The organism is Mesorhizobium sp. WSM4814 (assembly GCF_055811595.1).
Map to the genome: position 1 here is coordinate 114,647 of NZ_JBVVQT010000003.1, position 42,543 is coordinate 157,189.

Genomic DNA, 42,543 nt, shown 5'->3' on the forward strand with positions numbered 1-42,543 from the left:
TCGCTCTCTAAACTGGCACAATTTGCTTCTTAACTGGCGGATTTTACGCCTCGGTACAGAAATTGTCTTAGTTTCTATGCTGTTCATGTCCATCGCCCATCGGGACATACCAAAGCCCGCGCAAGATGTAACCCGTGGTTGCTTAAAGGCGGCTTAAGACATTTCGACAAAGTGGAATCGACGACTGATTCTTACCGAAAACGAGTGGTTGAAGCGGGGAAACGGAGCCGAGCCCATAGGATCGACCGCTGTTCTGCCGGCCGCGCAGTGGCTGTCGCTGCGCCTTACTTAGGGTGACCTCACGAGTCTGTTGAAATAAAAAATCACCACGTTACTGTTTGCCCACCAGCCGCCGGAAAGGGAACCGGCGGCGCGCTCAAAGGGGCCAGCTAATCGGCTTCGGGGCGTCAACACTCAAGAGGCGCAGCTGAACGGCCGCCTCGACAGGGAGAACTTCATGCTGAAAAACATGCTGAAGGCGACGGTGTTCGCCACAACCATGGCTTTGGCCGCCGGCACGTTCTACACGCCAGCCTTCGCCGAGGTCGTCTACAACCGCGGCACCGCCGCCGAATCGGAGTCGCTCGACCCGCACAAGACCTCGACAATATACGAAGCCGCTGTATTGCGTGACCTGTTCCAGGGGCTGGTCATGCAAGACCAGAAGGCGAACGTCATTCCGGGCGCCGCCGAAAGCTGGACTGTATCGGACGACGGCACCGTCTACACCTTCAAGCTGCGCAAGGACGGTGTCTGGTCGGATGGTAGCCCGGTCACGGCAGATGACTTCGTCTACGCGTTTCATCGGCTGGAAGATCCGGCCACCGGCGCCGAATATGCTTCGATGCTCTATCCCGTGAAGAACGCCGAGGAGGTGAACACCAAGAAGGCGAAGCCGGAGGAGATGGGCGTCAAGGCAATCGACGCAAATACCCTGGAAGTGACGCTGAAGGCGCCCACGCCCTATTTCCTTGAAATGCTGACCCACCAGGCGACTTATCCGGTCAGCAAGGCGTCCATTGACAAGCTCGGCGCCGATTGGATCAAGCCGGGCAATCTGGTCTCCAACGGCCCCTTTACCCTGACGGAGTGGGTTCCCAACGACCACATCAAACTGGTCAAGAATCCGAAATTCTGGGATGCTGCGAGCGTCAAGCTCGACGTCGTCAACTACATCCCGACCGAAGATCGTTCGTCGGCGATAAAGCGCTTCGAGGCCGGCGAACTCGACAGCTACGACGACCTCCCGACCGAGCAGCTCGCCGATCTCAAGGCCAAGTTTGGCGATCAGATTCGCGTTGGACCTTACCTCGGCACCTACTATTTTTCGATCAAGACCGACAAGGCTCCGTGGGACAACGTCGAACTGCGCAATGCCATCTCCATGGCAGTCGACCGCGATTTCCTTGCCGAAAAGGTCTGGCAGAACTCAATGCTGCCCGGCTATTCGATGGTGCCTCCGGGCATTGAGGGCTATACGCCGGCAATGGCCAAATACGCGGACATGTCGCAGATCGACCGCGAGGATGAGGCCAAGAAGGTACTCGAGAAGCTTGGCTATACGCCCGAGAAACCGCTGAAGATGGAAATCCGCTACAACACGTCGGAAAACCACAAGAACACTGCAGTCGCCATCCAGGAGCAGTTGAAGCCGCTCGGCGTCGAAATCACGCTGCTCAACACCGACACCAAGACCCACTACTCCTTCCTTGAGCAGAAGGGCGACTACGACGTGGCGCGTGCCGGCTGGATTGCGGATTACAAGGATCCGGAAACCTTCCTCGGCATCTCCCGCAAGGCAAGCGGCAACAACTATTCGAGCTACAACAGCCCGGAATTCGAGAAGGCCATGGACGAGGCGGCCGCCGCGGGCGGCAAGCCTGAAGAGCGGATGAAAGAACTCGCCGAGGCCGAGCGCATCCTCGTCGATGACGTCGGCAACATCCCGCTTCTCTACTATAGTTACAAGGATATCGTTTCTCCGAAGGTTCATGGCTTCGAGGACAACGTCATGGATGTGCATCCGTCCCGCTTCATCTCCAAGGACTGATCTCCTTGGCCGGACTGCCGCTCCTTTACAGCGCCGCGCGTCCTTTGGGGCGCGCACAGGGCGCTGTAACGCCTTGATTTTGCACGTGATCCTCTCCGGACCTTCGGCTCGGGTCATGCGTTAGGGGCGGCGGTCCCGGTTTGCTAGCAAAGCGGGGAACCGATGCTGCGTTACGTATTCCGGCGGCTTCTGACCGCCATTCCGACGCTGTTGGTCATCGTGACCATGGCGTTCTTCCTGATACGCGTTGCGCCTGGCGGCCCGTTCAATCAGGAGCGGGGCCTGAGCCCCGAGATCAAGGCCAATCTCGAAGCGCAGTTCGGTCTCAACGACCCGCTCTGGCTGCAATATGTCCACTATCTCGGCAATCTGCTGCGCGGCAATTTCGGTCCGAGCTACAACATGCCGGATTTCACTGTCGGCGAATTGTTTGCCAGGGGCCTGCCCGTTTCGATCCAGATCGGCGCCTCGGCCCTGATCCTGGCGCTGCTGCTCGGCGGCCTCCTCGGCACCATTGCCGCGCTCAACCAGAACAAGCTTGCCGACTATTCGGTGATCGCTCTGGCGACCGCCGGCAGCACCATTCCGACCTTCGTCATCGCTCCGGTTATCCAGCTTCTGTTCGGTCTGACCTGGAAACTGCTGCCGATCGGCGGCTGGGGCGATGGCGCCCTGCTCAACAAGATCGGCCCTGTGCTGACCCTCGCCTTGCCGCAGATCGCCATCGTCGCCCGCCTGATGCGCGGCTCGATGATCGAATCGTTGCGCTCGCACCACATTCGCACCGCACGCGCCCTCGGCCTGTCGGACTGGTCGGTGGTCGTCAAGCATGCGCTGCGTGGCGCCATATTGCCGATCGTCTCCTTCACCGGCCCGGCGGCGGCGGCACTGCTGACCGGCTCGATCATCGTCGAGACGATCTTTTCCATTCCCGGCATCGGCCGCTATTTCGTCGAGGCCGCGCTCAACCGTGACTACACGCTGGTCATGGGCACCGTGGTGGTCATCGCGCTGTTCACCATCGTCTTCAACTTGATCGTCGACGTCATGTATGCCTTCGTCGATCCGAGGGTGCGCTATGACTGACATCGCAGCCACCGCTCCGGCCATCGTCGGCCGTTCCCTGTGGGGCGATGCCTGGGCGCGCCTCAAGGCCAACCGCGCCGCCATGTTCAGCCTGTATTATCTTGCCTTCATCGCGATCCTCAGCGTGTTCGGACCCTCTTTGGTGCCGCATCGATACACCACCATCTACGCCGACTATGTGCGCATGCCGCCGAGCTTGTCGGCCTATCCGAAGCCCGACAAGATAGAAACCGCGCTCAACGAGGCGATCAAGCGCATGCGTGTCGACATCAAGCAGTGGCGGCAGGAAGACAATCGCATCTTCGTCACCGTCACATCGCGCAAGCCGATCGACGACCGCAATGTCCGCTACCTCGATCGTTCCGATGCCTTCGACGACACCAAGATAGAGAGCAAATCGGCTGACGGCCTTGAAGCGGTGATGAGCGCTTCAGTCAGGCAGCAGTATTTCCTGTTCGGCACCGACAATACCGGCCGCGATCTCCTGTCGCGGACGCTGATGGCCGGGCGCATCTCCCTGGCCATCGGCCTGCTCGCCGGGGTCGTTGCGGGCGTCATCGGCGTGCTCTACGGCGCTGCGGCCGGCCTTGCCGGCGGCAGGATAGACGAGGTGATGATGCGCATTGTCGATGTGCTCTATTCGCTGCCGTTCATTTTCTTCGTCATTATGCTGGTGGTGTTCTTCGGCCGGAACTTCGTGCTGATGTTCCTGGCGGTCGGCGCCGTGCTGTGGCTCGACATGGCGCGCATCGTGCGCGGACAGGCGCTGTCGATCCGGCGGCAGGAATATGTCCAGGCGGCGGAGGCGATGGGCATAGGCCAGCGCGGCATTCTGATCCGCCACGTCATTCCCAACCTGCTTGGCCCGGTGGTCATCTATATGACGCTGCTGGTGCCGCAAGTCATCATCCTGGAGAGTTTCCTGTCGTTCCTCGGGCTCGGCGTGCAGGAACCGATGACCAGCTGGGGCGTGCTGATCTCGACTGGCGCCAAGAACATCGGCACCGCCAACTGGCTGCTTTTGTTCCCAGCATTTTTCCTTGTCTCGACGCTGTTCGCACTGAATTTCGTCGGCGACGGCCTGCGCGACGCGCTCGACCCGAGGGATCGTTGAGATGGACACCTCCGAAACCATCCTCAGCGTCAAGGACCTTCGCGTCCGCTTCCGCACGCTTGACGGTGTGGTCGAGGCGGTCAAGGGCATCAACATCCACGTCAATGCAGGCGAAACCGTTGCCGTGGTCGGCGAATCCGGTTCCGGCAAAAGCCAGACGATGATGGCGGCGATGAGCCTGCTGGCCTCGAACGGCGAGGCGACGGGCGTCGTCGACTATCGCGGCCGCAACCTTTTGGCCCTGCACAAGTCCGAGCTCAACCAAGTCCGCGGCCGCAAGATCAGCATGATCTTCCAGGAGCCGATGACCTCGCTCGATCCGCTCTATTCGATCGGCAACCAGCTGATCGAACCGATCCGCCGGCATCGTGGGCTTGGCGCGGCGCAAGCACGCGAAGAGGCGCTCAAGCTCTTGCGGCTGGTCCATATTCCCGATCCCGAGCGGCGGATGAAATCCTATCCGCACGAATTGTCGGGTGGCCAGCGACAGCGGGTCATGATCGCCATGGCGCTGGCCAACGATCCCGACATACTGATCGCAGACGAACCGACGACCGCGCTCGACGTGACCATCCAGGCGCAGATCCTCATGCTGCTCGCCGAACTTCAGCGCAAGCTTGGCATGGCGATCGTCTTCATCACCCACGATCTCGGCATTGTCCGGCGCTTTGCCGACCGGGTCTATGTCATGCGCTACGGCGAAGTCGTCGAGGAGGGCGAGGCGGAAGCGATCTTCGTCAATCCGCAGCATGCCTATACCAAGATGCTGTTGGCCGCCGAGCCGACCGGAACCAAGGCGCCGCCACCGCCAAATGCGCCCGTCCTGCTCGAAGGCAGGAATGTCGAGGTGACCTTCAAGATCGGCGGCGGGTTTCTTGCCGGAGAGCCGCTGATCCTGCGCGCAGTCGATCACATTTCGATCCGGCTCAAACGCAACCAGACCATCGGCATCGTCGGCGAATCCGGTTCAGGAAAATCGACGCTCGGCCGAGCCCTGCTGCGGCTCCTGCCAAGCGATGGGCTCATCCGCTTTGGCGATCGCGATATTTCTGCCGCCGACCGCCAGGCCATGCGGCCGCTGCGGCGCGAATTGCAGCTGGTCTTTCAGGACCCGTTCGGTTCGCTGTCGCCGCGCATGACCGTCGGCCAGGTCATCACCGAAGGGCTTCTGGTGCATGAGCCGACCCTGTCGGGCAGGCAACGCGACCTCCGCGCCGTCGAGGCCTTGCGTGAGGTCGGGCTCGACCCGAATGCGCGCAATCGCTACCCGCACGAATTCTCCGGCGGCCAGCGCCAGCGCATCGCCATCGCGCGGGCGATGATCCTCAAGCCCAAGGTGGTCGTCCTCGACGAGCCCACGTCGGCGCTCGATCGCTCCGTCCAGAAGCAGATCGTCGAATTGCTGCGCAAGCTGCAGGCCGACCATGAACTGTCTTACCTGTTCATCAGCCACGATCTCGCCGTCGTGCGTGCCATGGCCGACTACATCATCGTCATGAAGCAGGGCAAGATCGTCGAGGAAGGGCCGACCGAGGCGATCTTCAGCAATCCGCAGGCATCCTACACGCAGACACTGATGGCCGCGGCCATCGACGTCACACGGTTTCGCTTGAGTGCATAGCGCGACCGGTCAGCAGCGGATGGTCGTTGAAAGGTCCGGAGGCGAATAGACCGTCGTCTGCAGCCACGGCTGCTATGGCTTCGATCTCGATCATCGCCTCGGGCGTTTAGAGCGCTATCATCTCGACGATCGTCTCCGCCGACAGGGCTTGAAAAACTGCTTCCGGCGGAGTTCAGCGACCTCCTTGAACTTGCTCATGTCCTGCGCTGGATTCAACATAACGCCCGAAGTTGTCCAGGATCGCCTGCCAGCCGTCACGCTGCATGTCGATGGAGTTCTGCGTCTCGGCATCGAATATGGTCGTCACCTTCGTACCGTTGCCTGCAGCTTCGAAGGTCGTACGCGCCTTGCGCCCGTCGCTCATGGCGAATGCGATCGCCTTGTACGGCTCGACCTCTTCGTACACTGCCTCGAAATCGAAGCCGAAGCTGCCGTCCTTGGCTTCCATGCGCGCCTTGTAGCCGCCGCCCACCTTTAGGTCGGCTTCCGCGCTTGGGCAGCACCAGTCGTCGGAAGCGAAGTTCCACTGTGTGATATCGCCGGGCGTCGTGTAGGCCTCCCAGACGCGTTCGATCGGCGCGGCGATCGTGGTGGCAATGGTGATCTGCTGGTTGGTCATTTTGGTTTCCTTGTTGTCGCAGCCGGATGAGATCACGCAGACGGTTTATTGCGTGATTTCGGGCTCGACGAGGTGAGCAAGCTTGCGCAGCGACTCTTGCCAACCGAGATAACATGCCTCGACCGGGATCAGATCGGGCACGTTCTCCTGAACCACCGTCATCTCCGTTCCGACTGAAACGGCCGTCAACGTGACGGTCACTTTCATCTCGCCCGGAAGGTTCGGATCATCGAACACGTCGCTGTAGACGAGCGTCTCGCCGGGGACGAGTTTCAGATAGGTGCCGCCGAAGGAATGGCTTTGCCCGGTCGTGAAGTTTCGAAACGACATTCTGTGCTTGCCGCCTTCCGTCGCCTCAAGCTCATGCACAGTACAGGTAAAACCGAAGGGCGGGAGCCAACTCGCGACCGCGTCAGGTTCCAGAAATGCGCGGTAGACCTTTTCGGGTTTGGTGGCGAGAACCCGGTGCAGTTTAACTGTGTTGGGCATGATCATCTCCATTCGTTGAGTTCACCAGGGCGTCGTTGCTTTGGATCGGGTTAGCCTGCTGCTGCGGCTTCCAGCGCCGCGATATCGATTTTCTTCATCGTCATCATCGCCTCCATCGCGCGCTTGGCCTTGGCGCGGTCGGGACTGGTCGTCAGTTCCATCAGCCGCTTCGGCGTGATCTGCCAGGAGAAGCCCCACCGGTCCTTGCACCATCCGCAGGCGCTCTCGCTGCCGCCGTTTCCAACGATCGCCTTCCAGTAGCGGTCGGTCTCTTCCTGATCTTCGGTCAGCACCATCAGGCTGACGGATTCGTTCGCCTTGAAATTCGGGCCGCCGTTCAGGCCTATAAAAGACTGGCCGAGCACTGTGAACTCGACCGTCAGTTCATTGCCTTCCTTGCCGCCGGGATAGTCCGACGCGGCCGCATTCAGCCGATCCACATGGCTGTCGGGAAAGGTGGCGGCATAGAACTCTGCCGCCTTGCGTGCTTCGCCGTGGTCGAACCACAGGCAGGTCACGAGTTTCGTCATATCTAATCTCCTCGGTTCTTGGGGGTATTTGTTCGCGCCGCGACTGCCAGATCTCAGTCGAACCGGCCCTTGGGCGCCTCGCCAGCCAGAACGGGACCGATGAACACCATTATAAGGTCGGCCTTGATCACATCGTCCGCAGATGTGTCCGATGATCTAAGCTCTCTCACGGTTTTTTCACCTGGTCTCGTTGCTTCCTGTCCAAAGGACGAACAAGTGGTGCGCCTCCCGACAGCCAACCTGTTATTTTTTTGCCACGCGGCAAGGCCCACCTAACCCGAGTCGATCCATCCAACCGCCGGCTGGTAAGAGCGGGTCGGCGTAGGGCCGGGCCGTTTGCTTCAGCACCGGTTGTCCATATCACGAGGCGTTCGTGGAGAAGGCGCTTGAGATCCTCGGCGCGTTGATGCCCGCCGTTTTCGCGGAAACAAGCAACAACCTAAAGCGCGCCGCATGAGGCCGGTCAAACGCGACGCGCTTTAGTCGCCCGCCGTCGTCGAAGGTGCTGGTGCACGCTGATCGGATGCATCGCCTTCCCGAACAGGCCGGTTCACGGCAAGCACCGACAATTCATGCCGGCGCCCATCTCGCGCGGTCCACATGATCGACTGTCCGGCCGAGAGGCCGATCAGGGCCGTGCCGATCGGCGTAAGGATTGAAACCTTGCCTTCGGAGATGTCCGCATCGCCAGGAAAAACCAGCGTCACCGTTTTCGCATCACCGGTATCGGGCTTGAACGTCACCGTCGAACCCATCTGGACGGCGCCCGCGGAGATCAAACCATCGGAAACGATGCGCGCTCGCTCGAGTTCGGCGAGCAGGTCATCGGAAGCCTGCGGATTTCGTGCGGCCACGGTGCTCGCAAGCGCCGATAAACGCGCATGGTCCGATTTCGAGATGCGGATGGTCGGCTTGCGCCGCGCCTTGATGTTATCTTGCATTTTCGAATACTCGTATTCTCAGTTGAGCGGGCTGCCTCAAGCATGGTTTAACTGGCCAATTCGAGGCAGATCTTGCTCAAAACCGATGCCCCAGAGCCGGTGCTGGCCTGCCTACGTTCGATGTCGATTTTTAGTGGTTGCCCCGCGGCCCGGGGCATATGGCAGCCGAGCCGGGGGTTACGATCCCGCGATGGGGCAAACCCGGAAAAGAAAATCGCGACGGATCTTTTTTGTGGCGTTCATATAACCGTAGTTGGTGCCGAGATCGGGGAAGTCAAGACGACCCTGTAGCAAGGCGCGGTGATGCCAAGCGGGAACAATTCGACAGCCGGTGAGTTTCCACGATGAAGGGCGATCTGTTTCGGAGGAAACTGCGATGAAACGCGTCCTTGCCCAAAACGTTGTACGGCTGATGCTGGGCGGCGTAACCGCCGGCTTGCTCACGGTCGTCGAGATTCCCAGCCCGGTGGCGCCATTGTCGCTTGTGTCCGAGGCGAGGGCTGCCACCGACGTTTCCGTTTCGATCAGCACATTTTACGATGAACTGTCTTCCCATGGTGACTGGGTTTCGTACCGGGGAGCGACCGTTTTCGTCCCGGTTGATGTACCTGACGATTGGCGTCCGTATACCATTGGACATTGGGTCTATACCGAGCAGTATGGCTGGCTCTGGGTGTCCGACGAGCCGTTCGGGTGGGCGACCTACCATTACGGCCGCTGGGGCTATGCCGACGACATCGGCTGGTACTGGGTTCCCGGCACTCGTTGGGCGCCAGCATGGGTGAGTTGGCGGCGCGAAAGGGAGCACGTCATCTGGGCTCCGCTGCCGCCGCGCCGTGATCCCGATTTGATTTCAATCGAGGTGACCATCGACACCACGCCGGATTTTTACTGGGTCGTGGTCCCCACCCGCGAATTCCTTGCTGACGACATTTCTGTCGTCGTTATCCGTGATGAGCCGGAGTTTGTGCGCATTGTCGAGGCGGCCGAGCCGGCCGGCGACGTGACCATCCAGAACAACGTGGTGATCAACAAAGTCATTGATGTTGATGTGATCGAGAAGGAGACGGACGAGCAGGTGACAGTCGTCGAGGTCAGCGAGACCGAGACGCCCGAGCAGGCCGGCAAAGTGGAAAACAATACGGTCACGGTCTTTGAAGGTGAAGTGAAAGCCGATCCCGAGGCCAAACCAGCTGAGCTCAAAGACATCGAGGAGGTGAAGCAGGTTCAGGCAGGCCGGAAATCGAAGCCGACCGAAGGCGCAGCAACGACCGAACAGGCGCCGGATGACGAGGTCAAGCCGGAAGAGACCGCCAAGCCTGAGAAACCGACCGAGGAACAACCGGCCGCCGAGCAGGAGCAGGCCGAGCCGGAAGAGACGGGCAAGCCTGAGAAGCCGACGGCTGAGGAACAACCAGCCGCCGAGCAGGAGCAGGCCGAACCAGAAAAGGCGGCCAAGCCTGAGAAGCCGAAGGCCAAGGAGCAGCCCGCCGCCGAGCAGGAGCAGGCCGAGCCCGAACAGGCGGCCAAGCCTGAGAAGCCGAAGGCTGAGGAGCAGCCCGCCGCCGAGCAGCAGCAGGCCGAGCCGGAACAGGCCGAGCCCAAACCACAGCAGCAAGAAAACAAGGCGTGCGATCCGCAGACTGGGGCGAACTGCTAAATGTGCGGGTACAGACTACGGGCACCGCGATCGTTCCATCGCGGTGCCCGCTGTGAGCCGAGCCTTCATTGGTCGCGGTGATTTCTGGGGTCGTTGTGATTTCTGGCAATCTCGCCACCCGCCGTAAGCCATTTTGCATCGAACCAGCGGTCCGCTGGCCCGTCATAGGGCAGACGCGTGATATCCCAATGGCTGACGAAGCGCGCGTAGGCGTCCCACACTGGTGGACCGCCGCCGATGAAGACGACGCGGCCGACGAAGCGCTGGAGTGTGGCCTCGGGATCCATGCTGGAGCGAACGACGACAAGGTCCCGATCCGCGCGCGCAAAATCCGGAACGCTCGCGATCGTCTTGGGACCGGCGAGCAAGACGTGTCCTCTGGTCAGGTCGAAAAATCGTGCAACGTCGGCGACGAACTCCGGCGACCGGTTGCCTTCCCAGGGAAGGCCGCCGTTGAGGCCGAGCTGCCCCGCTTGGCCAATGGCACAGACGACTCTAACGACAGTCTTCTTCATGCGTACTCCACCGGTAGCCGGTCTGATCGCATTCGCAACGCTTGCACGTCATGCTGCGCCACGCACTTTGGTAAGATGACCCAACCCGCTGCCTTACTCCGCTGCGGCTGGCTGGTCCACCGCCTCGTTGAGGAGGTGGTTTTGAGTGTCGTCGGTCGGACTATGGAACTCCTTCTCAAAAGTCCATCCCGGCACTGAAACAAACGAAACACTTCGAGTTCGGCGCGGAAAAACCCCTGAAACAGCGATGGTTTAAATCCAACGGCACCGCTGCACCCCGCGGCGCCAATCAATGGAGTATTGCGATGTCGAGAATGCGAACAGCTTACCGCTCATTTCGGAATTACCGGATTCACCGCATGGCGGAACGGACCCTTGCGGCAATGGACGATGGCCTCCTGAAGGACATCGGGATCAGTCGGTCCGAGATTGGCTTGGTGGTCCGCGGCTTGCAGCGTGGCCAAGAAGACAAGGCGGGCTGAGTCCATCGCCACCTTCTGGCGGCGTCCGCCGCCAATGCCCCATCTGGCGGCCTCCGCCGCCAATGCCCATGAGACGGGCGATCCGCGTTGCCAGGCCAAGGCGGCAGCGCTCAGGAATAGAGGTAACCCATGCCGCGGATCGTCCTGATCACCTCCGGCTTGGAGGGATCGGCCTCGATTTTCTTGCGCAGGCGCGAAACGCGAATGTCGATGCTGCGATCGAAGGGATCCCATCCGCGGTCATGGGCGAGTTCGAGCAGTTGATCGCGGTTGAGTACGCGTCCGCGATGTTCGCTGAATACTTTCAGAAGCCGGAATTCCATCGGGGTGATCGCTATTTCGACCCCGTCGGCGTTGTATAATTTGTGTGCGTCCGGGTCGAAGCGGCACTTGCCGAACTGGACCTGGTGAGGGCCCGAAGTACTCGCTTTCCCCGCAGCGCGTTCGCTCGCCGATGTTCGGCGCAGCACCGCCTTGACCCGCGCCAGCAGCTCCCGCAGGTCGACGGGCTTGGCGACATAGTCGTCGGCGCCAATCTCCAATCCGACAACGCGGTCGACGATTTCCGCCGATCCGGTCAGCATGATAATGGCGACGTCTGAGTGCTCTCGTAGATATCGCGCCAGGGAGAGGCCATCCTCACCTGGCATTCGGATATCCAATATGACCACATCGACGTGCTGGCTCTCAATAAGTTCACGCAGGGCAGGCCCCGCGTTGGCGGGCGTCACGGCATAGCCATGGTGCTCCAGATATTCCGCTACCGTGTAGCGGATATCCGGTTCGTCATCGCAGACCACTACATGTGCGTGCGTCGTCAAAATCGACCACCGAGCAACCAGCCTAATGGATAAGCTGCCTCTAAAGTGACGTGCAAATCAACGGGTCTGTCAAGCATTGTTGTTGACCAGATTTGAGACAAACGAACGGAGCTCGTTCGGTTTGATCGGTTTCTCAAGGTAGGGCCGTTTCGCGGCGCGCAGGAACATCTGCGCGTCCGGACTGATCGTGTCCCCTGTCAGGAAGGCTAACCTGTCGAGTTCGGCCGGATGGAGCTTGGCAATCTGGTTGAACAATCCCCGTCCGTCCATATCAGGCATTTTCAGATCGCTCAGGATCACCGCGAAAGTGCGGTTCTTGAGGTGCAGCAGCGCTTCTTCGCCGGATTTGGCAATGGTGACGTTGAAACCATCTCGCCTGAGCACCTCAGCAACCAGCTCACCCACTTCCTCTTCGTCGTCCACCACCAGACAGGCAATGCCGGTCGAATTCGGGAGCTCGTCTTCGGCCGTTTCGGTTCCTTCGTCGAGACGGTCCGAAGCAGGCAGCGAAAGTATGAAGGTCGAGCCACCCCCCTCGGGGGATTCGACCTCGATGGTTCCTCCATGGGATTGAACGATCCGATGACAAAAGGACAGCCCGATCCCAGTCCCTGCCCCAATCTCCTTGGTCGTGAAGAACGGCTCGAAAATGCGGGGACGTATCTCTTTGGGAATTCCCGGACCCGTGTCGGCAACGCTGACGACTATGTTGCCGGTTGTGGGATGAAGCCGCGTTGAAACCGTGATTGTCCGTCGTGCTTCCCAGCCGTGCAACGCCTGTTCTGCATTGACAAGCAAGTTGATCAGCACCTGGCCAAGCTGATCGGGATCCGCCCAGATCAGGGGAAGACCAGGTTCAAGATGAACTGAAAGCCCGATGTCCGACGATCGAATCGAATAGCTCGCCACTTCGACCGCTTCGGAAATGATGTCATCGATCGCAACGTTTGAGGTTCGCGTCGGCTGCTGTCTGGCCATAGCCAGGAATGTCTTGACGATCCTGGCGCAGCGTTCGGCTGCCTTGCTTATCTTGTCGGCGCGTTCCACGACCTTGGCGTCGGCAGCGGTCTCCTTCAACAGCGATGACAGGCCAAGCACCACCGAGAGCGGATTGTTGAGCTCATGCGCCACCCCGGCCAGCAATCCACCGAGCGCCGACATTTTTTCGTTCTGGTGCAGCGTCTCGCGCTGCCGCTCCAATTCCTGCTGCATGTCGATACGGTCGGTGAGATCGTAGGCGTGGGAAACGATCACCTTCTCACCGTGGTAATCGATCAGTCGAGACGAAATCGAGCACCAGCAGGTACCACCGTCCTTGCGTTTGAGCTGGGTTTCGAAATCGTCGACCAACCCCGTCGCGAGCAGCCGCTCGACGTATCGCCTCCGCTCTGAAGGATCGACATAATAGTCGACGGCGCTGGTGACGTCGCCGAGCAGATCAACGGTGGCGGGGCTGCGGTAAAGCAGCTTCCCGTCATGCGCGCGGGTCATCTGGATGTTGACGGGGCAGGCTTCGAGGACTTTACGGACCAGTTCATCCGCTTCCTTGGCGGCCTCCTCGGCCCGCTTGCGCTCTGTAATGTCGACACGGGTGACCACGAACCCGCCTTCGCGGGTCGGACAGTTCGAGACGAAAAACCACCGCCCGTCCGTATGACGGAATTCCTGTTGCCGGAATTCGCGGCGGTCCCTTGCCCTCTCGGCAAGCCAGTCGTCGATCTTGTCGCGTGGAACCGGAAACTGGTTGCGCTCTGCGGTCACGCGGAGGAAATCGAACCAGTTCACCCCGGGAACGAGCACATCCGCGCTTATCGCGTGCATCTGGCGGTACCTGCTGTTGGCCAGCACCAGGCAATCGTTCCTGTCGTAGAGGGCAAACCCTTCGGCCAGAGATTCGATCGCGTCGATCAGCCGCTCGTTGGCCTTGCGCGTTTCTTGCTGGGCGGTGATCATGTCGGTGATATCAGTCGTGTTCGACACTATCACCTGCCTTCCCTGGAAATCGATCAGGCGAGCGGAAATCGAAGCCCAGAAGGCCTTGTTCTCGGTGTCGTACTGCTGGACCCGAAAATCATCGATCCTGCCCTTTTCGATCAGGGTGCGCTCCAATATCGCGCTATGGTCTGGATCGACATACTGGTCGGTTATCCGAGGACGGTCGGCGTAGAGATCTCTGGTAGCAGGATTGCGGTAGAGCGTTTCTCCCTCGAACGTGGTCATGCGTATCGGCGAAGGGCAGGCATCGAGCACCTTTTGCAGCAGTGTCGTGGCGTCGCGCTCGAAAGCCTCGGCCTTCTTGCGCTCGCTGATGTCAGTGCGCGTTACGACGAAGCCGCCAAGATCGGTGGGATGTATCGATACCGAGTGCCATTTGCCGTCGGAGAGGGGGACCTCGAAATGGGAGTGGAACTCGATCCGGCTTTGGAGCCGCTCGTCGAGCCACTCATCCTCGCGCCCAACCGCATTGCGGTACACGCCGCGCCTGGCGGATTCGCGAAGGAGTTCGTTCCATTCCACGCCCGGTTCGACGAGATCCCGAACCGGGCGGTTCAGCTCGCGGTAAAGGCTGTTGCACATGACCAGGCGGTGGTCTTCGTCGTACAGCGCGAATCCCTCGGAGAGTGATTCAACGGCGTCCGCGAGCATCTCCCGCGCCGCGGCGACTTCGCCGTCACGCTTCTTCTGCTTGGTCACATCGGCGATGCCGGCGAGAACCACTCGCCGGCCCTGGAATTCGACGATCCTGAGATTGCCCGTGGCCCAGAACTCCTGGCCGTCGGGTCTTTTGAGGAGCACCTCGCAATTTTCGACGACGCCTTTTTGCATGAGCTCGCGATTGATTTCCCGGTGTTTCTCGGGGTCGACAAAGTAATCGCCGAGCCGCACCGTCTCGCGTTGCGCCTTTTTGCTCCATCCAAGCAGCCGTTCGGCAGCATTGCTCTGGTAGATGAGTTCCCCCGAACTTGCATCGTTCATCCATACCGGCAACGGATGATGCTTGATCAGGAAACCGAACAGATCCTCGCGCTGCTTGCGTTCCGTGATGTCCAATACGCCGATGATGAGCGAGGGGCGCCCGCCATAGACGCCGCGACGGCAGTTGGTCGAACACCAGACGGCCGATCCGCTTGTGTTTCTGAGCTGGATTTCGTGATCCCGGACAATCTCGCTGTTGCTGGCGAGAGAACTGATTTCATCGAATTCGCCAGAATTCACGAAATGATCCGTCAGGAACTGCGGCTCGTTCGGCGTCCATTTTCGGCCAAGCAGGTTCGACGCATCGAGGCTTTCGTAAAGGATCTGCCTGCTTCCCGCGTCCACCACCCAAACCGGCAGCGGGTGACTGTCCGTGATGCAGCGGAATATCTCGGCGTTCTCCTGGTGCGCGATCTGCGCTCGCTTCATCTCGGTAATGTCGACGCTTACCAGGGCCATGCCGCCATCCGGCCGAGGATGTGCGGTGAGCAACTTCCACCGGCCATCCAATGTCTCGGCTTCAACTGGAGCGTCGTCGATTTGTGTCCATCGCGCCGCGGCGCTTTCAACAAATGCGTTGCCCGGCTCGATAGGGCGGCCGTCGAAACTCTTTAGACGTGCGAGGGCTTCGGCGACTGCGGCAATGGCGTCCGTCGGCTGCATCTCGCCGCGGTCGAGCCGCCGGCTTCCAAATATCTGCGGATTGCTGTCGACGAGAACATGGTTGGCGTCAAAAAGGGCATAGCCTGTGTGTGTGGATGGCACCGGATTATCAGGCCGCATGGTCGTTCCCTTTGTTCGCGTGATCCCGCGAGGCGGATAATAGCCCCTCTTTGTTTCAGCACGCGTTCGGGCGACGCGTGATTTGTTTCAACTATTTCGGCGCGTGGGAGACATCGCCGGCGCTGACGTGTCGCCTGTCATCCCCGTGGGGCGCGCGCTGAAACAAACGAAACACTCCCACCACACCACAGAAAAACGCCTGAAACGAAGGCGGTGTAGGACAAGAAGAGCCGCAGATGCGGCAGATTCAACCGGCGAAGCGCAAATGTCCAGCGCCCAGGATGAACAATCTAGTCTTGGCGAGTGTCGACGCGTCTTGCTCTGAAACCTGAGGGTTCAATATGGATAAGCCAGTTACTTCGCACGATTTCCCCGACCGGCTCCTCGCGAGCCTTATTGACCAAAACCATCCGGCCTATGAAGAGGCTTGCGGGCTCTACAACGCCATGATCGACAAGCGGCCGCGCTGGATCATCCCCTGCGCCGAGGTCGCCGATGTCGTCGCGGCAGTCAATCATGCCCGGGACAAGCAGTTGCTTCTTGCCATTCGCGGCGGCGGCCACAGCGGTCCCGGCTTCGGCAGTTGCGACGGCGGAATGGTCGTCGACATGTCGCCGATGAATCGGGTCGATATTGATCTCGGGACCAGCACGGTCCGCGTCGAGGCCGGCTGCACCCAAGGCGATGTCGACCGCGCCAGCAGCGCTCATGGGCTGGCGGTGCCGGCTGGCCTCGTCTCGTCCACAGGCATCGCCGGACTGACGCTGGGCGGCGGCACTGGCCATCTAACGCGCAAACACGGCCTCACCATCGACAATCTGCTTGCGGCCGAGGTCGTGCTGGCCGACGGCAGCGTCGTTATGGCAAGTGAGAACGAACACCCGGAGCTGTTCTGGGCGCTGCGCGGCGGCGGCGGCAACTTCGGCGTCGTGACGCGCTTCACATTTCAGGCGCATCCGGCGAAGGATGTCTATGCCGGGCCGATCTTCTTCGACATCGAGCATACCGCAGAGATCATGCGCTGGTACCGCGGCTTCCTGCCCGGAGCGCCGCGAGAGCTCGGGATGTTCTTCGGCATCAAGACGGTGCCCTCCTGCGACCCTTTCCCGCGCGAGATCTGGGGAAGGCGCGTCTGCGCGCTGATCAGTTGCTACAACGGCGCGGAGGAGGACGGCATCCGGGCGATGCAGCCCGTGCGCGACGCGCTTCCCGGGCCTTTGATGGACGGTATGATGCAGATGCCCTTTGTCGATCTGCAGGCGCTGTTTGATCCGCTGCTGCCGAAGGGCTTGCAGTGGTACTGGAAGGGCGATTATGTCGACGAGCTGTCCGATGCGGCCATCTCAGTCCATGCCGAGCACGGCTCGAAGACCCCGAGTGAGCTGTCGCTGATGCATCTCTACCCCATCGACGGAGCGGTCCAGGAAGTGGCTCCGGACGCCACCGCCTGGGGAGCGCGGCGAGCGCGCTGGTCCATGGTTATCGCCGGCATCGACCCCGACCCGACGAAGGCGCTGGAGCTGAGGCGCTGGGCAAGCGAATATTGGGCTGCGGTGCACAAGCACAACCCGCACGGTGGCGCCTATATCAACTTCATGATGGATGATGAAGGCGAGGCGCGTGTACGTGCCGCCTACGGCGCCAACTATGAGCGGCTCGTCACGGTCAAGCGCAAATACGATCCGGCGAACCTCTTCCGCGTCAACCACAACATCCGGCCGTAAGCCGAGGCTGAGCCTGTCCGTCCTTGGGTCGAGCGAGGCGGACAGGCCTGTGGCATGCGCAAGCCGGTGTCGCGCCATCGAGGACGACCATCCACAAAATGCGTCCCGCCTCGTCGCGCGTGCCTCTGAAACAAACGAAACACTCCCACCGCGATACAGAAAAACGCCTGAAACGAAAGCGGTGTATGACAATAAGATCCGAAGACGCGGAAGAATAAACGGACGAAACGAAAATATTTAGAGCCTAAGACCGAACATCTAGTCTTGGCGAGGGTCGACATTTTTTGCTCCGAAACCTGAGGTTCAAAATGCATAGGCCAGTTGCTTCATACGATTTCCCCGACCGGCTCCGCGCGAGCCTTGTTGGCCAAAACCACCCGGGCCATGAAGGGGCTCGTCGGCTCTTGCAACGCCATGATCGACAAGGGGCAGACGTCAACCCCGCTACGCGACGGCTGATCGGGAACAGCCGACATTCGTACGGCCGCGCTGACACTGCCGATTGGTGATGATCTCGGCTGCCATTGGGCAGCCCACCGAACTGCGCACGAACGCAACAAGAGACCGTGCGCTGAACAACCTGCCGCCGCACATCCAGGAGGATAGCGGTTGGTCGGTTTGCCCAAAGGGCATGAAAAGACGGCCTCATCGATGCGGTGCGGGGCACGGCGCGTCGAGGCCAAACGCTAACCCTCAAAAATGGAGAATTGAAATGCTCAAGATCGTTCTTGCCACTGCCACCTTGCTGTTTGCTTCCGGCATGGCTTTTGCCGGCAGCGACCACTATGGCTCCGACTACAGCCATGGCTCCTTCTATCCGAAGACCCGTGACCATTCGATGGCGTCCGACAACGGCTACGCGCTCGACCCGAGCGGCACAGCGAGTGTCAACACGACCGACAGCGCAGCGACCTCGGCAGGAAATTCGAACTTCGATAAGCCCGGACCTGGTTACGGACAGGGGATGTGGGGCAGCCGATAACAGCGTTCGGCCACACGGTCGAGATTCGACTTCCAGGCGGCGGGCTCGCCCGCCGCCTGGAATCACCTCACGCCCAGCGCAGGGAAGATCCTTTTCGATCTCGTAGCGTGGGCTGGAGCGGGTTTGGTTGCGCAGCCCGATCGGGTGCGTTTCAGGAGAACTCTCCTCGGCCCGAGCTTTGAGAGCTGCATCTCATTTAATCTGAAGCCGCGCCCAGTCGTGAGTAAGCGCCGCCGCGCGCCACCAATTCATCATGCGGACCTTGTTCGACGATGCCTGTATCGGCGACCACCACGATGCGATCGGCATTGCGGATCGTCGCCAGCCGGTGCGCGATCACCAGCGTCGTTCGGCCCTGCGCAAGCTCTGCCAGCGACTGCTGGATCTCCCGCTCGGTCTGCGTGTCGAGTGCCGAAGTCGCCTCGTCCAGGATGAGGATGGTCGGGTTCTTCAGGAACATGCGCGCGATTGCCAGGCGCTGCTTCTGACCGCCCGAAAGCTTTACGCCGCGCTCGCCGATGATCGTATCGAGCCCTTCCGGCAGCGAGGCGATGAGTTCGTCGAGGCGCGCGCGGCGCGCGGCCTCGACGATCTCGCTCTCGACCGCGTCCAGCCGGCCATAGGCGATGTTCTCGCGGATCGTGCCGCCGAACAGGAACACGTCCTGCTGCACGATACCGATCTGCCCGCGCAACGAGGCCAGCGTCATATCGCGGATATCCAGACCGTCGATGGTGATGGCGCCGCTGTCGACCTCGTAAAAACGCGGCAGCAGCGAGCACAGGGTCGTCTTGCCGGCGCCGGATGGCCCGACGAAGGCGATGGTCTGTCCTGCTGCGATGTCGAGATTGATGCTCTTCAAAACCGGCCGTTCGCCGCTATAGCCGAAGCTGACGTCCCGGTAGCTGATGTCACCCCGGAGCATCGGTGCGTCAAATGCACCGGGCCGATCCGCGATGTCCGGCTCAGTGTCGAGGAGGGCTGCATAGCGGCGAAATCCGGCGATGCCTTTCGGATAGGTTTCAATCACCGAATTGATCTTGTCGATCGGCCGGAAGAACACATTGACCAGGAGCAGGAAGCCAACGAAGCCGCCACTGGAAAGTTCGCCACGCAGCACGAGATAGCTTCCGGCGATCATCACCACCAGTTGGATCAACCGCATGCTCATGTAGCTCAGCGACGTGCTTGCGGCCATGATACGATAGGCATCGAGCTTGGTCTTGCGGTAGCTGGCGTTGTCGCGCGCGAACAGGTTGCGCTCGTGGTCTTCATTGGCGAAAGCCTGCACCACCCGCATGCCGCCGACATTCTCCTCGATGCGAACGTTGAAATCGCCGACCCGCCCGTAAAGCGCCTGCCAGTTGCGCGTCATGCGCGCGCCATAGCGGCTTGTCACCCAAGCGACCAGCGGCACAATTGCCGCCGTAATCAGCGCAAGCTGCGGATTGACCAGGAACATCAGCGCGAAGGCGCCGATGAACGTCATGATCGCGATGAACAGGTCTTCCGGGCCATGATGGGCAACCTCGCCGATTTCCTCCAGGTCCTTGGTGACCCGGGCGATGAGGTGACCGGTCTTGTGATTGTCATAGAAGCGAAACGAGAGCTTCTGCAGGTGATCGAAGCTCTTCCGGCGCATCTCGGTCTCAATGTTGATACCGAGCATATGGCCCCAGTAGACCACGACCGCCATCAGTCCGGTGTTCACCACGTATATGGCAAGCAGGCCGGCCGACGCAGCAAGGATCAGCAGCCACTGCTGAGTCGGCAACAACTCGTCGACAAACAGCTTGACGGCCATCGGAAACCCGAGTTCCAGCAGGCCAGACAGAACCGCGCAGCAGAAATCCAGGATGAACAGACTTCTCCAGGGGCGGTAGTAGGCGAAAAATCTGCGCAGCATTGGGATGCTTTTCTGTTCGAAGGTCTGGCCTGCCAGGAGCATGGCTATGCGAGAGCTGTCGCTACAGGCATTTCTTGCGGCGACTGCTCAGCGGCGCCGACTTGTCCGAACGGATAGCTTACGATAAGTGGAGTGTAAACATCATATTATGAGGTCTCCATGCTGACTGCGATCACGCGCTGCGAAACGCCGAATGCGGGCAAATATCTCCAGCAGCTTTGCAAGCATTTCGCGCACAAGGTCGAGGTCGCCTATGGCGATGGGCATGGGCAGTGCCGGTTCTCCTGCGGCACGGCTACCATGAATGCCGGTCTCGAACGGCTGGACATAGTGGTGGAAGCGGCCGACACCAAGGCGTTGACCGAGACCAAGCAGGTCATCGAGTCGCATCTCGTCCGGTTCGCCTTCCGCGAAAATCTCCAGCCGCTGGCCTGGCGCGATTGAAGCGTCGTTTGCGACACGGAGCATGCTCATGAGATGGCTCAAGTCGGTCCTGGCCTTGCCGGCATTGGCGCTTTTCCTCGTTCAGGCGTTCGCAACCGAGATCGAAACCGCGAAGGGCCCGGTAACGGTCGGAAAGGCGCCGCAAACGCTCGCGGTGTTCGACATTGCGGCGGTCGATACGTTGAACAGCCTGGGCGTGAAGATCGCCGGCTTGCCCGACAAGCTCTATGTGCCCGAGCTCGCCGTGTTGAAGGACGGCGCGGAAATCGTCGGCACCCTCTTCGAGCCCGATCTGGAGGCGCTGAGCGCGCTGGCGCCGGACCTCATCATTGTCGGCGGGCGCTCCTCGCCGCAACTGGCGGCGACCAGCCGGATTGCGCAGAGCATCGATATGACGATGAATGGCGATGATCTGTTCGCCCAGGCGAAGCAGCGCTTGACGACCTACGGCGCTCTCGTCGGCAAGCCGGCCGAGGCGGCGGCGCTTGCTTCGGAACTCGATGACGCGCTTTCGTCGACGCGTGCCGCCGTCAAGGGCAAGGGCACGGCGCTGATCCTGATGACCAGCGGCCCGAAGGTGACCGCCTATGGCAAGGAGTCCCGCTTCGGTTGGCTGCATTCGGCGCTCCAGCTCACGCCGGCGGTCGAGGGTGTCGAGGCCGCGACCCACGGCGAAGCGATCTCCTTCGAGTTCCTCCGCGACGCCAATCCGGACTGGCTCATCGTGCTCGATCGCGCCGCAGCGATCGGTTCGGGAGAGCAGAATGCCAGGGCGACGCTCGACAATGAACTGGTGGCCGAAACCACGGCCTGGAAGAAAGGGCAGGTGGTCTACATGCCGGCTGCCGATTTCTACATCGCTGCAGGCGGCGTTCAGTCGACGATGCGCGTGCTTAAAACCATTCGAGACGCTTTCTCGCGCACCCAATGACCGCCGGATCGCTTGGCTCTCAAGGCTTCGCCTATCAGGCAATCGGCGCCGCAACCCTGCTGGCGCTGTTTGTGGCCAGTCTGTTCGTCGGCGTCAGCGAGCTTACCATAGGCAGTCTGGCCTCCGACCCGGAAGCCTTGCGGCTGATCATGATCAGCCGCTTGCCGAGGACGTTGGCGGCACTTCTGGCCGGCAGCGCCCTGGCCATCGCAGGGCTTGTTATGCAGACGCTTGCCCGCAACCGTTTCGTCGAGCCTTCGACGGCTGGAACCGCGCAATCGGCGGCACTCGGCATACTGGTGGTGACGCTGGTTTGGCCCGATGCATCGCTTGGATGGAAGGCAGCCGGCGCGGCGGTGACCGCTCTCGCCGGGACATCCGTTTTCCTCATGCTCGCGCATAGGTTGCCGCCGACACAACCTTTTCTCGTTCCGCTGTTCGGATTGGTCTATGGCGGCGTCATTGGCGCCGCCGCGATCTTTGCCGCTTGGCACCTGGACCTTCTGCAGTATCTCGAAGTGTGGATGACGGGCGAGTTTTCCGGCATCCTGCGCGGGCGCTATGAACTGTTGTGGGTCGCGGGCGCACTGGTCGTATTGGCCTGGTGGACGGCCGACCGCCTGACGATGCTTTCGCTGGGCAGGGACGTCAGCATAGGGCTCGGCCTGAACTATGCCGGCATGCTTCGGCTCGGCCTGGTCATCGTCTCGGCCATCACCGCGCTGACCGTGGTCGTCGTCGGTACGATCCCGTTCGTCGGCCTTGTCGCGCCCAACATCGTATCGCGCTTCGCCGGCGAAAACCTGCGCCACACCTTGCCATGGGTCGCCGGCGGTGGCGCGGCGCTGGTGCTTGCCTGCGATATCATGGGCAGGCTCATCCGTTTCCCCTACGAGGTTCCGGTCGGCACGATCCTCGGCGTCGTCGGGGCGGTGCTGTTCCTCGTCCTGCTGCTTGGCCGAAACAGCAATGACTGAAGTTTTGATGCAACGCGGCCTGGTGCGGCCCGAGGGCCGCCTCGTGATAATGGCGGCGGTCGCAGTGCTGGCCGGCGTGGCCTTCATGACGATCGGCCTGCGCGGCGATCTCGCCTTCGTGGTCGAACTGCGCGCAGCGCGGCTGGCTGCGATGGTTCTGGTCGGCGTGGCGGTGGCGGTTTCGACGGTCGTGTTCCAGACCGTTTGCGCCAACCGCATCATCACGCCATCGATCATGGGCCTGGATGCGCTCTACGTCTTCTGCCAGACGGCGCTGGTTTTTGCGCTGAGTGGTTTCGGCGTTGCCGGCATCGATCCGCGCCTGCACTTCCTCGGCAATTTCACGGCAATGACCAGCCTCGCGCTGGCGCTGTTCCTGCCGATGCTTCGCCAGCGGTTCGACCTGACGCTGATGCTGCTGACTGGCGTCGTGCTGGGCGTGCTGTTCCGATCGCTGACGACGTTGCTGGCGCGGCTGCTGGATCCGAACGATTTCGCCGTACTGCAGGGTACGGTCTTCGCCAGCTTCAACGCGGTGGAACCCGATCTCCTGCTGTTGGCCGGCGCGATCACCGTGGCGGGTGTCGCCATCGCCTGGCGGGCGCGACATGTTCTCGATGTGCTCGCGCTGGGCACCGACACAGCCATTGGGCTGGGCTTGGCGTGGCGCGGCACGGCTGCCGGGCTGCTGGTTGTTGTCGCCGCGCTGGTGTCGGCGTCGACGGCGCTGGTTGGACCGATGGCGTTTCTGGGGCTGCTGGTGGTTTCGCTCACTGGGCGCATCGTCGGCACCGACCGGCACGCCATCCTTCTGCCGGCAGCCGCGCTCACGGCGATAATCGTGCTCGTCGGCGGCCAGACAATCCTCCAGCATGCTCTGGGCGGGGAAGGCAGCCTCGGCATCGTCGTGGAGTTTGTCGGTGGCATCGTGTTCCTCGCCATTCTATTTGCCGGGGGCCGGCGATGATCGAGATTGCAGGCGTCTCCCTGGCTCTTGGCGGCAGCCGCATTCTGGACAATGTCAGCCTGACCGTGCCGAAGGGCGGCGTCACGGCGCTTGTCGGACCGAATGGCGCCGGCAAGTCCAGCCTGTTGTCGTTGATCGCCCGCCTGCGGCCCCTGCAAAGCGGCCGCATCACCGTCGACGGGCTGCCGGTCGACACGACGCCGAGCCGGCAGTTGGCCAGGACTATGGCCATCCTGCGACAGGATCCCGGCGTCGCAAGCCGCCTGCGTGTCGCCGAACTGGTGGGGTTCGGTCGTTTCCCGCACAACCGCGGGCGGCTGACCGCGAAAGACCACGAAATCATCGCGGCGTCGCTCGAACAGTTCGATCTCAGCGACCTGGCGCTGCGCTTTATCGACACCTTGTCAGGCGGGCAACGGCAGCGCGCCCTCGTCGCCATGACCTTCTGCCAGGGGACGGATTACATCCTTCTCGACGAGCCGCTGAACAACCTCGACATGTTTCATGCAAGAAACCTGATGCGGACGCTGAGACGAATCGCCGACGAGCACGGCAAGACGGTGCTCATCGTGCTCCACGACATTAATCATGCAGCCTCGTACGCCGACCGCATCGTCGCGATGAAGGACGGCGCCGTTATCGCATCGGGCGAAACCGGCGACATCATCCGGCCGGATATACTGGAGAGCATTTTTGGCTTCTCGATGCGGGTCGAAAACATCGCCGGTCGGCTGACCGTCCTGCATCACGCCTGAGAATCTGCACCACGCTGAGAATGCTTCCGCGACTGCAGCGCTCGAAGAGCGCAGCAGTTACAACGGCTTGCATAACTGGATTTTTATTATCAAGTTTGTTGCCGCAGCGCAACCGATGGGTTAAGGCAGTCCCAACAGGCGCGGTTCGCGCCAGCCGGGGCTACCGTATTCGAGGGGATTTAGCCGATGTCATCCGATCTGTTGCGAGCGCTGACCGTCAGCACCGCGATGTCTATTTTCTTGTGTCCCGAAGCGCTGGCGCAGTCTGCCCCCGCCCCGGAAGCGGAAGCCGGGACGAGCACGACCGAAGAAAATGAAACAGCTCAAGTTCCCGGCGGGGGCACGCAACTCGACACCATTCTCGTCGTCGACGTGGGGGCGGGCGCCAACGCGACGGCCGGCGCCAACCTGATCACCATCGACCAGCAGGAGATCGACCGCAAGAAACCGCAGGATTTGAGGGAGGTGTTCTCCGGCGAGCCGCAGATCGCCGTCGGCGGCGCGATCCCCAGCACGCAGAAGATCTACGTCAACGGCGTCGATGAGAACAATCTGGCGGTGACCGTCGACGGGTCGCGACAGAACAACAAGGTGTTCCACCACAACGGCACCTATCTGCTCGACCCGGCACTTCTAAAGGCAGCGTCGGTACAGGCTGGCGTCGCGCCGGCCGACGCCGGTCCGGGCGCACTCGCGGGCTCGCTTGGTTTCGAGACCAAGGATGCGGTCGACCTGCTCGAACCCGGCCGCAATTTTGGCGGTTTCGTCACCGGCATATGGGACACCAACAGCGAGACGTTCACCACCGGGGTGAGCGGCTTCGGCCGGCAGGACGGCTTCGAGTATCTCGGCTACATCAATTACGGCCGTGGCGGCAATTTTACCGCCGGCAACGGCCAGGAGATGCCTGGGACCCGCACCGATCTGATCAGCGGACTGGCCAAGATCGCCTACGAGAGCGTCGAGGGCCATCGTTTCGAACTCAGCCACGAGCAGGTCCGCGACGACGCGCTGCGCCCCTATCGCGCCAACGTCTATATCGACCGAGGCGCCGAGCCTGAACTCCGGAACTATGATCTTCGCCGCCAGAACACGGTCTTTACCTATACGGATACGTCGCCGGAAGGGTGGTGGGACCCCAAGATCGTACTCGCTTACAGCCGCACCCAGATCGGGACGCTGGAAACGGACCGCACCGACGCCAATATCGTGTCGCCGACCGACGGCGCGACCAGCAGCTTCAACGGCAAGGTGGAGAACCGCTTCGCGCTCGACATCGGCAGCGTCACTGCCGGTTTCGACTTCTACAACGACAAAGCCAACCTGGATTATCTCAACCCGACGGAGCCGTTCTTTACGGACGAGCGCGCCACCAATATCGGCGCCTATGCCCAGGCGCGGCTGGAGCCCTTCGACCGCGCCAGGATTTCCTTCGGCGGGCGCGCCGATCACCAATGGTTCACCGGCATCGACGACTCGGACTGGAACAACGCCGGTGTCAGCGGCAACATTTCGGGCGAGTATGACCTTGTGCCGGAGTTCCTGACGGTAAAGGCGGGGACCTCGCATGTCTGGGGCGGCGTTCCGCTGGCTGAAAACTACCTCCAGAACCCCGCCTGGACCTATGGCGACGGCCCGGAGCCGGTGACGTCGAACAACTATACGGCCGGTCTGGAGGCGCGCTACAACGGCTTCACCTTCGAGGCGAACGTGTTTCGCACCGACATCAACGACGCGCGCCTGCCGGTGTTCGGACCCGAAACGTCACCGGTGCCTGTCTTCACCTCGATCCGAACGCTCGATCTCGTTTCCAAGGGTTGGGAGATCGGCGGCCGCTATGATTGGGACGCCGGCTTTGTCAGTGTGAAATATGCCGACATCAATGCCGACGTCGACGGCAAGCCGGCTGATACCGAGATCGGCCGCTATTTGACGACTCCTCTCGGCCAGATCGTGATGATCGGCGCCGGCTACACATTCGACGATTGGGGCGTCAAAATCGGTGGCGACATCGAAATCGCCTTGAAAACCGATAGGACGCTGGTGCGGCATCCAACCGATCCGGCAAGCGAGAAGAAGGAGCTGCCCGGCTACGAGGTAGTGAACGCCTATGTCGAGTGGACGCCGCCTTCGAAGCCGAACTTCACGCTGCGCGCCGACGCGCTCAACATTTTTGACGAGGCCTATACCGACCGCGCGGCCTACGGGCAGGATTTCGACGGGGTGGCGCCGCACTTTGATCCCGGCCGCTCGTTCCGGCTGAGCGCCACCGCGCGCTTCTGATCCCTGGCAAAACGCCGGCCTCGGCAATCGCCCAGCCGGCTGCAAAAACGATGTCTGCGTTGGCGCCTTCGGAACGGATCGTGCGCCAAAGTGCTACAGCGCCCTTTCGGCATCCATAAGGACGCGCGGCGCTGTCGATGCTCAAGCGACGCCGGCGCGAACCGGTGCTTCGCGGTCCGCCCGTAGCAGGCGCATGTTGCGGGCGTCGTTGGCGAGTATGTTGAAGCAGTCGCCGCCGAACCATTCCAGTGAGGCGTCCACCTCCTCGCGCTCGAACAATTCGTCGAGGAATTGCAGATAGTCCACCGCGCCGTCGAAAAGCGCGGTCATGCCCGTCCGCTTTCCGGCCGCGGCATAGACGTTTGCCGGCTCGAAGACGGCGAGGTCGGCACGCGAGCGGACATTTTTCAGATGATAGTGCCGGATATGCGGCAACAGGGCGCGATGCGCGGCGACCGGATCGGCGCCGCCTTCCCAGACGTGCAAGGTGTCGAAATTGATGCCCAGCGCTGGATGGTCAACCTCCTCGAGCAGGCGCTGCGTCGACGACAGCGTATCGGCAAGCGTTCCCGGATGTGTCTCCACCAGTAGCTGGCAGCCCTGGTCCTGCGCCATCATGCAGGCGTCCTTGAGCCGCGCCGACAGTCGCCAGCGCGCTTCGGGCGAGGTGTCCCGGCTTGCCGACTTGCCGGCGAACGTGCGCACCTTGCGGGCGCCCCAGCGGCCGGCCAGGCGGCAGAGGTTCGACGTGGCGTGGCGCAGCGACGCCAGATCGTCATCGAGAGGCAGATAGTCGCTGAGCATCGGTACGGAAAGGCCGAATGCCGCCATCCATTCGGCGTTGCGCTCGGTCATATGCTGCATGTTGCGCGCGTGTGCGCCCCAGAGCTCGATGCCCTGGAAGTCGTTCGCCTCTGCCCATCGCGCGATGTCCTCCAGCGACAGCAGATGATGGCGGAAGGTGATCGTGCAGAGCGACAGCCTCATGCGACGGCGTCCTCGACATCGTGGCGCGGCGCGTGCAGGAGGCCGCGCGTGTCGCACCACACCCGATAGGTTTGGGCAAGGCGGCGCTTCAGCGAGCGCTCCATCGCGTCCAGCATATCGAGTTTCTCGAACACCCGCGGCGCCAAGGCTTCGTCGCCTGTCTGGCTGAGCTTCATGATGGCGTAGTGAAGCGTCTTGAATTCCTGGATCAGGGATTCGATGTCGTCGCAGATCGTGTCGAACCCGGCGTTGGAAAGCTGCAGCGATCGCCAGAAAAAGGCGAAGCCATGCTCCAGCGCGTATTTGCGGATCGAGATGACCGGCAGCTCGCGTAGCGCCATCGACAACTCGGGCAGCTTCACGCCGTCGCGGCCTTCCAGATGCGCCCGAACGACTTCGCGCGTTGCGCGCGTCAGCAGATTGTCGTCTTCATGGAAACAGGCAAGGAAATAGTCGCGCAGATCTACGGCGGACGGTTTCCTGATGTCGGCAGCGTCGAAGATGAAGCCGCCGGCAACGGTCGGCTGCATGATCGCATTGATGACTTTCTGCTTCTCGATCCTGCCTTCCCAGCGGAAATCGGGGTCCAGAACCATCCAAACCGCCGGATCCTCGGTGTGTACCAACATCAGATAGTGCGGGAACGGATTCTGGTTGAACTTGTTCTCGCGCTCCGGCAGGTGGAAGAGATCGAGCATGACCATCAGGTACTCGCTCTGCTTCTTGCGTTCCAGGAGCTCCAGCATCGTCGCCAGGTTCTCTACCTTGGCTGCGTCCGGCCGATACCATTGGCGGACCTTGGCGCCGTACAGGCGCTCGAACCAATCGCGGAAGAAGTCGTGGTTGATTTCAGGCGCGTGATACGCCAGCCGCCAGCTTTTATCGACGGCGAAACCCGCATCCCAGACGCCGAAGAAGAAAGGTCGATGATCGAGCTGCCTTTGCTTCACCGCGTGGCAGACATTGCTGACGAAGCAATGGACCTTGATGTCGACGAAGTCCTCGCCATGCACGCCGATCCGCTCGGCCGCTTCTTGTTCCGCGCAAGCGAGAACAAGTTCCTTAGCCGGCTTAATCAGTGTTCCATTCTGTTCCGAGGCGTTGACGAACAGCCGCGCCAAGTCGTCCACCGTGTCCAGATCCTGACGGCTGACCACCTCCTCGGGAAGCGCGACACCGTGGTCGAGTTCAAGCGCCAGCATGAGTTCGAGAATGAGCACGGAATCGAGATACAGATCCTCGTTCAGCCTGGCTTGCGGCGCGAAGCCATCCATGTGCTGGTTGTCGAGCCTGTCGCGCAGGACCGTCCCGATCGCGTCGACTATCTGATCGTAGGTCATCAGGCTGCCTCCGTCCGTACCAGCGCGAATTCGCCCGTGCCGTAGCGCACAGCCACGTCGCGCCGGCTGATCTTGCCGTTCGCTTGACGCGGGATCCGCTCCACCTGAACGATTTCGGTTGGCATCTGGTGTGCTGCAAGCCGCTCGGCGCACCATTGCCGAAGCTGCGCCCGGTCGACCGCATGTTCGGCGCTGAACAGAAGCGCGACGCGCTCGCCCGCGAATGCATCCTGCTTGCGGAACACGACCGCGTCGTCAATGCCGCCGAACGTCATGACCACGTCCTCGACTTCCTTCGGATAGACGTTGAGGCCAGAGACGTTGATCAGATCGTCGAGACGCGACAGGAAGACCAGCATCCCGTCGTCGCGGCGGTAGCCGAGGTCGCGCGTCTCGACGACCACGCCTTTGCGCTCGACGGCAATTTCCTTCGGCTCACTGGCCGTGCCGGCGTCGCGCAACGCGAAGCGCGGCAGCACATGGCCGATTTCATTAGCCGCCTGCACATCCCGGTTGATCGCTATGCAGCCGGCTTCCGAGCAGCCGTACTGCTGGAACATGTATTTCGATTTGGCTCTGATCTGCCCGAACCAGGGGTCGGGCAAGAGGGTGCCGGATGTCATCGTAGCGTGGATCTGCTCGCCGGCCGGCAAGAGCCTGGCGAGCGTGTGAAGGATGGCCGGCGACGAGATCAGGTAGGGCCGCTCCGTTTCGCGCAGCTTGCGCAGCAGGAATTTTGGGTTCCCTGTGTCCAGTATGGCGGGAGACTGGCCGCGCTTCAGCGCCACCATTACGCCGCAGATCAAGCCATAGGAATGAGTGGTTGGGCCGGCGATCAACGGCGTCATGTCCTGTGGCTCGACAAACGCCGAGGTGTAGCTGTCGATCTCGTCGTCTATGTCGCTCCAGGCGCGCGCGATGCATTTCGGCTCGCCGGTCGTGCCGGAACTCATCTGCAGCAGCTGTCCAGCTTCGCTGGCGCGCTCCTCGCAGATCGGCTCGCCATCCAGCCGGTTGTAGAAAAGCCAGTTGCACTTCGCCGTCTCCGCCTGCCGGCGCGCCGCGGCATATGGCGTCGAGGGATGCAGCGGCAGCACGCTGGCGCCGGCTGCGCGCGCGGCAAAGAAGAACGCCAGCCAATCCTGCGCCTCGGAGAAACAGACCGCAAAACGGTCGCCTGCGCGCTTGTCGAGTTGCGCCGCGGCCGCAATGCGATCCGCCGCGTCGCGGAAATAAGTTCGATCAAAGACCGTGTCGTTGATGGTGATCATGTTTTCTGTCTCCTTACGCGACTGCAAGGCTGTTTGGGATTTCGTGAGCGCATTCGGTGCGCGGTGGCGCGAGCTTGCGTCGAAGCAGCGATTCCGTGCGGATGCGTGGCTGGAACAGGCCAAGCGCGGCCTGCCGGTGTGTCAGCCCGAACTGCCGGCAATGGTCCTGCAACCGCCTGCCGACGCCTGACCAGAAGCTGTCTTCGTCGAGACCGTAACAATGCCGCAGCAGATGCGAGATCTCGGCGAGGTTGTAGACGAACAAGGCGTCCAGGCAGAGCTCGCCGAGCAAATCGGCGCTCTCCATCCAGTAGTACTGGTTCGGCGCGGCGTCACGATAGGCGGGGTTCAAGGCGAGGAAGTCGGGAACAGTGGAGGGATCGCGCAGGAAGCCCGGCACATATTCGACGCTGTCGTGGAAGTCGCGCATCGCCAGTCTCACGGGCCAGCCATCGCGATGGATCAGGATCAGGTTCTGGCCATGCGCTTCCGTGGCGATGCCATGGCCGACGAGCAGGTGAAACACCGGCATCACCACCGTAGCCACAAGCTTGTCGAGCCAGGCGTCCAGCCCGTACTCATCGACCCAGTCCGCTACGAACGGCCGGCCGTCACTCTCCAAGCCCATCAGCGCGTTGAGCGGCACCGCGGTTTCGCCGGGCTGGAGGCTGCTCGTAACCTCCTCCCGCCAGATCGCGGCGATCTGTCCTGCCAGCGGTCCTTCCCGATCTGCGATCGTGCCGGCATATTCGGCCAGGATCGTGAGCGGATAACGCGCCTCGAACAGCGGATCGCTGGCGACAATGTCCTTGAGCCAGCGGCTGATCACCGGCGCGCTGCACACCGAATGCGGCTCGATGATGCGCCTGGCCGACGAGTTGATGAGATTCATCGGCAGTTTGAGATTGGCGCGTCGCGGCTGATCGCGATTGAACAGCGTCCGCACGGATTGGCTGGCGGTATAGTGGTCGCCGGCCTCGCCGAGGAATCCGGCGGAGCCCTCCGCCAGCCAGCGCGACAGATCCGAGCCCTGTAACGCTTTCCATTGCCAGGGATGCAGCGGCATCAGGCCGAACCGCCTTGCATTGTCGCCGAGCCGGGCACGGCGCTCGTCCAGCAGCGCGTAGGTTTCGGTGCCGAGTTCGTGCATCCAGAAAGCCTGCTCGTCCGTGGGATACGCCGAGTGCAGACGTTCGGGCGCGACCGCCAGCCAGGCCAGTTGGAAGGCGTTGCCTGCTTCCGGGCCGTACGCCGCGTGGTCGGCGTAGTCGAAGCCGGTGCGCGCCTTGAAACACGGATGATAGGGATGACCCTCATCGATCGCGCTGTCGAGTTGCGCAAATGGCAGATCGCGGCGCGGTTTGGGCCGGAGATTGAGCTGGTTCCAGGCGCTGAAATCGAGCGTCCGATCCAGTTCGGAAGTGAGTTGCGCGCGCCGTTCGGGGCAGGTGTCTATGCTCGCAAGCAGATCGCCGAGCGTCGCCGGGCGCCATTGGTCGGCGCAGCCCCGCTCGATCGTCTCGGCGACAACCCTGACCCGGCCGAAGGCGCCGATCGATCCCTCGCAGCGTATCGAGGCGCCGCCGCAGCGCCATTCGAAGCGGGCTTTCCCGCCGTCTCGCGACAGCGCGCAATCGACCAGGCCCTCATAGACCAGGGCTTCCGCGAGCTGGCGCATCACACGCAGCTCGGGGATGCCGTGGAGATCAAGAGGCAATGGCATGTGCCTGCTCCGCGGCGACAAATAGCCCGGCACGGCTGAGTGGATTGGGAAAATGCGTGTAGACGGCGCTGCCGCCCTCGGCCAGCTCATCGACATCCCCGAGTCGGATTGCCAGGTTGGCCTTCGCGGTGATGTGCGGCTTGTCCAGCAGGTTGGTCGCGAATTCCCCGCCCGCGCCAGTGAGCTCTTGCGCCAGCTTCTTGAGCCGCGCACGCAGCATGGCGAGCAGTTCGGCCTCGCTTGCCAGGCCGTCATGCCCGGCGCGAGCGACAACCGAGAAGATCTGATTGACAATGAGGTAGTAGGAGAGCCGCTCGCGAATCTCACGGTCGTCGAAGAAAAGACTGCGGATCTGGACAATGTCGGGCATCAGGCCATACCACCGGGCCCTGAAACTGTTCGAGAGGTAGAACCCCTGGCTGTCGCGATAAAAATATCGGCTGGGCAGCCCCTGCTGCGACAGGTCAAGCAAGCTGTTTTGCTGATGCGCTTCCAGCGCGACGCCGAACCGGTCAAAGAGTTTGACCAGCGGATCGAGCGCACAGTCGAGATAGCATTCGAACCAGCGACGGCACGCCTGCCGCACCGAGATATCCTGATCCTGCGCGACGCGCCGGACGATGGTTTCGAACAATGAGCTGTGTCCGGGACGTGGTTCGGCCGTCAGTGCCGAAACGGTGATCACGGGATCGTCGGCGCGGCCCCGGAACGGGTTTTCGCGGAAGATGACTTCGAAACCGCTCTCGGCCTGTCCGGAAAAATCCAGCGTCAGGTATGCGCTGTCGTGGAGAAAGCCGAGGCGCGGCTCGAACATGTCGATCCCGGCGCGCTCGAACAGGCGCGCCACCGCAACGCCTGCTTCCAGCTCGTGCCGCCTGTTGACGCGCTTCGAGTTGGTGATGCGGACGGGCAGCGAGAATTTCGGCATCCAGGCGGCATCATCGCTGTAAACCGTGCGCACCGAAGAAGTCGCCGTGAACACCGGCCCTGCCGGGCCGAGATACCGGATCTGCCCTGAATCCATGAGCGCGCGCACCGCCGGGTCGAGCATCAACGCTTGCGCCTGAAGCGGGTGCATCGGCAGGAGCATCTCGCCGTTGCCTGCGGCGACCTTGCCGGCGTCATTCCCCAGCAGTGAGCTGACGATCGCGGTCACCGCGATGCCGGCGGAATCCTCGCGGACGAGGTCGGCAGCGGCGGCGAAATAGGCCAGCTGGAAACCGCCGCGCAATTCGGGGGCATAGACATCCTGCTGCCAGTTCGACATGCCCTGCAGGCTCTTGGGCGTCGGATGCAGCGGATGTCCAAAATACAGGGATTGTTCCGCGGCTATAAAGCTGATCGGTGGCGGCGCCCGATCGGCGGCATCGAGGTAACGCTTCGTCGCCTGACAGCTCTGAAGAATCCGTTCGAGGAGCTCCACATCGGCTTGTCGGTGCGTGGCCGATCCGGCTTCTCTGGCTCCCAGCACAAGCAGATGCACGGCCAGGATCGGTTCTATCTCGTGCCAGTTCGGACCTGCATCCTGACGAATCCAGATCTGTCCAAACAGGTGCATTCCGCAAAGCGATCGGGATTTCATTTCGATGCGCAGCACGGCATGCCGCGATGGCAGGGAAATCTCCACGCAATCGAAGTTCCGTTCTCCGATGCGGTGGAACACCGGAATCCCGGAATTCAGCTCACGCAAATAGCTGTTTGCGAAGGCTCGAAAAATTGCCTGTTCTGCTGCAATCTGATTCTTGTCGATCATTCGTTGCGGACGCCATGTCGCACAGACGCCGGGCAGGCGCTCTGTGCTGAGTTTCAAGGGTTTTGATGGCGCCGCGCGTGAAGGACCAGCCTTGCTGCGGCCGCGGCTAAAACTAAACTACGATTGTCATGTTATCCTAGTCAGCTGCAGGGATCAACCTCCTGAAGGCGATCATCTGGGCAATGCCACCGCGGCTCATCTGGACAGTTCGATCTCGGCCGCGATTGCCCTTTTAGCCGAAACGGTTGGCGCGGAAGGTTGCAAGCATGGGATGCGGATTGCCGGAGGCGATTTCTTTGGCCAGCAATTCGCCGACGATCAGTCCAAGCGTGGCGCCGCTGTGGCTAAAAGCGACGTGAAGGTCGGCGACGGTCTCGACGGAGCCAAGCACCGGCTCGCCATCGCCGGGGATAGGCTTCGGGCCAACGGCGTAGGTTGCGAGTTGGAGCCGCGGATTGCCGTCGAGCACGGCGGTAGCTTCGTCGAGCAGTCCCTTTACGGTTTTGTCGTGCACGGTGTAAGTGCCGTCTGAGTTGACCGCGACTTCTTCCTCCGACCATGCCGAATCCAAAACAAGTGCGCCATCCGGCGTCGGGCGCACCGCAACACGCGGCGTATTCAGCACGGCACGGAGGTCGGTCTTGATCGGTTTGGTCTTCAAGAGAAGTGAAATCGGGGTGGCGTCGGGGACATGGACTCCGATCTCCGCAAGCATGCAAGGCGTCGCTGGCCCTACGGCAAGGACGACTGCATCCGCCTCGACCGGCGTACCGCCAGCAGTGATGACGCCACGTGCGCGACCGCCTGTGGCAACTATCCGCACGCGTCCAGCGTCCTGAACAAGCTTGCCGCCGCGGGAGCGGAATTCATTGAGCAGCCGATCGATCAAAGACGGCAGGTCAACCCATCCTTCGCCAGGATTGAAGATGGCGCCCTGCGGGGCGATCGCGTTGGCATCGATGCCGGGCGTCACTGCGCCAACTTCGGCAGGGTCGAGCAGAAGCGAGTCATAACCAATATCCTGCTCCAACTGCCACATCGACGCGATCTGGTTCGCCTCGTCATCTGCATCCCAGGTGAGGCCGCCGTCAAAGCGAAGCCACGATGCGGCTTCCGGCCTTGTAGCGGCCAGGGTCCGATAACGATCGATGCCTGCAAGCCTCAAGCGGTGATAGGCAGTGTCCGCGCGTCGCGCTGAGTTCAGCCAGGAAAGTGAACGGCCGGATGCACCATTAGACGGCGCGCCGTCGTTGACAATGGTCACATCAAGGCCAAGGCGGGCGAGGTGCAGCGCGGTCGATGTGCCAAAGATGCCTGCGCCGACAACAACGACATGACGCGGCTTAGGGGATGCAGTCATAGAGAAATCCTTTTACGCGGAAGATGGGCTGGGAGTGTGAGATCGCCACACGCGCGGCGGGACTAGTAGTCCGACAGCTTCTTCATGTAGCGCCGGCCCTCGAGCATCGGCCGATCGCGCAAACCGGCCAGCTTGTAGGCAAAACGCCACAGAGTGTCGAAGAAGACCAAAGGCACGAGATAGGGTTTGATGTGTTCGGACATACCGCTGAGGTCGAGTTCGGCTCCATCGAGCACCAGGATGTTTTCCCGGCTGCCGTACTCGATAAGGAAATCGCGGGCGCGTTCGGAAAGGCTCCGCGTCTCGTCCAAACCCAGCAAGACAATGAAGCAAGCATCCTTATCCACGACTTCGAATGGGCCATGAAAGAACTCGTTCGCGTGTATTGCCTGCGAGTCGTACCACTGCATTTCCATGAGCACGCAGATGGCGTAGGAATAGGCCGCACCGTAGCTGGCGCCGCTGGCTAGTGTGTAGATTGCCTCTCGAGGTGCGAAGCGAGGGGCAAACGCCTCGAACCGGTCTGCGTAGGCCCGGTGCGCGCGCTCGATGGCCGGTTGAAGATGGCCCAGGGAGATCAGCAGGTCGTCGGTTAGCCCGCCATCCTCCCGAGCATCGATCAAACCGGCGAGCAGCATGTAGAGCACGCCGTAATTGCTGTAGGCTGCATCGATTGCTTTGCCCGTCGTGTACGAAGCCTGGTAGGCAATCGGGTGGTCGACCGCCCGCGCGAGGGGCGACGTCTGGTCGAGCGTCATGCCGATTGTCGTTGCGCCTCGCGTCCTGGCATGATTGGCCGCCCGCACTGTCTCCTTGGTGGTTCCTGTCTGCGAGCAAAGGACAACGAGCGTGTCAGGTCCCAACCGCCGCGGATCTCGGCAGACGAATTCATCCGCGTTGTAGCTGTCACAGGCGAATGTCCCATTGTGGCGGTCGAGGAAGTATTTGCCTGCCATCATGATCGAGAGCGAGCCGCCGCACGCCACGAGAAAGAGGTGCGAAAACTGCCTGCCCGCGGTGGCGTTCAGAGCGCGTTCTACGTCGGCAGGCAGGGCGGAAATCATGAGCATCCTCGTCTCGCTGACAGAGTTGGGGTCGGCGCGCAATTGACAGGTAGCAGTCATTGTGCGAACGTTATCACATCCTATAAGCTGAAAGTCCTGCAATGGTCAAGATTGCCGCGATGGGCGATAACGTGGTCGATTGCTACCTTGATCGCGGCGAGATGTATCCTGGCGGAAACTGCCTCAATGTTGCAGTCCACCTGAGCCGCTTCGGCGGGCAGTCGGCCTATGTTGGAGCGATCGGAAAAGACCGGGCCGGGGACCTGATCTGCACCGCACTGGCGTCGGAGCGCGTTGACATCACCCGATTGCGGCGCCTCGAAGGGCCGACCGCTTACTGCCTCATAGGTCACCACAACGCCGATCGGATTTTCCTGGATTTCGACCTCGGTGTTTCGATGTTCACGCCGACGCATGAAGATCTGGATTTTCTCTCAGGCTTTCAGGCCGTGCATATCGGCCAGTCCAGCGGATTAGACCCGTGGATTGCCTCAGTGTCAGGTAACTCTCTATTATCTTATGATTTTTCTACGCGACGGGAACCGGAGCACCGGCGCAAGATTGGACCTTTTTGCTATCTGGCTTCCGTCTCAGGGGATGGTCTCGACGACAAGGAATTGGCCGCAGTCGTATCCGAGCTGCTTGCATGTGGTTCAAAGTGGGTTTTGGTGACTCGCGGTCGAGCCGGCGCGGTGCTTCACAGAGACTCTGTCTCCTACCACACTCCGGCGCGGCTGGTCGAACCCGTCGACACCTTGGGCGCGGGCGACACCTTCATCGCCCGAACGCTACTCGGCCTGCTTAACGAAGAGGCGCCTCAGGACATTCTCCGCCATGCCGCAGAGGCGGCGGCTGCAACCTGCCAGTACTACGGCGCGATCGGCCATGCGTCAGCAATAGATATCGGGAACATGACGCCCGAGATCCTTAGCGGGGCCCGGCACGCTCCACCCGGGAAAGCTGTCTAGCTGCGAAATTCTCCGAAACAATTGACGCGAGGAACGGATAATGTTAGGGGAAGTGATAACGTTCTCATCCGCTCAACGAAACGCCGCCTAAGAGCATTTTTGATGGATCAGACGTCGAGTGGAACCGCAAGGCCGGGTTCGGCCGATTAAAAGGAGAAGACATGCAAACAAATTCGAGCAGGCGCCACCTGGTGAAATGCGGTCTGGCGCTGACCGTCGCGTTGGTGACAGGATTTGGCACATTGGCCTGGTCCACGCAGGCAAAGGCGAGCGACAACCCCTACAATCTCATCGACCCGATGGCGATCAGCGTCGGAACGATGGGCGATGCGAAGCCCTACGTCTTCACCGACGCCAATGGAAACTTCACCGGCTTCGATGCTGAACTCTTCCGCGACGTGGCGCGCCGGCTCGGGTTCAAGGAGGAGCAGATTGTTTTCACCGGCCAGGAATTCTCGGCGCTGCTGCCATCCGTCGCCAACGGCCGCTTCGACGTCGCTGTCGCCGCGATTGGCACGACTGCGGAGCGCAAGAAGACCGTGGATTTTAGCGACGGATATATCGCCGGCTATCTGTCGATCATTTCGGCCGATCCGGCTCTGACGAGCAATGAGAGCACCGCCGGAAAGCGCATCGGCGTCATCCAGGGGACGCTGCAGGAAATCTATGCCGAGAAGAATCTGAAGGGCGACATCGTCAAGTTCCCCGATAACAACACCGCAGTGGCGGCGCTGAACAACGGGACGATCGATGGCCATTTCACCGACTATGAGTCGGCCAAGCAGTATGTAGAACGCTACAAGAACCTGAAGATAACAATGAACGTGCCGTCCTTCGATGCGCCAGCCGGGTTCGTCGTCAAGAAAGGCAACGACGCCTTCCGCGAGGCACTGAACAAGGCGCTGCGCGAGGCCATGGATGATGGCACCTGGAAGCGGCTGCACGAAAAATGGTTCGCGGGCACCCCGATGCCGGATCAATATCTGCCCAAGAAGTGAGTTCGAGCGACTTTGCTGTGTTTTCCGGCCGGGCCCGTGAGCAACGGTGCCCGGCCGAGTTATAGATGGACCTGATATGAGCTGGTTCGATACCTTCTCCCGCAGCTTCCTTGATTTCCAGGCGATGGCAGACGTTCTGCCAAACATGGTGATGGTCGGCCTCAAGAACACCCTGATCCTTGCCGTCGCCTCGACGTTTTTCGGGACGCTGATCGGTATCGTCCTCGCCGTGATGGGGATTTCCGAAAACCGGCCGCTGAAACTCCTCGCACGGGTCTACACCGATATCTTTCGTGGGCTTCCCGCCATTGTGACTATTCTGATCATTGGCCAGGGCTTCGCGCGGTTGGGCCGCGATCTGTTCGGTCCATCGCCTTATCCGCTGGGCATTCTGGCACTCAGCCTTATTGCCGGCGCCTACATCGGAGAAATTTTCCGGGCCGGCATTCAGAGCGTCGAGCGTGGTCAGATCGACGCCACCCGCACTCTCGGAATGACGTATGGCCAAGGCATGCGCCTGGTGGTGATCCCGCAAGGCATCCGCCGCGTCCTGCCGGCACTGGTCAACCAGTTCATCGGCAACGTCAAAGACTCCAGCCTGGTCTATTTCCTTGGCCTGCTCGCCTCCGAACGCGAACTGTTCCGCGTCGGCCAAGACCAGGCCGTGCTGACCGGCAATTTGTCACCACTCTTGCTGGCCGGCGTGTTCTATCTCGTGATCACGGTGCCGCTAACCCACCTCGTCAACTACATCGACACGCGCATGCGCGTCGGCAAGCGTATCAGCGGCGTGCAGAGCGGCCTCAAGGAAGTCGCCGAGCTGGCTGACGCCGGTTTGCCGGGCGCAGCCAAGGCGCCCGCACGCTTCAAGGGTGGCAGCATCGAGGTCAAGAATATCGACATGGCCTACGGCGCCGTCCAGGTGCTTCATGACGTCAGTCTGAAAGTGGAGCCCGGGACGGTCACCTGCCTGATCGGCCCATCCGGCTCAGGCAAGTCGACCTTGCTGCGTTGCCTCAACCGCCTCGTCGAGTGTCGAGCCGGGGACATCCTGCTCGATGGCGAAAGCATCTACAGCCAGACCCCTGACCAGCTTCGGCGGCGTGTCGGCATGGTTTTCCAGCAATTCAACTTGTTCCCCGACCGCAGTGCGCTCGCCAACATCACCCTGGCGCTGCGCAAGGTAAGAGGCATGTCACGCGAGGCGGCTGAGCGCGCGGCCTCAGCAAGGCTGCATGAAGTCGGACTCTTGGAGCGCAAAGACCATCGGCCGGCAAATCTTTCGGGCGGACAGCAGCAGCGGGTGGCCATCGCGCGAGCCCTGGCCCTCGAACCAGAAATTATGCTGTTCGACGAAGTCACCAGCGCCCTCGATCCGGAATTGGTGAAGGGTGTCCTGAACTTGATGGCCGACCTCGGACGGGGCGGGATGACGATGGTCGTCGTTACGCACGAGATGAACTTCGCTCGCAAGGTTGCAAACCAGGTCGTATTCATGGACGAGGGACGGATTGTCGAGGCAGGGCGACCAGCGGACCTTTTCGACAATCCGCAAAGCCCTCGTCTTCGGCGCTTTCTGTCTGAGGTGCTCTGATTGCAATAGTGTGTGCAACGGCGAGTGCTGCTGAGTTCTGGCTTGCGGGGCGGGCCTAACTGCCACTAGCTCGTCGTTGCGACGTACGAATGGGCGGCGGGGCTTGCTGAGTGATTCAAAGATCATCAAAAAACGCAACCATCATAGAGGTTGCTCGCCGGGCCGGGGTCAGTTCCGCCACGGCGGGGCGTGTGCTTGGCGACTACGGTTACAGCAGCCCCGAGGTTCAGGAGAAGGTGCGCGCCGCCGCAGCAGCGCTGGGCTATCGCCCCAATCGCCTGGCAAAAGGTCTGATCACCGGTAAGACGCAGACTATCGGAGTTGTGGTCGGCGACATCGAAAGCCCATTCTACGCGAGCGTCTTGCGTGGGATAGGGGATGTTGCGCGCCGTGGCGGCTTCGGGGTTATCGTTACGAATAGTGACGAAAATGCCGAACTCGAGCGCGAGGCAGTGCAACTGCTGCTGGAAAAACAGGTCGACGGTTTGATCGTCTCGTCGACCTTCGCGGATCAGCCGGATCATCTTCGTGAGGCAGTCGCGGCCCGCTGTCCCGTGGTGCAGTTCGACCGCATCGTGGCGGGCCTGGAAACCGATTCCGTGGTGGTCGACAACGTGTCTGTAACGCGCAGCAGCATCGCTGCAATGATTGAGGCCGGACACAGCCGCATCGGCATACTGGCCGAACTAGGTCCGGGCCAGCGCGATGATGTCGGCTCGTTTGTGGCGAACGTCGACCTCTCCAGCGCCGAGGTTCGCTACCACCATCCAAGCTGGCAACGGCTGTTGGGTTATCTGGAAGCCCATCGTGCCGCAGGAATCGAGCCGGATCTGCAGTTGATCCGCCGCGTGACGGTCTATTCCAGCGAGGCGGCCCGCAAAGAGGCGCTCGATCTGCTGACGATGCGCAATGCGCCGTCCGCTCTATTCACCGCCGACGGTGTGATGTCGACAGGCGTTCTGGAGGCGACTTCCGCACTGAAGCTTGCGATTCCAGGAGACGTTTCGCTGCTTTGCTTCGACGATCTCGACTGGATGCAGTTCGTGGCACAAGGTATCACAGCCATCGCGCAACCCGCCCATTTGATCGGAGCGGCGGCGGCGGAGCTTCTCTTGAAGAGGCTGGCGGAGGCCACCTTACCTTTCGAGCACCGTGTCCTGGCGGCCCGCTTGGTGGAGCGCAATTCGATTGCCGTGCATGTCTAAGGCTGGACGATCTGAAGTCCCCTGAGAGGGGAAGAAGGCCCGTCCCTGACATTCAATCCCTGCCTGCCTTGACCTACAACGGTCGTAGGTCATTCAGGAAAGCATCGACAGGTCAGTTGAAACCGCTGACCTGAGCTTGCCTGGCTGTTCACTCACCAACCCTGGCGACCCTAACGGCTTCGGCGCCGGTCCTCGTGAACGAGGACGGCCGCTGCAATGGCGGCGGTTGTCGTCTCGGCCGGGCGGGTGCACGAGCAGTTGTGAAATATATTTCTTTATGTGAATTTTATTGACACTCGAGCCAACTGCTGCGAATGATCAACTGCTGGGCCTCGGGAGGAGGTTCGGCCTCATCAACCACAAGCGGCGGCACGCAAGTGTCCGACCGCCCATTGACCAGGCTTCGGCCGAGGGAGGACTCTTGCGCAAATTTTTGAGCATGCTCGCCATTTCGGCAGCCGCCACCACAGTGTTGGGGGCAAGCCACGCCGCTGCCCAGGCCGCTAACCCGTTCAAATGCGAACCGGGTGAAAAATACGTCATGAACGTCATGGTTTCCGGTGTCGAATATTGGTTCCCGGTCTACGAGATGTTCAAGCAGGCTGGAAAACAGTTCGGCTGCGAGACCGAATATACCGGGACCCCCGAATACGACGTGAACAAGCAAATAGCGACGTTCGACCAGGCGCTGGCTCAGAAGCCGGCTGGCATCCTGGTCCATCCGATGAACTCCGATCCCTTCATCGAGCCAATCAATCGGGCCATCGAGCAGGGAACGGCCGTAGTCACATTCGCCGCAGACTCGCCCAACTCCAAACGCGTATCCTACATCACCTCCGACAACGTCGCCGAAGGCACCTATGCCGCCGATGCAGTCGCCAAGGCGATGGACGGCAAGGGCGAATACGCGGTCCTCGAAAACCCCGGACAGGACAATCACGACAAGCGCATTGCCGCGTTCATCGCCCGCATGGAAGCCAAATGGCCGGATATGAAGCTCGTCGGCCGCGCTGCGTCGAACCAGGATGCGACGAAGGCCTATCAGGCCGTGCTCAGCCTTGCTCAGGCGCATCCCGATCTGGGCGCGGTGTTCATGCCGGAAGCCAACTCGGCAATCGGCGCAGCTCAGGCCGCCAAGGAAGGCGGCGGCAAGATCCGGGTCATGCTGGCCGACGTCAACGCCAAGATCCTCGACATGATCAAGGCCGGCGAAATCTTTGGCTCAGTCAACCCGAACCAGGGCATGCAGGGCTATATGGGGTTCATGCTGCTGTGGCTGGCCAAGCATCCTGAACTGATCGATCCGATGAACGACGCCCGGCGGTCGGGCTTCAACGGCATGAGCGTGCCCTTCGTCGACAACGGCTTTTCCATCGTCACCGCGGAAAATGCCGACGATTTCTATTGGGACGCCTACCTCAAGCGGCGCGGCACCAAGGGCATCGAGGAATAAGGCCCGCCGCTCTTCGAGCTCCTTCGGAATGCTCGACCGGACGGGGGGGGGGGGGGGGGGCCCGCCCCCCCCCCCCCCCGCCCATTTTACACGCGCCGGGGGGGGGGGGGGGGGGGCGCCCCCCCGGGGAAACAGCCCCCCCCCGCCACAGACGGGGCCGCCGCAACCCCG

At 61.4% G+C, this 42,543-nt stretch carries 35 protein-coding genes (1 of these 35 running past the window's edge); 19 read left to right on the forward strand and 16 right to left on the reverse strand.

Annotated elements, in window-relative coordinates:
• A protein-coding gene (locus tag AC0L2V_RS06940; protein ID WP_473519744.1) for a TadE/TadG family type IV pilus assembly protein crosses the window boundary here: on the reverse strand, positions 1-87 show its start. The gene continues 393 nt to the left of window position 1, outside the view; 87 of the gene's 480 nt are visible here — the first part of the coding sequence; it begins with the start codon at positions 85-87; the stop codon falls past the left edge of the window.
• A 370-nt stretch (positions 88-457) separates the two neighbouring features.
• Between AC0L2V_RS06940 and AC0L2V_RS06945 the strand changes: the two genes are divergently transcribed.
• The 4 genes from AC0L2V_RS06945 (at position 458) to AC0L2V_RS06960 (ending at position 5,871) form a co-directional block, all read left to right on the forward strand.
• Positions 458-2,050 (forward strand): peptide ABC transporter substrate-binding protein, encoded by a 1,593-nt coding sequence (locus AC0L2V_RS06945; RefSeq protein ID WP_473519745.1) that lies wholly within the window; start codon positions 458-460, stop codon positions 2,048-2,050.
• Between the two features lie 162 nt (positions 2,051-2,212).
• Positions 2,213-3,136 (forward strand): ABC transporter permease subunit, encoded by a 924-nt coding sequence (locus AC0L2V_RS06950; protein WP_023799733.1) that lies wholly within the window; start codon positions 2,213-2,215, stop codon positions 3,134-3,136.
• Entirely contained in the window at positions 3,129-4,250 is a 1,122-nt protein-coding gene (locus tag AC0L2V_RS06955) for an ABC transporter permease (RefSeq protein ID WP_473519746.1), read from the forward strand. Before AC0L2V_RS06950 ends, AC0L2V_RS06955 begins: the two co-directional genes overlap by 8 nt.
• A gap of 1 nt (position 4,251) precedes the next feature.
• The gene (locus AC0L2V_RS06960; RefSeq protein WP_287244921.1) at positions 4,252-5,871 is read left to right on the forward strand and encodes an ABC transporter ATP-binding protein; all 1,620 of its coding nucleotides are present in this window, start codon (positions 4,252-4,254) and stop codon (positions 5,869-5,871) included.
• A gap of 172 nt (positions 5,872-6,043) precedes the next feature.
• Here AC0L2V_RS06960 and AC0L2V_RS06965 read toward each other — a convergent pair whose 3' ends face one another.
• The 4 genes from AC0L2V_RS06965 to rnk all read right to left on the reverse strand — a co-directional run bounded on the left by AC0L2V_RS06965 (position 6,044) and on the right by rnk (position 8,450).
• Entirely contained in the window at positions 6,044-6,490 is a 447-nt protein-coding gene (locus tag AC0L2V_RS06965) for an SRPBCC family protein (RefSeq protein WP_091590742.1), read from the reverse strand.
• Between the two features lie 45 nt (positions 6,491-6,535).
• On the reverse strand, positions 6,536-6,979 hold the full coding sequence (locus tag AC0L2V_RS06970) for an SRPBCC family protein (RefSeq protein WP_091590744.1): 444 nt from the start codon (positions 6,977-6,979) through the stop codon (positions 6,536-6,538).
• A 50-nt stretch (positions 6,980-7,029) separates the two neighbouring features.
• A complete protein-coding gene (locus AC0L2V_RS06975) occupies positions 7,030-7,509 on the reverse strand; it encodes a VOC family protein (RefSeq protein ID WP_091589871.1) in 480 nt (159 codons plus the stop codon).
• 479 nt (positions 7,510-7,988) lie between these two features.
• Positions 7,989-8,450 (reverse strand): nucleoside diphosphate kinase regulator, encoded by a 462-nt coding sequence (rnk, locus tag AC0L2V_RS06980; protein ID WP_473519747.1) that lies wholly within the window; start codon positions 8,448-8,450, stop codon positions 7,989-7,991.
• A gap of 376 nt (positions 8,451-8,826) precedes the next feature.
• On the opposite strand from rnk, the gene AC0L2V_RS06985 reads away from it, so the two are divergent.
• Positions 8,827-10,110 carry a DUF6600 domain-containing protein gene (locus tag AC0L2V_RS06985; protein ID WP_473519748.1) on the forward strand — a complete coding sequence of 428 codons (1,284 nt, stop codon included), beginning with the start codon at positions 8,827-8,829 and terminating at the stop codon, positions 10,108-10,110.
• A 65-nt stretch (positions 10,111-10,175) separates the two neighbouring features.
• Here the strand turns inward: AC0L2V_RS06985 and AC0L2V_RS06990 are convergent, their stop codons facing one another.
• The gene (locus AC0L2V_RS06990) at positions 10,176-10,625 is read right to left on the reverse strand and encodes a dihydrofolate reductase (RefSeq protein ID WP_023799722.1); all 450 of its coding nucleotides are present in this window, start codon (positions 10,623-10,625) and stop codon (positions 10,176-10,178) included.
• 359 nt (positions 10,626-10,984) lie between these two features.
• On the opposite strand from AC0L2V_RS06990, the gene AC0L2V_RS06995 reads away from it, so the two are divergent.
• A complete protein-coding gene (locus AC0L2V_RS06995; protein WP_236473087.1) occupies positions 10,985-11,107 on the forward strand; it encodes a YjiS-like domain-containing protein in 123 nt (40 codons plus the stop codon).
• A 110-nt stretch (positions 11,108-11,217) separates the two neighbouring features.
• Here AC0L2V_RS06995 and AC0L2V_RS07000 read toward each other — a convergent pair whose 3' ends face one another.
• Positions 11,218-11,928, reverse strand: coding sequence for a response regulator (locus tag AC0L2V_RS07000; RefSeq protein WP_287217395.1), 711 nt, complete (start codon positions 11,926-11,928; stop codon positions 11,218-11,220).
• A 69-nt stretch (positions 11,929-11,997) separates the two neighbouring features.
• Positions 11,998-15,669, reverse strand: coding sequence for a PAS-domain containing protein (locus AC0L2V_RS07005; protein WP_473519750.1), 3,672 nt, complete (start codon positions 15,667-15,669; stop codon positions 11,998-12,000).
• 359 nt (positions 15,670-16,028) lie between these two features.
• On the opposite strand from AC0L2V_RS07005, the gene AC0L2V_RS07010 reads away from it, so the two are divergent.
• Positions 16,029-17,411, forward strand: coding sequence for an FAD-binding oxidoreductase (locus AC0L2V_RS07010; protein ID WP_473519751.1), 1,383 nt, complete (start codon positions 16,029-16,031; stop codon positions 17,409-17,411).
• A gap of 712 nt (positions 17,412-18,123) precedes the next feature.
• The gene (locus AC0L2V_RS07015; RefSeq protein WP_473519753.1) at positions 18,124-18,393 is read left to right on the forward strand and encodes a hypothetical protein; all 270 of its coding nucleotides are present in this window, start codon (positions 18,124-18,126) and stop codon (positions 18,391-18,393) included.
• A 196-nt stretch (positions 18,394-18,589) separates the two neighbouring features.
• Here the strand turns inward: AC0L2V_RS07015 and AC0L2V_RS07020 are convergent, their stop codons facing one another.
• On the reverse strand, positions 18,590-20,299 hold the full coding sequence (locus AC0L2V_RS07020) for an ABC transporter ATP-binding protein (protein ID WP_473519755.1): 1,710 nt from the start codon (positions 20,297-20,299) through the stop codon (positions 18,590-18,592).
• Between the two features lie 159 nt (positions 20,300-20,458).
• Here AC0L2V_RS07020 and AC0L2V_RS07025 point away from each other — a divergent pair, with 159 nt between their 5' ends.
• The 6 genes from AC0L2V_RS07025 to AC0L2V_RS07050 all read left to right on the forward strand — a co-directional run bounded on the left by AC0L2V_RS07025 (position 20,459) and on the right by AC0L2V_RS07050 (position 26,656).
• On the forward strand, positions 20,459-20,743 hold the full coding sequence (locus AC0L2V_RS07025; RefSeq protein ID WP_091589882.1) for a DUF2218 domain-containing protein: 285 nt from the start codon (positions 20,459-20,461) through the stop codon (positions 20,741-20,743).
• Between the two features lie 28 nt (positions 20,744-20,771).
• Positions 20,772-21,674 carry a siderophore ABC transporter substrate-binding protein gene (locus AC0L2V_RS07030; RefSeq protein ID WP_473519756.1) on the forward strand — a complete coding sequence of 301 codons (903 nt, stop codon included), beginning with the start codon at positions 20,772-20,774 and terminating at the stop codon, positions 21,672-21,674.
• On the forward strand, positions 21,671-22,651 hold the full coding sequence (locus AC0L2V_RS07035; protein ID WP_473519757.1) for an ABC transporter permease: 981 nt from the start codon (positions 21,671-21,673) through the stop codon (positions 22,649-22,651). The genes AC0L2V_RS07030 and AC0L2V_RS07035 overlap by 4 nt, the downstream gene beginning before the upstream one ends.
• A complete protein-coding gene (locus AC0L2V_RS07040; protein ID WP_473519758.1) occupies positions 22,644-23,618 on the forward strand; it encodes an iron chelate uptake ABC transporter family permease subunit in 975 nt (324 codons plus the stop codon). The genes AC0L2V_RS07035 and AC0L2V_RS07040 overlap by 8 nt, the downstream gene beginning before the upstream one ends.
• Positions 23,615-24,373: an iron ABC transporter ATP-binding protein gene (locus AC0L2V_RS07045; RefSeq protein WP_473519759.1), complete on the forward strand. Its 759-nt coding sequence runs from the start codon at positions 23,615-23,617 to the stop codon at positions 24,371-24,373. The genes AC0L2V_RS07040 and AC0L2V_RS07045 overlap by 4 nt, the downstream gene beginning before the upstream one ends.
• 186 nt (positions 24,374-24,559) lie before the next feature.
• Positions 24,560-26,656 carry a TonB-dependent receptor domain-containing protein gene (locus AC0L2V_RS07050; protein ID WP_473519760.1) on the forward strand — a complete coding sequence of 699 codons (2,097 nt, stop codon included), beginning with the start codon at positions 24,560-24,562 and terminating at the stop codon, positions 26,654-26,656.
• A gap of 141 nt (positions 26,657-26,797) precedes the next feature.
• Here AC0L2V_RS07050 and AC0L2V_RS07055 read toward each other — a convergent pair whose 3' ends face one another.
• The 7 genes from AC0L2V_RS07055 to AC0L2V_RS07085 all read right to left on the reverse strand — a co-directional run bounded on the left by AC0L2V_RS07055 (position 26,798) and on the right by AC0L2V_RS07085 (position 36,160).
• Complete coding sequence (locus tag AC0L2V_RS07055; RefSeq protein WP_473519761.1) at positions 26,798-27,643, reverse strand: sugar phosphate isomerase/epimerase family protein; 846 nt, start codon at positions 27,641-27,643, stop codon at positions 26,798-26,800.
• Positions 27,640-28,983: a DUF6005 family protein gene (locus AC0L2V_RS07060; RefSeq protein ID WP_473519762.1), complete on the reverse strand. Its 1,344-nt coding sequence runs from the start codon at positions 28,981-28,983 to the stop codon at positions 27,640-27,642. The genes AC0L2V_RS07055 and AC0L2V_RS07060 overlap by 4 nt, the downstream gene beginning before the upstream one ends.
• Positions 28,983-30,254, reverse strand: coding sequence for an AMP-binding protein (locus AC0L2V_RS07065; protein WP_473519763.1), 1,272 nt, complete (start codon positions 30,252-30,254; stop codon positions 28,983-28,985). Before AC0L2V_RS07065 ends, AC0L2V_RS07060 begins: the two co-directional genes overlap by 1 nt.
• Positions 30,255-30,267: 13 nt before the next feature.
• Positions 30,268-31,977 carry an IucA/IucC family protein gene (locus tag AC0L2V_RS07070; RefSeq protein ID WP_473519764.1) on the reverse strand — a complete coding sequence of 570 codons (1,710 nt, stop codon included), beginning with the start codon at positions 31,975-31,977 and terminating at the stop codon, positions 30,268-30,270.
• Positions 31,961-33,730: an IucA/IucC family protein gene (locus tag AC0L2V_RS07075; protein ID WP_473519766.1), complete on the reverse strand. Its 1,770-nt coding sequence runs from the start codon at positions 33,728-33,730 to the stop codon at positions 31,961-31,963. The genes AC0L2V_RS07070 and AC0L2V_RS07075 overlap by 17 nt, the downstream gene beginning before the upstream one ends.
• 232 nt (positions 33,731-33,962) lie before the next feature.
• Positions 33,963-35,090, reverse strand: coding sequence for an NAD(P)/FAD-dependent oxidoreductase (locus AC0L2V_RS07080; protein WP_473519767.1), 1,128 nt, complete (start codon positions 35,088-35,090; stop codon positions 33,963-33,965).
• A gap of 62 nt (positions 35,091-35,152) precedes the next feature.
• Positions 35,153-36,160, reverse strand: a complete 1,008-nt coding sequence (locus AC0L2V_RS07085) for an SIS domain-containing protein (protein WP_353682868.1) — start codon at positions 36,158-36,160, stop codon at positions 35,153-35,155.
• Between the two features lie 95 nt (positions 36,161-36,255).
• Between AC0L2V_RS07085 and AC0L2V_RS07090 the strand changes: the two genes are divergently transcribed.
• The 5 genes from AC0L2V_RS07090 to AC0L2V_RS07110 all read left to right on the forward strand — a co-directional run bounded on the left by AC0L2V_RS07090 (position 36,256) and on the right by AC0L2V_RS07110 (position 42,372).
• Positions 36,256-37,122 (forward strand): PfkB family carbohydrate kinase, encoded by an 867-nt coding sequence (locus tag AC0L2V_RS07090; protein ID WP_287374682.1) that lies wholly within the window; start codon positions 36,256-36,258, stop codon positions 37,120-37,122.
• Positions 37,123-37,283: 161 nt separating this feature from the next.
• On the forward strand, positions 37,284-38,120 hold the full coding sequence (locus AC0L2V_RS07095) for an ABC transporter substrate-binding protein (protein WP_473519768.1): 837 nt from the start codon (positions 37,284-37,286) through the stop codon (positions 38,118-38,120).
• 76 nt (positions 38,121-38,196) lie between these two features.
• Entirely contained in the window at positions 38,197-39,714 is a 1,518-nt protein-coding gene (locus AC0L2V_RS07100; protein WP_473519769.1) for an amino acid ABC transporter permease/ATP-binding protein, read from the forward strand.
• 110 nt (positions 39,715-39,824) lie between these two features.
• Entirely contained in the window at positions 39,825-40,919 is a 1,095-nt protein-coding gene (locus AC0L2V_RS07105) for a LacI family DNA-binding transcriptional regulator (protein ID WP_287191543.1), read from the forward strand.
• Positions 40,920-41,340: 421 nt separating this feature from the next.
• Positions 41,341-42,372 (forward strand): substrate-binding domain-containing protein, encoded by a 1,032-nt coding sequence (locus AC0L2V_RS07110; protein ID WP_027156384.1) that lies wholly within the window; start codon positions 41,341-41,343, stop codon positions 42,370-42,372.
• Positions 42,373-42,543 lie beyond the last annotated feature (171 nt).

Excerpts from the sequence above, each read along its gene's own strand:
- AC0L2V_RS06970 (WP_091590744.1), bottom strand. The coding sequence starts at position 6,979 with ATGCCCAACACAGTTAAACTGCACCGGGTTCTCGCCACCAAACCCGAA.
- AC0L2V_RS07050 (WP_473519760.1), top strand. The coding sequence starts at position 24,560 with ATGTCATCCGATCTGTTGCGAGCGCTGACCGTCAGCACCGCGATGTCT.
- AC0L2V_RS07030 (WP_473519756.1), top strand. The coding sequence starts at position 20,772 with ATGAGATGGCTCAAGTCGGTCCTGGCCTTGCCGGCATTGGCGCTTTTC.
- AC0L2V_RS06965 (WP_091590742.1), bottom strand. The coding sequence starts at position 6,490 with ATGACCAACCAGCAGATCACCATTGCCACCACGATCGCCGCGCCGATC.
- AC0L2V_RS07075 (WP_473519766.1), bottom strand. The coding sequence starts at position 33,730 with ATGATCGACAAGAATCAGATTGCAGCAGAACAGGCAATTTTTCGAGCC.
- AC0L2V_RS06950 (WP_023799733.1), top strand. The coding sequence starts at position 2,213 with ATGCTGCGTTACGTATTCCGGCGGCTTCTGACCGCCATTCCGACGCTG.
- AC0L2V_RS06975 (WP_091589871.1), bottom strand. The coding sequence starts at position 7,509 with ATGACGAAACTCGTGACCTGCCTGTGGTTCGACCACGGCGAAGCACGC.
- AC0L2V_RS06990 (WP_023799722.1), bottom strand. The coding sequence starts at position 10,625 with ATGAAGAAGACTGTCGTTAGAGTCGTCTGTGCCATTGGCCAAGCGGGG.
- AC0L2V_RS06995 (WP_236473087.1), top strand. The coding sequence starts at position 10,985 with ATGGCGGAACGGACCCTTGCGGCAATGGACGATGGCCTCCTGAAGGAC.
- AC0L2V_RS07040 (WP_473519758.1), top strand. The coding sequence starts at position 22,644 with ATGACTGAAGTTTTGATGCAACGCGGCCTGGTGCGGCCCGAGGGCCGC.
- AC0L2V_RS06960 (WP_287244921.1), top strand. The coding sequence starts at position 4,252 with ATGGACACCTCCGAAACCATCCTCAGCGTCAAGGACCTTCGCGTCCGC.
- AC0L2V_RS07095 (WP_473519768.1), top strand. The coding sequence starts at position 37,284 with ATGCAAACAAATTCGAGCAGGCGCCACCTGGTGAAATGCGGTCTGGCG.
- AC0L2V_RS07025 (WP_091589882.1), top strand. The coding sequence starts at position 20,459 with ATGCTGACTGCGATCACGCGCTGCGAAACGCCGAATGCGGGCAAATAT.
- AC0L2V_RS07060 (WP_473519762.1), bottom strand. The coding sequence starts at position 28,983 with ATGACCTACGATCAGATAGTCGACGCGATCGGGACGGTCCTGCGCGAC.
- AC0L2V_RS06955 (WP_473519746.1), top strand. The coding sequence starts at position 3,129 with ATGACTGACATCGCAGCCACCGCTCCGGCCATCGTCGGCCGTTCCCTG.
- AC0L2V_RS07045 (WP_473519759.1), top strand. The coding sequence starts at position 23,615 with ATGATCGAGATTGCAGGCGTCTCCCTGGCTCTTGGCGGCAGCCGCATT.
- AC0L2V_RS06945 (WP_473519745.1), top strand. The coding sequence starts at position 458 with ATGCTGAAAAACATGCTGAAGGCGACGGTGTTCGCCACAACCATGGCT.
- AC0L2V_RS07055 (WP_473519761.1), bottom strand. The coding sequence starts at position 27,643 with ATGAGGCTGTCGCTCTGCACGATCACCTTCCGCCATCATCTGCTGTCG.
- AC0L2V_RS07065 (WP_473519763.1), bottom strand. The coding sequence starts at position 30,254 with ATGATCACCATCAACGACACGGTCTTTGATCGAACTTATTTCCGCGAC.
- rnk (WP_473519747.1), bottom strand. The coding sequence starts at position 8,450 with ATGCAAGATAACATCAAGGCGCGGCGCAAGCCGACCATCCGCATCTCG.
- AC0L2V_RS07010 (WP_473519751.1), top strand. The coding sequence starts at position 16,029 with ATGGATAAGCCAGTTACTTCGCACGATTTCCCCGACCGGCTCCTCGCG.
- AC0L2V_RS07080 (WP_473519767.1), bottom strand. The coding sequence starts at position 35,090 with ATGACTGCATCCCCTAAGCCGCGTCATGTCGTTGTTGTCGGCGCAGGC.
- AC0L2V_RS07070 (WP_473519764.1), bottom strand. The coding sequence starts at position 31,977 with ATGCCATTGCCTCTTGATCTCCACGGCATCCCCGAGCTGCGTGTGATG.
- AC0L2V_RS07100 (WP_473519769.1), top strand. The coding sequence starts at position 38,197 with ATGAGCTGGTTCGATACCTTCTCCCGCAGCTTCCTTGATTTCCAGGCG.
- AC0L2V_RS07090 (WP_287374682.1), top strand. The coding sequence starts at position 36,256 with ATGGTCAAGATTGCCGCGATGGGCGATAACGTGGTCGATTGCTACCTT.
- AC0L2V_RS06985 (WP_473519748.1), top strand. The coding sequence starts at position 8,827 with ATGAAACGCGTCCTTGCCCAAAACGTTGTACGGCTGATGCTGGGCGGC.
- AC0L2V_RS07020 (WP_473519755.1), bottom strand. The coding sequence starts at position 20,299 with ATGCTGCGCAGATTTTTCGCCTACTACCGCCCCTGGAGAAGTCTGTTC.
- AC0L2V_RS07015 (WP_473519753.1), top strand. The coding sequence starts at position 18,124 with ATGCTCAAGATCGTTCTTGCCACTGCCACCTTGCTGTTTGCTTCCGGC.
- AC0L2V_RS07035 (WP_473519757.1), top strand. The coding sequence starts at position 21,671 with ATGACCGCCGGATCGCTTGGCTCTCAAGGCTTCGCCTATCAGGCAATC.
- AC0L2V_RS07085 (WP_353682868.1), bottom strand. The coding sequence starts at position 36,160 with ATGCTCATGATTTCCGCCCTGCCTGCCGACGTAGAACGCGCTCTGAAC.